General features: G+C 61.8%; 51 protein-coding genes and 4 tRNA genes (2 of these 55 running past the window's edge). 22 read left to right on the forward strand and 33 right to left on the reverse strand.

Translation table 11 applies throughout. The features are described 5' to 3' along the window. On the forward strand, positions 1-2,306 hold the 3' portion of the coding sequence (locus tag H4V96_RS13340; protein ID WP_196855600.1) for a PAS domain S-box protein. The gene continues 7 nt to the left of window position 1, outside the view; the window shows 2,306 of its 2,313 coding nt (coding positions 8-2,313); the start codon falls outside the window, past its left edge; its stop codon occupies positions 2,304-2,306. Here the strand turns inward: H4V96_RS13340 and H4V96_RS13345 are convergent. Continuing rightward, entirely contained in the window at positions 2,268-2,543 is a 276-nt protein-coding gene (locus H4V96_RS13345; protein ID WP_196855599.1) for a hypothetical protein, read from the reverse strand. The genes H4V96_RS13340 and H4V96_RS13345 overlap by 39 nt on opposite strands. 212 nt (positions 2,544-2,755) lie before the next feature. Between H4V96_RS13345 and H4V96_RS13350 the strand changes: the two genes are divergently transcribed. The 6 genes from H4V96_RS13350 to H4V96_RS13375 all read left to right on the forward strand — a co-directional run bounded on the left by H4V96_RS13350 (position 2,756) and on the right by H4V96_RS13375 (position 8,093). Continuing rightward, the gene (locus tag H4V96_RS13350) at positions 2,756-3,079 is read left to right on the forward strand and encodes a hypothetical protein (RefSeq protein ID WP_010399268.1); all 324 of its coding nucleotides are present in this window, start codon (positions 2,756-2,758) and stop codon (positions 3,077-3,079) included. Between the two features lie 223 nt (positions 3,080-3,302). After that, positions 3,303-3,638, forward strand: coding sequence for a hypothetical protein (locus tag H4V96_RS13355; protein WP_010399271.1), 336 nt, complete (start codon positions 3,303-3,305; stop codon positions 3,636-3,638). Between the two features lie 250 nt (positions 3,639-3,888). Further along, on the forward strand, positions 3,889-6,036 hold the full coding sequence (locus H4V96_RS13360) for a TonB-dependent siderophore receptor (protein ID WP_196855598.1): 2,148 nt from the start codon (positions 3,889-3,891) through the stop codon (positions 6,034-6,036). Between the two features lie 15 nt (positions 6,037-6,051). Next, entirely contained in the window at positions 6,052-7,284 is a 1,233-nt protein-coding gene (locus H4V96_RS13365) for a PepSY-associated TM helix domain-containing protein (protein ID WP_280721188.1), read from the forward strand. A 130-nt stretch (positions 7,285-7,414) separates the two neighbouring features. Then, a complete protein-coding gene (locus tag H4V96_RS13370) occupies positions 7,415-7,762 on the forward strand; it encodes a hypothetical protein (RefSeq protein ID WP_196855597.1) in 348 nt (115 codons plus the stop codon). Between the two features lie 43 nt (positions 7,763-7,805). Beyond that, complete coding sequence (locus tag H4V96_RS13375; RefSeq protein WP_196855596.1) at positions 7,806-8,093, forward strand: hypothetical protein; 288 nt, start codon at positions 7,806-7,808, stop codon at positions 8,091-8,093. A 66-nt stretch (positions 8,094-8,159) separates the two neighbouring features. On the opposite strand, the gene H4V96_RS13380 is transcribed toward H4V96_RS13375, so the two are convergent. The 6 genes from H4V96_RS13380 to H4V96_RS13405 all read right to left on the reverse strand — a co-directional run bounded on the left by H4V96_RS13380 (position 8,160) and on the right by H4V96_RS13405 (position 16,206). Further along, entirely contained in the window at positions 8,160-8,678 is a 519-nt protein-coding gene (locus H4V96_RS13380) for a fasciclin domain-containing protein (RefSeq protein ID WP_128089289.1), read from the reverse strand. Positions 8,679-8,867: 189 nt separating this feature from the next. Next, entirely contained in the window at positions 8,868-10,331 is a 1,464-nt protein-coding gene (locus tag H4V96_RS13385) for an efflux transporter outer membrane subunit (protein ID WP_196855619.1), read from the reverse strand. A gap of 68 nt (positions 10,332-10,399) precedes the next feature. Then, positions 10,400-13,600 carry an efflux RND transporter permease subunit gene (locus H4V96_RS13390; protein WP_280720998.1) on the reverse strand — a complete coding sequence of 1,067 codons (3,201 nt, stop codon included), beginning with the start codon at positions 13,598-13,600 and terminating at the stop codon, positions 10,400-10,402. 2 nt (positions 13,601-13,602) lie between these two features. Next, positions 13,603-14,856: an efflux RND transporter periplasmic adaptor subunit gene (locus tag H4V96_RS13395; protein ID WP_196855595.1), complete on the reverse strand. Its 1,254-nt coding sequence runs from the start codon at positions 14,854-14,856 to the stop codon at positions 13,603-13,605. 280 nt (positions 14,857-15,136) lie between these two features. Next, on the reverse strand, positions 15,137-15,997 hold the full coding sequence (locus H4V96_RS13400; protein WP_196855594.1) for an alpha/beta hydrolase: 861 nt from the start codon (positions 15,995-15,997) through the stop codon (positions 15,137-15,139). Beyond that, positions 15,994-16,206, reverse strand: coding sequence for a hypothetical protein (locus H4V96_RS13405; protein WP_196855593.1), 213 nt, complete (start codon positions 16,204-16,206; stop codon positions 15,994-15,996). Before H4V96_RS13405 ends, H4V96_RS13400 begins: the two co-directional genes overlap by 4 nt. Before the next feature lie 147 nt (positions 16,207-16,353). Between H4V96_RS13405 and H4V96_RS13410 the strand changes: the two genes are divergently transcribed. Then, a complete protein-coding gene (locus H4V96_RS13410) occupies positions 16,354-17,316 on the forward strand; it encodes a LysR family transcriptional regulator (RefSeq protein WP_010399289.1) in 963 nt (320 codons plus the stop codon). Then, complete coding sequence (locus H4V96_RS13415) at positions 17,313-18,293, forward strand: D-2-hydroxyacid dehydrogenase (RefSeq protein ID WP_196855592.1); 981 nt, start codon at positions 17,313-17,315, stop codon at positions 18,291-18,293. The genes H4V96_RS13410 and H4V96_RS13415 overlap by 4 nt, the downstream gene beginning before the upstream one ends. 36 nt (positions 18,294-18,329) lie before the next feature. On the opposite strand, the gene H4V96_RS13420 is transcribed toward H4V96_RS13415, so the two are convergent. The 3 genes from H4V96_RS13420 to H4V96_RS13430 all read right to left on the reverse strand — a co-directional run bounded on the left by H4V96_RS13420 (position 18,330) and on the right by H4V96_RS13430 (position 21,473). Then, positions 18,330-18,893 (reverse strand): GNAT family N-acetyltransferase, encoded by a 564-nt coding sequence (locus H4V96_RS13420; protein WP_196855591.1) that lies wholly within the window; start codon positions 18,891-18,893, stop codon positions 18,330-18,332. 385 nt (positions 18,894-19,278) lie between these two features. Next, positions 19,279-20,424: an alpha-hydroxy acid oxidase gene (locus tag H4V96_RS13425; protein WP_070346762.1), complete on the reverse strand. Its 1,146-nt coding sequence runs from the start codon at positions 20,422-20,424 to the stop codon at positions 19,279-19,281. 92 nt (positions 20,425-20,516) lie between these two features. Then, positions 20,517-21,473, reverse strand: a complete 957-nt coding sequence (locus tag H4V96_RS13430) for a phytanoyl-CoA dioxygenase family protein (RefSeq protein ID WP_196855590.1) — start codon at positions 21,471-21,473, stop codon at positions 20,517-20,519. Positions 21,474-21,588: 115 nt separating this feature from the next. Here H4V96_RS13430 and H4V96_RS13435 point away from each other — a divergent pair, with 115 nt between their 5' ends. Continuing rightward, positions 21,589-22,461 (forward strand): AraC family transcriptional regulator, encoded by an 873-nt coding sequence (locus H4V96_RS13435; RefSeq protein WP_196855589.1) that lies wholly within the window; start codon positions 21,589-21,591, stop codon positions 22,459-22,461. A 55-nt stretch (positions 22,462-22,516) separates the two neighbouring features. On the opposite strand, the gene H4V96_RS13440 is transcribed toward H4V96_RS13435, so the two are convergent. The 4 genes from H4V96_RS13440 to H4V96_RS13455 all read right to left on the reverse strand — a co-directional run bounded on the left by H4V96_RS13440 (position 22,517) and on the right by H4V96_RS13455 (position 23,155). Next, positions 22,517-22,593 (reverse strand) — tRNA-Arg (locus H4V96_RS13440). A 159-nt stretch (positions 22,594-22,752) separates the two neighbouring features. Further along, a tRNA-Arg gene (locus H4V96_RS13445) sits at positions 22,753-22,829 on the reverse strand. A gap of 90 nt (positions 22,830-22,919) precedes the next feature. Beyond that, positions 22,920-22,996, reverse strand: a tRNA-Arg gene (locus H4V96_RS13450). A gap of 82 nt (positions 22,997-23,078) precedes the next feature. Beyond that, positions 23,079-23,155 (reverse strand) — tRNA-Arg (locus tag H4V96_RS13455). Between the two features lie 426 nt (positions 23,156-23,581). Between H4V96_RS13455 and H4V96_RS13460 the strand changes: the two genes are divergently transcribed. Both H4V96_RS13460 and H4V96_RS13465 read left to right on the forward strand, forming a co-directional pair. Beyond that, positions 23,582-26,059, forward strand: a complete 2,478-nt coding sequence (locus H4V96_RS13460; RefSeq protein WP_196855588.1) for an ATP-binding protein — start codon at positions 23,582-23,584, stop codon at positions 26,057-26,059. Positions 26,060-26,366: 307 nt separating this feature from the next. Beyond that, the gene (locus tag H4V96_RS13465; protein ID WP_010399303.1) at positions 26,367-27,350 is read left to right on the forward strand and encodes a diguanylate cyclase; all 984 of its coding nucleotides are present in this window, start codon (positions 26,367-26,369) and stop codon (positions 27,348-27,350) included. Between the two features lie 76 nt (positions 27,351-27,426). Here H4V96_RS13465 and H4V96_RS13470 read toward each other — a convergent pair whose 3' ends face one another. After that, complete coding sequence (locus tag H4V96_RS13470) at positions 27,427-27,822, reverse strand: hypothetical protein (protein WP_010399305.1); 396 nt, start codon at positions 27,820-27,822, stop codon at positions 27,427-27,429. A gap of 313 nt (positions 27,823-28,135) precedes the next feature. Here H4V96_RS13470 and H4V96_RS13475 point away from each other — a divergent pair, with 313 nt between their 5' ends. Then, entirely contained in the window at positions 28,136-28,876 is a 741-nt protein-coding gene (locus H4V96_RS13475) for an ATP-binding protein (protein ID WP_010399307.1), read from the forward strand. 58 nt (positions 28,877-28,934) lie between these two features. On the opposite strand, the gene H4V96_RS13480 is transcribed toward H4V96_RS13475, so the two are convergent. The 9 genes from H4V96_RS13480 to H4V96_RS13520 all read right to left on the reverse strand — a co-directional run bounded on the left by H4V96_RS13480 (position 28,935) and on the right by H4V96_RS13520 (position 38,612). Beyond that, entirely contained in the window at positions 28,935-29,711 is a 777-nt protein-coding gene (locus H4V96_RS13480) for a transporter (RefSeq protein ID WP_280720999.1), read from the reverse strand. A 223-nt stretch (positions 29,712-29,934) separates the two neighbouring features. Next, positions 29,935-31,317, reverse strand: coding sequence for a copper oxidase (locus tag H4V96_RS13485; RefSeq protein WP_196855587.1), 1,383 nt, complete (start codon positions 31,315-31,317; stop codon positions 29,935-29,937). A gap of 2 nt (positions 31,318-31,319) precedes the next feature. After that, positions 31,320-32,678 carry a TolC family protein gene (locus H4V96_RS13490; RefSeq protein ID WP_280721000.1) on the reverse strand — a complete coding sequence of 453 codons (1,359 nt, stop codon included), beginning with the start codon at positions 32,676-32,678 and terminating at the stop codon, positions 31,320-31,322. 1 nt (position 32,679) lies between these two features. Beyond that, positions 32,680-33,075 carry a hypothetical protein gene (locus tag H4V96_RS13495; protein ID WP_196855585.1) on the reverse strand — a complete coding sequence of 132 codons (396 nt, stop codon included), beginning with the start codon at positions 33,073-33,075 and terminating at the stop codon, positions 32,680-32,682. A 116-nt stretch (positions 33,076-33,191) separates the two neighbouring features. After that, positions 33,192-33,614: a hypothetical protein gene (locus H4V96_RS13500; protein WP_196855584.1), complete on the reverse strand. Its 423-nt coding sequence runs from the start codon at positions 33,612-33,614 to the stop codon at positions 33,192-33,194. Positions 33,615-33,799: 185 nt separating this feature from the next. Continuing rightward, entirely contained in the window at positions 33,800-35,392 is a 1,593-nt protein-coding gene (locus H4V96_RS13505; RefSeq protein ID WP_196855583.1) for a sensor domain-containing diguanylate cyclase, read from the reverse strand. Between the two features lie 139 nt (positions 35,393-35,531). Continuing rightward, positions 35,532-36,089, reverse strand: coding sequence for an NAD(P)H-dependent oxidoreductase (locus H4V96_RS13510; protein WP_070346769.1), 558 nt, complete (start codon positions 36,087-36,089; stop codon positions 35,532-35,534). Positions 36,090-36,187: 98 nt separating this feature from the next. Further along, entirely contained in the window at positions 36,188-37,309 is a 1,122-nt protein-coding gene (alr, locus tag H4V96_RS13515) for an alanine racemase (RefSeq protein WP_280721001.1), read from the reverse strand. A gap of 13 nt (positions 37,310-37,322) precedes the next feature. After that, positions 37,323-38,612, reverse strand: coding sequence for a D-amino acid dehydrogenase (locus tag H4V96_RS13520; RefSeq protein ID WP_196855581.1), 1,290 nt, complete (start codon positions 38,610-38,612; stop codon positions 37,323-37,325). A 104-nt stretch (positions 38,613-38,716) separates the two neighbouring features. On the opposite strand from H4V96_RS13520, the gene H4V96_RS13525 reads away from it, so the two are divergent. Next, positions 38,717-39,217: an Lrp/AsnC ligand binding domain-containing protein gene (locus H4V96_RS13525; RefSeq protein WP_010399323.1), complete on the forward strand. Its 501-nt coding sequence runs from the start codon at positions 38,717-38,719 to the stop codon at positions 39,215-39,217. 148 nt (positions 39,218-39,365) lie between these two features. Continuing rightward, a complete protein-coding gene (locus H4V96_RS13530; protein ID WP_010399325.1) occupies positions 39,366-39,713 on the forward strand; it encodes a hypothetical protein in 348 nt (115 codons plus the stop codon). A 113-nt stretch (positions 39,714-39,826) separates the two neighbouring features. Here H4V96_RS13530 and H4V96_RS13535 read toward each other — a convergent pair whose 3' ends face one another. Beyond that, positions 39,827-40,828: a helix-turn-helix domain-containing protein gene (locus H4V96_RS13535; protein ID WP_196855580.1), complete on the reverse strand. Its 1,002-nt coding sequence runs from the start codon at positions 40,826-40,828 to the stop codon at positions 39,827-39,829. 111 nt (positions 40,829-40,939) lie between these two features. On the opposite strand from H4V96_RS13535, the gene H4V96_RS13540 reads away from it, so the two are divergent. Next, entirely contained in the window at positions 40,940-41,572 is a 633-nt protein-coding gene (locus H4V96_RS13540; RefSeq protein ID WP_196855579.1) for a cysteine hydrolase family protein, read from the forward strand. A gap of 72 nt (positions 41,573-41,644) precedes the next feature. Next, positions 41,645-42,187, forward strand: a complete 543-nt coding sequence (locus H4V96_RS13545; protein WP_196855578.1) for a YdcF family protein — start codon at positions 41,645-41,647, stop codon at positions 42,185-42,187. Between the two features lie 19 nt (positions 42,188-42,206). Here the strand turns inward: H4V96_RS13545 and glpK are convergent, their stop codons facing one another. The 8 genes from glpK to glpD all read right to left on the reverse strand — a co-directional run bounded on the left by glpK (position 42,207) and on the right by glpD (position 51,547). Next, on the reverse strand, positions 42,207-43,700 hold the full coding sequence (gene glpK, locus H4V96_RS13550) for a glycerol kinase GlpK (RefSeq protein ID WP_196855577.1): 1,494 nt from the start codon (positions 43,698-43,700) through the stop codon (positions 42,207-42,209). A gap of 85 nt (positions 43,701-43,785) precedes the next feature. Beyond that, on the reverse strand, positions 43,786-45,513 hold the full coding sequence (locus H4V96_RS13555) for an extracellular solute-binding protein (RefSeq protein ID WP_010399333.1): 1,728 nt from the start codon (positions 45,511-45,513) through the stop codon (positions 43,786-43,788). 116 nt (positions 45,514-45,629) lie between these two features. Beyond that, a complete protein-coding gene (locus H4V96_RS13560; RefSeq protein ID WP_029496506.1) occupies positions 45,630-45,905 on the reverse strand; it encodes a DUF2160 domain-containing protein in 276 nt (91 codons plus the stop codon). A gap of 40 nt (positions 45,906-45,945) precedes the next feature. After that, positions 45,946-46,752 carry a carbohydrate ABC transporter permease gene (locus H4V96_RS13565; RefSeq protein ID WP_043462158.1) on the reverse strand — a complete coding sequence of 269 codons (807 nt, stop codon included), beginning with the start codon at positions 46,750-46,752 and terminating at the stop codon, positions 45,946-45,948. Beyond that, complete coding sequence (locus H4V96_RS13570) at positions 46,749-47,636, reverse strand: sugar ABC transporter permease (protein WP_010399342.1); 888 nt, start codon at positions 47,634-47,636, stop codon at positions 46,749-46,751. The genes H4V96_RS13565 and H4V96_RS13570 overlap by 4 nt, the downstream gene beginning before the upstream one ends. Next, positions 47,633-48,733 (reverse strand): ABC transporter ATP-binding protein, encoded by a 1,101-nt coding sequence (locus H4V96_RS13575; RefSeq protein ID WP_010399344.1) that lies wholly within the window; start codon positions 48,731-48,733, stop codon positions 47,633-47,635. Before H4V96_RS13575 ends, H4V96_RS13570 begins: the two co-directional genes overlap by 4 nt. A gap of 1 nt (position 48,734) precedes the next feature. Then, the gene (locus tag H4V96_RS13580) at positions 48,735-49,874 is read right to left on the reverse strand and encodes an ABC transporter ATP-binding protein (RefSeq protein WP_196855576.1); all 1,140 of its coding nucleotides are present in this window, start codon (positions 49,872-49,874) and stop codon (positions 48,735-48,737) included. Positions 49,875-49,948: 74 nt separating this feature from the next. After that, positions 49,949-51,547 (reverse strand): glycerol-3-phosphate dehydrogenase, encoded by a 1,599-nt coding sequence (gene glpD, locus H4V96_RS13585; RefSeq protein WP_261981011.1) that lies wholly within the window; start codon positions 51,545-51,547, stop codon positions 49,949-49,951. A gap of 194 nt (positions 51,548-51,741) precedes the next feature. On the opposite strand from glpD, the gene H4V96_RS13590 reads away from it, so the two are divergent. From H4V96_RS13590 to H4V96_RS13610, 5 genes are all read left to right on the forward strand, one after another. Then, positions 51,742-52,500, forward strand: a complete 759-nt coding sequence (locus H4V96_RS13590; protein WP_196855575.1) for a DeoR/GlpR family DNA-binding transcription regulator — start codon at positions 51,742-51,744, stop codon at positions 52,498-52,500. A gap of 354 nt (positions 52,501-52,854) precedes the next feature. Beyond that, positions 52,855-53,358, forward strand: a complete 504-nt coding sequence (locus tag H4V96_RS13595) for a MarR family transcriptional regulator (protein ID WP_196855574.1) — start codon at positions 52,855-52,857, stop codon at positions 53,356-53,358. Positions 53,359-53,436: 78 nt separating this feature from the next. Then, complete coding sequence (locus tag H4V96_RS13600; protein ID WP_196855573.1) at positions 53,437-53,721, forward strand: pyridoxal-phosphate dependent enzyme; 285 nt, start codon at positions 53,437-53,439, stop codon at positions 53,719-53,721. A 34-nt stretch (positions 53,722-53,755) separates the two neighbouring features. Continuing rightward, positions 53,756-55,585: a CehA/McbA family metallohydrolase gene (locus H4V96_RS13605; RefSeq protein ID WP_280721002.1), complete on the forward strand. Its 1,830-nt coding sequence runs from the start codon at positions 53,756-53,758 to the stop codon at positions 55,583-55,585. 123 nt (positions 55,586-55,708) lie between these two features. Next, positions 55,709-57,203, forward strand: the 5' portion of a protein-coding gene (locus H4V96_RS13610; protein WP_280721003.1) for a prolyl oligopeptidase family serine peptidase. It continues 674 nt past the right edge of the window; 1,495 of the gene's 2,169 nt are visible here — the first part of the coding sequence; the start codon lies at positions 55,709-55,711; its stop codon lies beyond the right edge, outside the window.

Here is a 57,203-nt window from a genome sequence, read left to right on the forward strand (position 1 = left end):
CCGAGTTAGATCAGCTTATCCTCAGCGACGCCCCCGGCGGCGTTGTCATCACGAACGAAGTCCATGCCATCGTGCGCTGGACGGCCGGGGCGCAGCGCATCTTCGGCTATGCCGACGAGGAGGCACTGGGCTCTATGCTGTGGGAATTGATCTCGCTGCCGACACAAGCCGAATCGATCCCACTGATCGACGAAGAGCTGACCGTGAACGGCTGCTACGACCGCGAATCGCTGCGGCGGCGCAAGGATGGCGAACTCATCTACGTTGACGTGGCGTGCCAGTTTGCGCGCACTGGTGCGGACGGCCGCCGCTACCTCATTTCCACCATGAAGGACACCACCTTGCTGAAGGCGGCACGCGACGCCCAGTTTGTCGATGCGCGCTACCGCGTGCTGTTCGAATCGACGCCGGACAGCGTGATCATGGTCAACGCTACGGGCGCCATCGTACTGGCCAACTTGCAGGCTCAGCGCCTGTTCGGCTACGCGGAAGGCGAATTGAACGGCAGGCAAATCGATAGTCTGCTGCCGCAGCGGCTGCGCCATGCGCACGTGGCACACCGTGCCGGCTATTTCGACCAGCCACGCGCGCGCACCATGGGCGCCGACCTGGAATTGCTGGGCTTGCGCAAGGACAAGGCCGAGTTTCCCGTCGAAATCAGCCTCTCTCCCATTCAGACCGAGATCGGCACCTTCGTCATCAGCGCCATCCGCGACGTCAGCGACCGCCGCCGGGCCGAGCAAAAGTTTCGCGGCCTGCTCGAATCGGCGCCGGACGCCATCGTCATCGTCAACAGCGACGGTGAAATCGTGCTCGTCAACTCGCAGACGGAACGGCTGTTCGGCTATTCGCGCGCGGAGCTGTTGGGACGCAATGTGGAAGTGCTGATCCCGGCCCGCTACGCGCACGATCATCCGCGCCATCGCCATGCCTTTTCCACAGCGCCACGGGCGCGCTCCATGGGCGCAGGGTTGGAACTGTACGGCTTGCGCCGCGATGGCAGCGAGTTTCCAGTCGAAATCAGCCTGTCGCCGCTGGAAACAGATGAAGGTGTGCTGGTTTCGTCGGCTATCCGCGACATCTCGGAGCGCAAGCGTATCGAACGCACGCTCAACGAACAGAAAGTCGAACTGGAGCGGGCCAGCCAGGCGAAGGACCGTTTTCTCACCAGCATGTCGCACGAGCTGCGCACGCCGCTGAACGCCATCCTCGGCTTTGCCCAGTTGCTGGCCAATGAAGCATTGCCCGCGACCGTGCTGCAAAAGCGCACCTTCGTGCAAAACATCGTCACCTCGGGCCGCCATCTGCTCACTTTGATCAATGAAATCCTCGACCTGGCGAAGATTGAATCAGGCAGCCTGAGCATGTCGATGGAAGCGGTGACGCTACCGGCGTTGATCGAGGAAGTGCGTGTGATGATGGAAGATCAGGCACAGCAGCGCCAAATCGAGCTGCTCTTTCCAACTTGCGAAGCGCTGACGGTGAGGGCCGACCATACTCGCCTCAAGCAAGTCCTGCTGAACCTGCTGTCGAACGCCATCAAGTACAACCGTCCGGCCGGCACGGTGGCGCTGGAAATTTCGCAGCCCGATGCGCTGCGCGTGCGCATCGCCATCCGCGACACGGGCAATGGACTGGACGATGCGCAGATGGCCGAGCTATTTCAGCCGTTTAACCGCCTGGGGCAGGAGGCCGGCAGAGAAGAAGGCACAGGCATCGGCCTGGTTGTCACCAAGCGCCTGGTCGAGCTGATGGGAGGCCGCATGGGCGTGCACAGCTGCCTCGGCGTGGGCAGCATGTTCTGGATCGAACTCGACACCATGATCGCGCCACCCGACAGGGCTACGCGCCATACGGAGGGGCTGCCCCAGCCCCCTGGCGGCGCTGTGGATCATGCCGGCGGCAAGGCCCTGCTACTGTACGTGGAAGACAATCCGGCCAGCCTGCGGCTGGTGGAAGACATCGTCAGCTTCCTGCCCCATCTGCGCATGATTTCGGCCACCGACGCGCGCCAAGGCATCGCGCTGGCGCTGGAACAGCGCCCCGATGTCATCCTGATGGATATCAACCTGCCCGGCATGAATGGCAACCAGGCACAGCGCATCCTGCGCGACGATACGCGCACCGCGCATATTCCCGTCATCGCCCTGACGGCCAACGCCATGAAGGGCGACATCCGGCATGGCCTGGCCACGGGCTTTTTCCGCTACCTGACCAAACCGGTCGAGATTGCCCAGCTCAATATTGCCATCGACGAAGCCCTGCAACTAAAGCGCGCCACCCTGCCATTCAAGCCAGAGGAGTAAAGGCCAGCTTTTTCGTCGCCGTATCGTAGCCTTGCGCGCATCGGGCATGGCCGGTTGGGGCTGCCACGTGCCCTTGTCATCGATGATGAACTTAGCCACGCCATCCTGTTTTTCGGCGGTCATACCTTGCAGCAAACCTTCAATATTGGCATAGGCAGCCGGTGCTCTTGCACCTGCAGGCGCGGGCGTGACGGCGACATTGCGCTTGGCTGGATAGGCTTTCAAGGCCGCTTTCATGACGGCCCCATGCGGTGAGGCTGGCATCGACTCCGGGCCGTGACAGGCGATGGCACCTTAGGCAAGCTGACAGAACGCCTATCGCGGCAAATGTAAGTGTTTGTAATGACCCAAAGAATCAGTCAACGATATTGCCGCACGGCGCGTTTTTGGCTCAGTGACAGGGGAAATGCTTCTCCTGAACTACCACCCACTTCTGAAGGAACTGCACCATGAAAAACCGCATTTTCAAGCTGAGCGCTACTCTGATCGCCGGCTTATTCGCCACCGCAGCCTTTGCTCAAACGCCAGCCGTGCCTGCCAAGGCCGAAGCCAAGCACACCAAGGAAGTGGCAAAAGCAGAAGCCAAGGAAACCAAGGCCGTGGTGAAAGCCGACGCCAAGCAAGTCGCCGTTGCCGCCGATGCAAAAGCCGATATGGCCAGCGCCAAGGCCGATGCCAGCGCCACCAAAGCCAAAGCCCATGACAAAGCGGAAAAAACCAAGGCCAAAGCTGACGAAGCCAAAACTAAAGCGACCGCAGCAGCAACCAAATAATCCATTCAGCGCCTTTTCTGCGCCACAAAAAAAAGACAGCTTCGGCTGTCTTTTTTCGTCTTCACACTCACATAAAGCACCATCAGTCGATAAAACACATGATTGTAAGCAAGTGTAAACAAGGTCAACGATAAGCTTTCGGGGCGCGTTTTATGCTCAGTGACACGGGAATCATCCCGGCACCAACAGACATACCAGACAAACCACCACTGAGGACTGCACCATGAAAAAAAGCATTTTCAACCTGAGCGCCACCCTGATCGCCGGCCTGTTCGCTACCGCAGCCTTTGCCCAAACCCCTGCAGCATCGGCTCCCGCCAAGGCGGAAGCGGCCCACACGGCGGCCGTGGCCAAGGCCGAAGCCAAGGAAACCAAGGCCGTCGTGAAAGCCGATGCCAAGCAAGCGGCCGTTGCCGCCGATGCAAAAGCCGATATGGCCAGCGCCAAGGCTGACGCCAAAGCCAGCAAGGCCAAGGCCCATCACAAAGCGAGCAAGGCAACAGTGAAAGCCGATGCGGCCAAGGCAGACGCCGCAGTTGCTGCCACACCGGCAAAGTAAAGGCTGACGCCTCCAGCAAAAAGACAGTTTCGACTGTCTTTTTTTTCGCGCAAAATACTCCCCACCCCGCACCGGCGGCCATGTGCATGACCGAAAATGACGATGACAACGAGCAACATCCAAACTAAGACGATGTAAAGATGTGACAAAAAATAACGCTTTACAGCCACAAAAAATTCCCATCCTGGCGTGCGCTCCAATATAATTGAGAACAATTCTCATTCTCATCCTTGATTCAGGAGCCGTTTCAATGCCAGGCTACACCGCACCGTCCACCCTCACTACGCTGTCATTGCGCCCGCTGGCCATGGCCATTTCACTGGCACTCGGCGCCGGCATGGCGCATGGCGCCGCCAGCGCACCAGCCGATGACACTGGCGATGAAGCGCCAGTGATGCAAACCATTACCGTGACGGCCAGCAGCGACGCGAACGCCTACACGGCGCGCAACAGCGCCTCGGCCAGCAAGTTCAACCTGTCGCTGCGCGAGACGCCGCAGGCGGTTTCCGTGGTCACGCGCGCACACATGGACGATTTCAGGCTCGACAACGCCAGCAAGGTACTGGCGCACACCACGGGCGTGACGGTAGAAGCGGTGGAAACGGACCGCAGCTATTACACGGCGCGCGGCTACGACATCACCAACTTCCAGTTCGACGGCGTCGGCATTGCTTTCGTTTTCGGCCTTGTGATGGGCGACCTCGATACGGCGCTGTTCGAGCGCGTCGACATCGTGCGCGGCGCGAACGGCTTGATTTCCTCGACCGGCAATCCGTCGGCCACTGTCAATTTCATGCGCAAACGCCCCACTCCGGACCTGGCCGCTTCCGCTGGCGTCATGCTCGGCTCCTGGAACACGCGCCGCCTCGATGCCGATGTATCGACACCGCTCAGCGACGATGGCAAGGTGGCGGCGCGCTTCGTCGTCGTCCACGAAGAGGGCAACTCGCACCTGGGCCGCTACTCGCCGCGCAAAGATGTCGCCTACGCCATCGTCGAAGCGAAACTGACAGCCGATACCAGCCTGGCCCTGGGCCACAGCTACCACAATAGCCTGGCCAGGGGCGGCATGTGGGGAGCCCTGCCCATCGCCTACACGGACGGCACGCCGACCAACTATCCGATTTCCACCTCGACTTCAGCCGACTGGTCGCGCTGGAGCATCCTCAATAACAGCAGCTTCGCCGAACTGGCGCACCAGTTCAACGCCGACTGGCGCGTGAAGGCCACCGCCACCTACAACCGCTCCAGCTCCGACTCGAAGCTGTTCTATGTCTACGGCACGCCGGACAAGGCCACGGGCGACGGCTTGTTCAGCTACCCTTCGCGCTATGGCTCTCGCAACAAGCAGCGCCTGCTCGATGTCGCCGCGACGGGAAAATTCACGCTGGCCGGGCGCCAGCATGACATCAGCATGGGAGTCGCCTGGTCAACCTCCACGCTCGACGATGTGTCTTACTACGGCCGCGGCATCGGCACGGCGCTGCCGAATGGCAAGGCGTTCGATGGCGCCTACCCTGAACCGCTGTTCGACGCCTCGACCGACGGCAGCGCCTATAAGGACGAACGCAAGAACGCCTATCTGGCCACCCGCCTCAAGCTGGCCGACAATACCAAGCTGCTGGCAGGCGTCAACGTCGTCAAGGCCGATAGCACGGGCAGCGCGTATGGCGTCAGCCAGGCCAAGTCGCAAAGCGACACCACCCCGTACGTGGGCCTGGTGTATGACATCAACCGCCATGTGTCAGCTTACGCCAGCCACACGGAAATCTTCAACCCGCAAAGCAGCATCGACAGCAGGGGCCAGACCCTGGCCGCCGCCACCGGCAAGAGCCTGGAAGCAGGCCTGAAAAGCGAATGGTTCGACGGCCGCCTGAACCTGTCCGGCGCCCTGTTCAAGACGCGCCAGAAGAATATGGCCGAAGCGGCCGGCACCACAGCCGACTTCAAGACCTTCTATCGAGGCGTCGATTCGCAATCGCAGGGTGTCGAGCTCGATGCCTCGGGTGAGCTGGCGAAAGGCTGGCAAGCGAACGCCGGTTATTCACAGCTGCGCATCAAGGGCGACGACGGCCAGGATGCACGCACCTTCATCCCGCGCAAACAGTTTCATGTGGCCACCACCTATCACGTGCCGGCGCTGCCGACATTCAAGGTGGGCGCCAGCCTCACCTGGCAGGACGCCATCTACAATAAGGTCAACGACAGCACGACCCTGCACCAGGGCGCCTACGCGCAACTGGGCCTGATGGCCAGCTACGACATCAGCCGCAACGTCAGCCTGTCGCTGAACCTGAACAATGTGACGGACAAGAAGCACCTGACCAGCCTGTACTGGACCCAGTCGCTGTATGCAGCGGGTCGCAATGGCAGCGCCACCCTGAGCTGGAAATACTAGGGAGCGGCCATGCGACTGCGTCCATCCATGGTTGTTCTGCACCGCTGGTTCGGCTTGGCGGTGGCGCTCTTCCTGTTCATTTCCGGCTTGACGGGCGCTATCATCTCGTGGGATCACGAGCTCGATGCCTGGCTCAATGCGCAGCTGTTTCATGCGCAAAGCGCCAGCAGCGCCGCTGTGAGACCCGCAAAATCGGGCCTGGAACTGGCGCGCCAGCTCGAGGCGCAGGACCCGCGCCTGCGCGTCAATTACACGCTCACCACGATCGAGCCTGGCCACACGGCCTTGATCGCGGTGGAAGGCCGGCCCGACCCGGCTACCGGCAAGCCCCATGAACTGGGCTTCAACCAGGTGGCCATCGATCCCGTCACCGGCGCCATGCAAGGCAAGCGCCAGTGGGGCGTGGTCTCGCTGACGCGCGAAAACCTGCTGCCCTTCCTGTACAAACTGCACTACACCATGCACATCCCCGAGGGCTGGGGCATCGAACTGGGCGTCTGGTTCATGGGCATCATCGGCATCGTATGGATTTTTGACTGCGCTATTGCGCTGTACCTGTCGTTCCCGAACTGGCGCAGCTGGCGCAAGTCGCTGGCCTTGCGCTGGCGTGAAGGGGGACACAAACTCAATTTCGACCTGCACCGCTCGGGCGGCGTGTGGGTCTGGTTGCTGCTGCTGGTGCTGGCCATCACCTCCGTGTCGATGAATTTGCCAACCCAGGTGATGCGCCCCCTGGTAGCAAAGTTTTCCACACTCAAGCCGAACGCCTTCGACAGCCGCACGCCGCAGCCGCCCGACAAACCGATCGAGCCGCAGCTGACGCGCGAACAGGCCGTGGCGCTGGCAAAAGCGGAAGCGGCCAGGCGAGGCTGGGCATTGCCGGCCGGCGGCGTGTTTTATTCATCGAGCTATGGCCTGTATGGCGTGGGCTTCTTCGCGGCGGACAACGACCATGGCGATGGTGGCCTGGGCAATGCGTGGCTGTACTTTGATGGCCGCGATGGCAAGCCGGCCGGCGGCGTGGTGCCCGGCACGGGCAGCGCCGGCGACATCTTCCTGCAAGCGCAATTTCCCCTGCATTCGGGCCGCATCCTGGGCCTGCCGGGTCGCATCCTGATTTCTGTCATGGGCCTGGTGGTGGCCATGTTGAGCGCGACGGGGTTGATCATCTGGCTGCGCAAGCGCCGCGCACGCGCGGCAAAAGCCGGCAAGGCGGCACTGTCGCTGCATGCCAACGTCAGCCCATAGGCGGCGCAGATGTAAGCGTTTGTAATGAGCGTCAACGCAAGCGTCCGAGGCCGCGTTTTATGCTCAGTGACACGGGAATTATCCCGGCACCAACAGACACACCAGACAAACCACCACCGAGGACTGCACCATGAAAAAAGTAATTGCTACCCTGATCGCCAGCCTGTTCGCTACCGCTGCCTTTGCCCAGACGCCTGCAGCGCCTGCAGCCTCGGTCCCCGCCAAAGTGGAAGCGGCCCACACCAAGGCCGTCGTGAAAGCCGATGCCAAGGAAGCGCAAACGGTCGTAAAAGCGGACGCGAAAGAAGCAAAAGCGGTTGTCGCCGCCAAAACGGACGTAGCGAGTGCTAAAGCGCAAGCGGCCACCACCAAGACCAAGGCGCACCAGAAAGCCAAGCAAACCAAAGCCAAGACTGACGACAAGCTGGCATCGGCCACCGCCGCTGCGTCAACACCAGCGCCAGCGCCAGCCAAATAATTCCGACACACTTTACTGAGCACACTACAACAAGGATTTCAGCATGAAAAAAATTATCGCCACCCTGATCGCCAGCCTGTTCGCTAGCGCCGCTTTCGCCCAGACGCCAGCCGTCGCGCCAGTCGCTCCAGTAGCACCAGTAGCCGTCGTCGCCCCTGTCGCCAAGGCCGAAGCGCCAGCGGCCGCCGTCAAGCCAGCGGCGCACAAAAAAGTACAGCATCACAAGGCGAAGAAGGCCGCAGCGGCAACGCCAGCAGCTTCGCCAGCAGCAACTCCAGCAACTCCAGCGATGGCCGCAGCGCCAGCACCGGCAGCAGCGCCAGTCAAGTAAAAGCGGCGGCAGCAAGCAAAAAGACAGGGTTTCCCCTGTCTTTTTTTTCGTCTACTTTTCGTCTACTTATTTTGGCATCAGCACCGTGTCGATGACATTGATCACGCCATTGGACTGATACACATCGTAGGTACTGATGTTGGCGCTATTGCCGCTTTCATCCATCACGACGATGTTGTGCATGCCGTTCATGGCGAACATCAGCTTGCCGCCGCTGGCCGTTGGCAGGGTCGCCTTGCCATCGTGCATCTTGATTTCCTTGGCCAGGGCCTTGAAGTCATATTTGCCGGGCACCACGTGGTAGGTGAGGATTTTCGTCAGGGTCGCCTTGCTTTCCGGTTTGACCAGGGTCTCGACGGTGCCGGCCGGCAGCTTGCCAAACGCCGCGTTCGTCGGCGCAAATACGGTAAATGGGCCCTTGCCTTTCAAGGTATCGACCAGGCCTGCAGCCTGCACCGCAGCGACCAGGGTTGTGTGGTCGGCCGAATTGACGGCGTTATCGACGATATCCTTGGAGGGAGACATGCTCTTGCCCCCCACCATGGTGCTCATGTCGGCGGCAAAAGGGGCGCTGGCGGCCAGCATGGAAGTGACAAACATTACTGCGGGAACGAAGGTGCGCATGATGATATCTCCTGGAGGACTACGTTTGCATGATTGCAGGAGTATTTACGCAGCCTTTGCGCCAACGGATTCAACTTCCTGAAAAAAAACGGCGCCGTGCAAGTGCACGCCGCCGTTTCCCATACAAATCGCTTGCTGCGGGCAGGAAAACTAGTTGGCCGCCACCTGCGGCTCGACCTCTCCCCAGCCGCCGCCCAGGGCGCGGATCAGTGCCACCGTGGTGACGGCGCGGTTGCCGCGCAACTGCACGGCGTTGCGCTCGATAGCTGCCAGGTTGCGCTGCGCGTCGAGCAGATCGAGGTAGCTGGAACGGCCCGCGTCGTACAGCTTTTGCGCCAGGTCGGCCGAACGGCGCGCCGAGACGACGGCTGCGTCGATCTGCTGCGTCTGGCCCGACAGGATGCGCAAACCGGCCAGGTTGTCTTCCACCTCGGCGAAGGCGAGCAGCACACTGTGGCGATACGTCGCCACCGACTCTTCCAGTTGCGCTTCGCTGCGGCTCACGGCTGCCTTGTTGCGGCCACCGTCGATGATGGGCATCGACATCAAAGCGCCCAGCAGCCAGGAGCGGCTACTCCACCTGAAGATATCCGAGAACGTATCGGAGGCGCCACCGCCCGAGGCGTTCAGGGTCAGGGCCGGGAACATGGCCGATTTCGCCACGCCGATGCGTGCATTCGACGCTTCCATGGTGCGCTGCGCCGACGCGATGTCGGGGCGGCGCTCCAGCAGCGACGACGGCATGCCGGCCGGGATCACGGGCAGGAAGCCACTGTCCTGCAGCGGGTTGACGCTCGCCGTGAAGCTGGCGGCAGGTTTGCCCAACAGGACGGCCAGCGCATGCTCGCTATTGGCGCGCTGGCGCTGCAAGCCGATGGCTTCGGCGCGCACGGTCGACAGCTCCGTGCGGGCACGCGACAAGTCGAACTCACCGATATCACCGAGGTCATAGCGGCGCTGGTTCACATGCACGCTTTCCTCGCGCAGGCGCACCGTCTGCTCCAGTGTCGCCAGTTCGGCATCCGTGGCGCGCAGCTGGAAATACGTCTGCGCCACGTCGGCCTGCAGCGACAGCAGCACCGAGCGGTAAGTCGCTTCCACGGCCAGTGCATCGCTACGCGAGGCGCTGACATTAGCGGCCACTCTGCCGAACAAATCGACTTCGTAGCTGGCCGTCAGGTTTGCCTGATAGACGTTGCTCGCCGCCACCGGCGCGCCGTTCGGCATGCCGAGCGATACGGCGGAGGCGCGGTTGCGCTGGCCACCCACATTCACGCCCACTTGCGGGGTGCGGTCCGCTTCGGCGATGCCGGCAATCGCCCTCGCCTGCTTGACGCGGGCGGCGGCAATGGCCAGGTTGGCATTGGCCTGCGTGGCATCATTAATCAAGCTGTTCAGGGCTGGATCATTGAACGCCAGCCACCACTCGCCGCGCGCCTGGCGTTCGGCCATACCCGTCTGGCCCTGCTTCCAGCGCGTGCCATCGGCTGCCGTCTGCACGACAGGGCGCGTTTGAAACTCACCTTGCGCTTCCTTGAACGCCGCCGGCGTCTCGATCTGCGGCTGCTTGAACTCGGGTGCCGCGCAAGCGGCCAGCAGCACGGCAGCTGCCATGGCGGTCAAGGCCGTGCGCAGCGCTGGCGCCGCACGCTGCGCAGCGATCCGTGTCATCAGATTGGTTTTCAATTTATATCTCCTTCCAGGTCCAGCGCAGGCGCAGCAACAGGCTTGGCGACAGCGACAGCTGGTTTTTTCTCAAAACGCTGCGCCAGGGTGCGCAGCAATACATAGAATACGGGCGTCAGGAACAGGCCGAAGAAGGTCACGCCCAGCATGCCGGCAAACACCGCCACGCCCATGGCATGGCGCATTTCCGAGCCGGCACCGTGCGAGAACACCAGCGGCACGACGCCCATGATGAAGGCGATCGAGGTCATCAAAATCGGACGCAGACGCAGACGGCATGCTTCCAGCGCCGCTTGCACGACTGTGCGGCCATGCTCTTCCAGTTCGCGGGCAAATTCAACGATCAGAATCGCATTCTTCGACGCCAAGCCCACCAGCACGAACAGCGCGATCTGGGTGAACACATTGTTGTCGCCGCCGGTCAGTTTGACGCCGAGCAGCGCGCAGAGGATAGACATCGGCACGATCAGGATCACGGCCAGCGGCAAGGTCCAGCTTTCGTACTGGGCAGCGAGCACCAGGAACACCAGCAGCACGCACAGCGGGAAGACATAGATCATCGTATTGCCGGACAAGATGTCCTGGTAGGTCAGTTCCGTCCATTCATACGCAATCCCCTGCGGCAGCACTTCCTTGGCGATGCGTTCCAGCGCGGCTTGCGCCTGGCCGCTCGATACGCCAGGCGCGGGGCCGCCGTTGAAATCGGCTGCGGCGTAGGCGTTATAGCGCTGTACACGGTCAGGACCATAGCTATCCTTGACGCGCATCAAGGAGGACAGCGGAATCATCTCGCCCTTGTCGCTGCGCACTTTCAGCTGCGCGATATCCTGGGCATGCGAGCGGAATGCCGCGTCGGCCTGCACGCGCACCTGGTAGGTACGGCCAAACTGGTTGAAGTCATTCACGTACAGTGAACCGAGGTTGATCTGCAAGGTCTGGTAAATCGTTTTCAGCGGCACGCCCATCTGCTTGGCTTTTACACGGTCAACGTCGGCAAACAGCTGCGGCACGTTGATCTGGTAACCCGAGAACACGCCCGCCAGTTCCGGCGTCTGGTAGGCCTTGGCGGCCAGCGCCTGGGTGGCGTTGTACAGCGCGTCGTAACCGAGGTTGCCACGGTCTTCAATCATCATCTTGAAGCCGCCGATGGTGCCCAGGCCGTTGACCGGCGGTGGCGGGAAGACCATGATGAAGGCGTCCTGAATGCCGCCCAGGCGTTTGTTGATCTCGGCCGCGATAGCAGCGCCCGACAATTCCTTGCTGCTGCGTTCGTCGAACGGCTTCAGGGTGGCGAAAACGATGCCGGCGTTTGGCGCATTGGTAAAGTCGTTGATCGACAAGCCGGGGAAGGCGATCGTCGATTCGACGCCAGGCACTGACTTGATGACGTCAGACATGCGGCGCACGACATCTTCCGTGCGGTCCAGCGAAGCGGCATCAGGCAATTGCGCAAAGCCCACCAGGTATTGCTTTTCCTGCGCTGGCACGAAGCCGGCCGGCACGGACTTGAAGGTGAAGATGGCGGCCACCACCAGCAGCGCATACACGCCCAGCGAGGCGCTCTTGCGACCCAATACGCCCTTCACGCCCGCTTCATAGCGGTGCGAGGCGCGGCCGAAGAAGCGGTTGAACCAGGCGAAGAAGCGGCCGAAGAGCATGTCCATGCCGCGCGTCAGCGCGTCTTTCGGCGCATCGTGCGGTTTCAAGAGCGCAGCGGCCAGCGCTGGCGCCAGGGTCAGCGAGCTGAATGCGGAAATCACGGTCGAAATGGCAATGGTCAGCGCAAACTGGCGATAGAACTCGCCCGACAGGCCGGGCACGAAGGCGATCGGCACGAACACGGCGCACAGCACCAGGGCGATGGCGACGATGGGACCACTGACCTCTTTCATGGCCTGGATGGTGGCGTCGCGCGGCGACAAGCCTTCCTCGATGTTGCGCTCGACGTTTTCCACCACCACGATGGCGTCATCGACGACGATACCGATGGCCAGCACCAGGCCAAACAGCGACAGCGTGTTGATCGAGAAGCCAAAGCCCAGCATCACGGCAAAGGTGCCGACAATCGACACGGGAACGGCCAGCAGCGGAATGATGGACGCGCGCCAGGTTTGCAGGAAGATGATCACCACCAGCACCACCAGGGCGATCGCTTCGAGCAGCGTATGGATTACCGCTTCGATGGACGAGCGCACGAACTGCGTCGGGTCGTACTCGATGCGGTATTCCACGCCTTGCGGGAAGTCTTTTTTCAATTCGTCCATCTTGGCGCGCACATTGGACGACAGTTGCAGCGCGTTGGCATTCGGTGCCTCGAAAATACCCATGCCGACGGCCGGATTATTGTTCAGCAGCGAACGCAGCGAGTAGCTGTTGGCGCCCATTTCCACGCGCGCCACGTCCTTCAGGTGCGTCACGGCGCCGTCGGCATTGGTGCGCACGATGATGGCGCCAAATTCCTCGGGCGTCTTCAGGCGGCCCTGGGTATTGACGGTCAGCTGGAAGTCCGAGTTTTTTGCTGGCGAGGCGCCGATCACGCCGGCCGCCACCTGCACGTTCTGCTCGCGGATAGCCTCGACGACGTCATTGGCCGTCATGCCGCGCGCCGCTACCTTTTGCGGGTCGAGCCAGATGCGCATGGCATAGTCGCCGGCACCGAAGATCTGGATGTCGCCCATGCCGGGCAGACGGGCCAGCTGGTCCTTGACGTTCAACACCGCGTAGTTACGCAGGTACATATCGTCGTAGCGTTTGTTTGGCGAGACCAGGTGCACCACCATGGTCAGGTTGGGCGACGACTTGACGGTGGTCACGCCGATCTGGCGCACCTCTTCGGGCAGGCGCGGCAAGGCGCGCTGCACGCGGTTCTGCACCTGTGTCTCGGCCTGCTCGACGTTGGTGCCGATCTTGAAGGTCACGGTCAGCATCATGGCGCCATCGGAGGTGTTTTGCGAGGACATGTAGAGCATGTTCTCGACGCCGTTGATCTGCTCTTCGAGCGGCGCGGCGACGGTTTCGGCAATCACTTTCGGGTTGGCACCCGGGTACTGCGCGCGCACCACCACCGATGGCGGCACGACGTCGGGATATTCGGAGATGGGCAGGCCGAATATCGACAGCAGCCCGGCCACGAATATGACGATCGACAGTACCGCCGCGAAAATCGGCTTGTCGATGAAAAAGCGGGAAAAATTCATGTTTATTCCTTGGAAGTCGATGCTGCTTTCGCGGCGATCTTGGCGTCTTTTACTTCAGTTTTTGCGGGGACGAGCGGCGCGGTCGGGTCGAAATCCATGGCCACCATCTGCGCCGTCACGGGCGTGCCGGGACGCACGCGCTGCAAACCGTTGACGACGATCTTTTCGCCCGCCTTCAAGCCTTCGCGCACCACGCGCAAGCCGTCCGAATTCGGGCCCAGCTTGACGGCGCGGTACTCGGCCTTGTTATCGGCCCCCACCACGTACACGTATTTTCGGCTTTGGTCCGTGCCAACGGCGCGGTCGCTGATCAACAAGGCCGTGCTTTGTGCCTGCGGGCCATTGCCGCCGTCGAGCAAGATGCGCGCGAACAGGCCAGGCACCAGTTGGCGCTCGACATTGGCGAAGGTGGCGCGCATGCGCACGCTGCCGGTGGCCGGATCGAGCTGGTTGTCGACGAATTCCAGCTTGCCTTCGTGCGGGAAGCCCGTCTCGTTGGCCAGGCCCACCTTGACGATGACGGGTGTGCCCTTTTGCGCCGTGCCGGCCACCCGCAGGTAGGTATCTTCGTCGCCGTCGAAGCTGGCGTAGATGCGCTCGGTCGACACCACCGAAGTCAGGATGGCGGAAGCGTCGATCAGGTTGCCGACGGTGATTTCGGCCTTGCTGACGCGCCCGCTGATCGGTGCCTGCACCTGCGTGTACGACAGGTTCAGTTTGGCCGCTTCATACGCGGCTTGCGCCGAGCGGGCGTTAGCGTCGAGCTCTTTCACGCCGGAAGCCTTTTCATCAAATTCGCGCTGGGCGATGGCTTTTTCGGCCAGCAGTTTTTCGGCGCGCGACAGTTCCAGCTTGGCCAATTCAGCCTTGGCGCGGGCCGAGGCAGCGCTGCCTTCGGCGCGGGCCGCTTCAGCCTGGAAAGGACGCGGATCGATGACGAACAGCACATCCCCCTTTTTTACTTCGCTGCCCGGCTTGAAGTTGACGGCGGTGATGTAGCCACCGACACGCGAACGGATTTCCACGCGCTCGATCGCTTCCAGGCGGCCCGAAAATTCCTGCGTTTCCGTGATCTGTTTTTGAATAACGGCGGCAGCCGATACCGGTGGACCACCGGCCGCTGGCGCGTCCGGCACCTTGCTATTGGCCTTATCGCAGCCGGCCAGGCTCACGGCCACCAGTCCGGCCAGCGCGAGCGAGGCGGCCAGAGGCTTGAGTAAGATCCCCAAGATCGACAATTGTTGAACATTTTTCATTTTATTTCCCTGATTTATGAAAATTTCTAATGGTATGGGCGACAAAAAGCAACCCAGCTAAAAGCGGAAACTGCAGCGTATGGTGATGCCATGGCGCCCGACGGCGCGCAATCAAAGGTAGACAGGGTGCCAGTTGCTTAACAACAGACGGGCACGATGAAGCTGGCTGTGCGAGCGCACAACGCAGACCAGATGGAAACTACACTGCGCAGTGTAGCAACCGAAACTCAAAAAGTAAACTAATAGGTGTAATTTATTTGCAGTGCCGCAGGTGGTGGCCTCATGACGCCGGCTCCTGCACCAGTCCAGCGACAAAGCTGGCGATTTCGCCCAATACTTGCACCTTGCAGGCGCACTCATTGCGGGCGCCGGCATCTTGCAGCGGCGCGGCGGCCATGCGCCGCACGGTGGTCTTGATGCCGCAGGCGATCAATTTACTGCCATATTGTTCAGCCTCGTCGCGCAATGGATCATCTTCGCTCGACAGGATGAGGGCTGGCGGCAAGTTCTTCAGGCGGCTCGACTGCAATGGCGACGCGTACGGATGACTGCGGTCAGCGGCATTCGGCAGATAGCCACGGTAGGCGGCGGCGCATTGATCGGCCACTTCCGCCGAGTCCGGGCAACTGGGCAAGGAGCGCATGGAGCAGGTCGACAGACCGGGGTCGAGCATGGGCATGATCAGCACCTGGCCCGCGAGGGGCGGTCCGCCCCGGTCGCGCGACATCATGGCGCAGACGGCGGCCAGGTTGGCGCCCGCCTCGATGCCCGACACCACCATCTGCTTGCCCGTCCATCCCAGCTTGGACTTGTTCTTTTTCGCCCACAGCAGCACGGCATGCGCGTCTTCCACGGCGGCCGGGAATGGCCGCACCTTCGCCAGCGTGTAGTTCGCAGCCAGCACTATATGGTCAGGGTTGCTCAGCACCAAACAGCGCAGGAAGTCATCCGCATCGTCCAGGTCGCCGTCGACAAAACCGCCGCCGTGAAAGAAGACGATCAGGCTAGCCTGCTTGGCGCCCGGCACGCCGGCCGTGTAGATGCGCGCGGCCAGCGCATCCTGCGCACCTTGCACCTCGATGTCGCGTATCTTCAGCGCCTGGCCAGGCGCCAGTGCGGCCGCGGCCTCGGCAAAGCTCATTGCGCCACCACCGGCTGCAACGCAACAACGGGTACGCTGTCGTTCAGGCACAACAGGGCGATGCCGCCCACTTCATGGGTCAGGGCGCTGTAGGCATTAGCTTCGCTTTGCGCTGCCTGCGAGTAGGCATCCGTCGATACCATCGCGGCCAGAGCGAGCGCAACCGCCACCAAGGCCGGTACTGCAAAGTTTCCATTCCGATGACCCATGATTTTTCTCCTGTGAACTTCTTGCTGCATCACGTTTATGCTGCAGTACAGCAACTATAGACTTGATCTACAATCTAATAAAGAGCGCAATGACGAATTGATTGTTCAGAATTATGAACAATCAAGCATAAAGTGATAAGGAATCAAGTGAACAAGCTGCAAGCCATGGAAGTTTTCATCCAAGTCGTCGATGCGGGCGGCTTTACGCGCGCGGCGGAAAACATGCAACTACCAAAAGCGACCGTGTCGACCCTGATCCAGTCGCTCGAAGCGAGCCTGTCGGTGAAGTTACTCAACCGCACCACGCGCCACGTCAGCATCACCTCCGACGGCGCCGCGTATTACGAGCGCTGCGTGCGCATCCTGTCGGACGTGCGCGAAGCCGAGGAATCGCTGTCGCGCACGCGCTTGAGTCCCAGCGGACGGTTGCGCGTGGATGCACCCACGGCCCTGGCCAGCGAACTGATCATCCCCGCCCTGCCCGACTTTTTTGCCCGCTACCCCGACATCTCGCTGGAGCTCGGTTGCAGCGACCGCCCCGTCGATCTGATCGAGGAAGGCGTCGACTGCGCCGTGCGCGGCGGTGAACTCGGCGACCTGAACCTGATCGCGCGCCGGGTCGGCGTGCTGCATTTCATCACCTGCGCCGCGCCCAGCTACCTGGCGCGCTATGGCACGCCGTTGCATCCGAAGGACCTGGCGCAGCACCGGGGCGTCAATTTCTTCTCCGCCAAGACAGGTAAGATGTTCGATTGGGATTTTACGCGCGCAGGCGAACGCATACAGATGTCCATACCCAGCCATATCGCCGTGAACGACTCGAATGCCTATGCGGCTGCCGGCCTGGCGGGCTTGGGCATCGTACAAATGACGCATTTCATCCTTGCGCCGCTGATGGAACAAGGCAAAATGGTGGAATTGCTCAATGAATGGGAATCCGACCCGCTGCCCGTCCACGTGATCTATCCGCCCAACCGCCATCTGTCGGCCAAGGTGCGCGTATTTGTCGAATGGGTCGCCGACATGTTTAGCAACCACCCGGCCACGCAACTGAAGGGCAAGAGCAACCTTCCCAGCGCGCGCGCCACCCAGACCGAGGCCCAGCCATGACCGCAACAAACACATCGTCACACCACATCGTCTTCCTCGACCGCGACAGCCTGATCGCCAACGTGCGCCCGCCCGCCTTCGCGCACAGCTGGAAAGAGTATGCGCACACCAGGGGCGGCGAGCAGACCGTTTCCCGACTCCAAGGCGCAACGATCGCCATCACGAACAAGGTGCCGCTGCGCGCGGCCGAGCTGGCGCAATTACCGGACTTGAAGATGATCGCCGTGGCCGCCACCGGCACCGACATCCTTGACCTGGCCGCCTGTCGCGAACGCGGCATCGTGGTGGCGAATATCGACGACTATGCGCGCGCCAGCGTGCCCGAGCATACCTTGGCACTGATGCTGGCCCTGCGCCGCCAACTGGTCGCCTACCGCGCGGACGTGGAAGCGGGCCTGTGGCAGGCGTCGGAACGCTTCTGCCTGTTCGGCCATCCGATCCGCGACCTGGCCGGCAGCCGCCTGGGTTTGCTCGGTTACGGCGCGCTGGGCAAGGCCGTCGCCCAACTGGGGCGCGCCTTCGGCATGCACGTCATCGTCCACAATCGCTCGCCCATCGAAGACGACGGCGTGACGCAAGTGACATTCGACGCGCTGCTGGCCACGTCCGACGTGTTGAGCCTGCACGTGCCGCTGACGGACAAGACGCGCAACATCATCGGTGCGCAAGAATTGGCGCGCATGCAGCCGACAGCCCTCTTGATCAACACGGCGCGCGGCGGCCTGGTCGATGAAGCGGCGCTGGCCCAGGCATTGAAAAATGGCGTGATCGCCGGCGCCGGCTTCGACGTGCTATCGAAGGAGCCGCCGCTGCCCGACAATCCGTTATTGAACTTGCGCCTGCCCAACTTCATCCTCACACCGCACACGGCCTGGGCCAGCGAAGCGGCCATGCAAAAACTGGCCGATATCTTGATTGACAACGTGGAAGCGTTCGCGCGGGGTACGCCCACGCACGTGGTGGCATCAGCGGCTTGAAGCAAATCGACGCGCTGCTGGCCTGAAGGCCGTAGCTCAAAGGGGTGAGCTGCGGCGCGCCTGCCACTCGCGGCGCAGCAAGCCGTACAGGGCCGAATCGCTGACCTGGCCGGCCACGATCCAGCGTTCAGGCAGAAAACCTTCCTTGTTGAAACCCTGGCGCTCGAGGGCGCTGGCCGAAGCGGCGTTGAGCGGGTCGATATCGGCTTCCAGGCGGTTCAGGTCGCGCTCGAGAAACGCGAATTCGATCAGCGCGGACAAGGCTTCGTGCATATAGCCGCGCCCCCAGTACGGACGGCCCAGCGCGTAGCCGATCTCGGCGCGGCGGTTCTGGCGGTGCTCGGAAAACAGGCTGCAACTACCCAGGTATTGGCCCGTCGCCTTGAGCTCGACGGCGAAGCGGAAAAATTCCTCTTTCCCAAATGCGGCGCTATCTTCGGCAATCTGGCGCGTGGCGCGGCTGGCGTCGGTCCATGGCGGTTCGCTGAAATAGCGCATCACCTCAGGGTCGGCATGCATGGCGAACAGGGCCGCCTCGTCGGAGAGCTGCGGCTTGCGCAGGATCAAGCGTTCAGTGCTGATGCTCTTGCTATAAGTCATGACACTCCAGTCTGAAGGCAACAGTCGAATGCTGATTACTCCATGTAACTATAGCAAAATGGCAATTTTGTGGCCCGACCAAAGACGGCGCGTGTATCCTGCCGCCTATCGCCGGTGGGCGTGTCTGCGCCAGCGACGCTGATGCTGACGCCATCAGGCGCCGCTTCCTGCCACGCCAGGCACAGAAAGGGCTTGATAGCGTGCGGATTTGCGCTTAAAACGTGCCCGGCAGCAGTAATGCTGTTCAGTTAAGGGTTTTGGCGTGATTGATGAGCGCCAGTAAATTCGCTAACCCCAGAGGCAAAGAGCTGGGGTCGGACCCGCCGGGTCCGACCCCTGTCCTCCGCCAGGCACAGAAAGGGCTTGATAGCGTGCGGATTTCCCCTTAAAACGTGCCAGGCAGCAGGATTTTTTTATCCACCTGCTGCAGGTCGCGCAAGCCGCAAAAGGCCATCGTCAAGTCGAGTTCATTGCGGATGATATCCAGGCAGCGCGTCACGCCCGGCCCACCCATGGCGCCCAGGCCGTACAGGAAAGGACGGCCGATGTACACGCCCTTGGCGCCCAGCGCCACGGCCTTGAGCACGTCCTGGCCAGAGCGGATGCCGCCATCCATATGCACTTCGATCTGGCTGCCGACGGCGTCGACGATGGCGGGCAAGGCTTCGATCGACGATTGCGCGCCATCGAGCTGGCGCCCGCCGTGGTTCGAGACGATCAGCGCGTCGGCACCACTTTCCACGGCCAGGCGCGCATCCTCAGGGTCCATGATGCCCTTGATGATCAATTTCCCACCCCAGCGCTGCTTGATCCATTCCACGTCCGCCCATGACAGGCTGAGGTCAAACTGCTGCTGCGTCCAGGCCGACAGCGACGACATGTCGGAGACGGACGTGGCATGGCCGACGATGTTGCCGAAGCCGCGCCGTTTCGTGCCCAACATGCCCGCCACCCAGCGCGGCTTGGTGGCCATGTTGATGATGTTCGGGATGGTCAGCCGGGGCGGCGCCGACAGGCCATTGCGCAAGTCCTTGTGGCGCTGGCCCAGCACTTGCAAATCCAGGGTCAGCACCAGCGCGCCACACTTGGCCGCCTTGGCGCGGTCGATCAGGCGGTTGATGAATTCGCGGTCCTTCATCACGTACAGCTGGAACCAGAACGGTTTCGTGGTGTGCGCCGCCACGTCCTCGATCGAGCAAATGCTCATGGTCGAGAGGGTAAACGGCACGCCGAATTTTTCAGCCGCCTGGGCGGCGAGGATTTCGCCATCCGCATGCTGCATGCCCGTCAAGCCCGTGGGCGACAGGGCCACCGGCATCGACACGTGCTGGCCCACCATGGTCGAGGCCAGGCTGCGGTTTTCCAGGTTGACGGCCACGCGCTGGCGGAACTTGATCTTGGCGAAATCGCTGTTGTTGGCACGGTACGTCGATTCCGTCCAGGAACCGGAATCGGCGTAGTCGTAAAACATGCGCGGCACGCGTTTCTGGGCCAGCACGCGCAAGTCGTCGATACAGGTGATGATACTCATGCGTTTCCTCGGTCGATGGCAGGTCGGACCATGATCGTGCATTTACCCGCAATTGTCTATGCGGCAGGCAAGCGTGGCGGACAGAACGTGGCTTACCAGTCGCGCGCACCGAGGATCTTCTCACCCAGTTCGCTCAACTGCGCTTGCGGGTAGCCCAGCTTTTCCTTTTCCTCCGGGTCGCCGGGAAACGCATAGCCTTGCGGCGCGCTGCGCTCGCGCCAGCTTTGCACGCGCCAGTCGCGCAAGGCTTGATTGTCTTGCTGGGCTGGCGCAAAGGAAATGTACTGCGCCAGGCGCACCTGGTGCGTGGATGTGTTCGGGCGGATGCCGTGCGCCAGCAGGCTATTAAAGATCAGCAACTCGCCTTTCTTCATGGCGATGAATTGCAAGGGGTACGGCACCGTCGCCAGGTCCGGCTGCCACGGGTTGCGGTCAAGCGGCACGCTCTTGCGCCACGCCAGCAAGTTGTTGAACAGTTCCGGATAGCACTGGAAACCGCCGCTCTCGGGCGAGGTGTCGGACAGGGCCAGCACGCCCTGCACGTTGACCGGCAGCGGGTCGAGCGTGGTATCGGCATCCCAGTGGATGAAGCCGCCAAACTTGCGCTTGCCCTTGTTCGGCGTGTTCAAGTTGGCGCGGTCGATGGTCACCCACAAATCCTGACGGTCCCAGATGTCGACGAAGGCGTCATATATCCGTTGGGTCTGGCGGTTATCCCACAGGGTCTGGTTGTGATAAGCCTCGACCATGCCGGCACCGTTGAGTTCCTTCATCGCGTGCTCGCGCAGCTGATCCTGGTTCCAGGTGGCGGCATCGTACTGGTCCAGTCCTTGAAACTCCCACAGGAAATCGGTGGTGCGCCGAACCTGTTCCGGCGACACCGCCTCCTTGACGATGACATAACCGCAGGTTTGCCAATGCAAAAAGTCGCTGTCGGAGAGCACGCGCAGGGGCAGCTGTTTCTCGATGTCGCGCAACTGAGTTTGCTCCGTGTAAGCCACGGACGGATTGCCGGGACGGTCTGCGCCATATTGATATTTGTCTTGCATCGCTGTCTCCTGTGTTGGTGTGAGACAGATTGTGCGATGGTACGGCCAGCTCAAATGCGCGCCTAGCGGCCAATACTGATACTATCGTGACTATTGATCCGCTCATAACGTCATCATGACGCCTTTATTCGAACAAGTCACCATACCGGCGGGCCACTCCTGGGGCTTGCTGTGGCGCGAACTCGACACCATTGCCTTCCTCTGGCATTACCATCCGCAATTCGAGCTGACCCTGACCGTCAATGCCCGAGGCCAGCGCTACATCGGCGACCACTTGGGCGATTTCGAAGCGGGCGACCTGGTGCTGCTAGGGCCGAATTTGCCACATACCTGGTCGGCCAGCGAGCGCATCGACAGCGCGCAGCCGATGCTGGCCGTCGTCGTGTGGTTTTCATTGGCATGGGTGGAGCAGCTGGTGGCCTGTTTTCCCGAATTGCAAGCCTTGCGGCAACTGGCGGCCCGCGCCGGTCCCGCGCTGCACTTTTCGCCGGCAGCGAGCGCGCGCAGCGCGGCCAAGCTGTTACAACTGCAGGCGCTGCCCGTGCCGCAGCGCCTGCCGCTGCTGCTCGACGTGCTGCTGGACCTGGCGGGAGATACGGGGGCGCGGCCGCTGGCCTCGATGGCGCAGGCGCCGCTGCCCGATGGGCAGCACAAGCGCATGAGCGACGTGTTCGATTTCATGCATGCGCATTTCCGCCAAGACATTGCTCTCGAAACCCTGGCGCAGCGCGCTGCCCTGTCGTTGGGCGCCTTTCACCGCTGTTTCAAGCGCCACGCGCATTGCACGCCGGGCCAGTACCTGGCGCAGCTACGCATCGGCCGCGCTTGCCAACAGTTGATCGAGAGTAATCTGGCCATCGCCGTCATCGCGCAAGAGGCGGGCTACCGCAACCTGGCGCATTTCAATCGCCAGTTCGGCGCCGCAAAACAAGTGACGCCGCGCGCGTTTCGCCGGCAATACCGGCGCGGCGCCACAGGCGCAGCGTAAAACCATTTGGTAACGAAAAAGGGGATCAGATTTTACAATCTGACCCCCAATATTCTGGTGCGGCTGGCAGGAATTGAACCCACGACCCCTTGGTTCGTAGCCAAGTACTCTATCCAGCTGAGCTACAGCCGCCTAAGACAAGATTATAGCAGGGCTTTGCAGAATGGCAAAGGGCGCCGTGCGGATATTTCACAATTGCCCAGGCCGCCAACATGGCCGCTGCCCGCCCGCCGTCATGACGAAAAAAAACCCGGAAAGTGAGCTTTCCGGGTTTTTCTTTACTGCTGATACTGGTGCGGCTGGCAGGAATTGAACCCACGACCCCTTGGTTCGTAGCCAAGTACTCTATCCAGCTGAGCTACAGCCGCAAACTTTGACACGCTACGCCTTACTGCACGAAGCTTGAAACTCTGATCAAAACGAAGCGAACTCCGCTCTGGAAATCATACTGATAAAACTGGTGCGGCTGGCAGGAATTGAACCCACGACCCCTTGGTTCGTAGCCAAGTACTCTATCCAGCTGAGCTACAGCCGCAAAACCTCTACAACGTCTCCGTTACCACATGGAGCTAACAACTTTTACAACAAAACCAGACAAAGTCTGACTTTCAGTATTCTGGTGCGGCTGGCAGGAATTGAACCCACGACCCCTTGGTTCGTAGCCAAGTACTCTATCCAGCTGAGCTACAGCCGCGCAGGCAAACATTATAGCGTATTCATTTCGCTTTGAAAAGTTCGATTTTTCAATCGCTTAGCTGATTTTGCGCAATACCGCCCCGCACCATCAGCCATCTTTTCACTGCAGAAAAGCCTACGCCTTTCATCGATGGACACAGCTGCTTTCACAGTCGCCTCCAGCGCATCGAGAAGTTGCTGTCTCGAAAGAAGCGGGATTATAGGGACTGCTTCCCCACCTGTCCAGTGCTATCTGCAGGCGGCACGCAAGCGTGCGGTGGCGGCGCGCCGCTTGCGACTACAATACTGGCCAGACAGGGGCGCTTGTGCCACCTCTCATGCATGACAGCGGGCACTTCCATCATGACCCTTTTAACTGAGCTTGGCGATGGCAGCACGGCGCAGCGACAGCCAGCGCTGCAGACACACCGTTGCAGGATTACCGATGGCTAAGCATGACGGCGAGCAAGATCTGCTCTTCCCATCAGCGCTGCTGAGCCTATCAAACGACAGCATGGCCAACTTGCTAGAGAACATGACCGACGGCCTTTGCCTGCTCGACCACGACTGGACCATTCGCTACATCAATACGCGCGGTGCCGACATGCTCGCGCCGCAACGTTCGCCCGGCAGCCAGCTGGCAGGCAGCAGCCTGTGGCAAGCCTGCCCCGACTTGCAGGGCACGGCACTGGAAGCGCAGTACCGGGGCACCATGGCGCAGCAGCACAGCGGCAGTTTCGAGCTGCCACATCGGCCATTGGGACGCTGGCTGGAAGTGCGCATCTACCCGTCCAGCGAAGGTTGGACCACGTATATCCAAGACATCAGCGAGCGCAAGGCGGCCGAGGAAAGCGCGCGCCAGGGCGAAGAAGATGTACACGCGCTGGCCAATTCCATCGTACAACTGGCCTGGATCGCCAACGTCGACGGCACCATTGCCTGGGTCGACCAGCGCTGGCAAGACTACACCGGCAGCAACGCCGAACAGATGGCCCGCGGCGGCTGGAGCAGCGCCTGTGAGGCGCAGCACCTGGCGCCCATGCTGCAAGGCTGGAAGACGGCTTTACGCGATGGCACGCCTTTCGACATGACATTTCCCATGCGCGCTGCCGATGGCCAGTACCGCTGGTTCCTGACGCGCGCCTATCCCGTGCGCGACCGGGGCGGGCAGCTGCTGCGCTGGTTTGGCACGAGCACCGACGTCGATCAGGTCAAGCGTGCGCAGCAAGCACTGCGTACCGAGACACGCGTGCTGGAATTGCTCAATGACACAGGCGCGTCCCTGGCCGCCCCACTGGACATGCCGGCGCTGCTGCAGGAAACCGTCGACGCGGCGACGCGCATCAGCGGCGCACGCTTCGGCGCCTTGTATTACGACGACGCGCGCGATGTCCGCGACAACTGTGGCGCCCTGCCTGCGGCGCGCGCCGTCAACGGCATCAGCCTGTTCCAGGCCGACACCATCGCTGCACCACTGCGCCAGGGACCGGCCATGCGCCAGAACGACTTGCGAGCCGCTCCCGACGCCAGCACCAACGGCACGCCAACGCTGCGCAGCTGCCTGAGCCTGCCCATCCGCTCGCGCTCAGGCATGCTGCTGGGGCACTTGCTGCTAGGCCATCCGCAGGCGGGCATGTTCAACGCGCGCAGCGAACGCATCGTCTCGACCATTGCGGCGCAGGCGGGCGTCGCGCTCGACAATATGCGTCTGCACGCGGCCGCCACGCGCGCCGCGCTAGAGCACAAGGTGCTATGCGAGCGCGAGCGCGAGGCCCGCGCCGAGGTCGAGCACACGCACCAGCTAAAAGATGATTTCCTCACCACCCTGTCGCATGAACTGCGCACGCCGCTGTCGGCCATCCTGGGCTGGGCCCAGGTGCTGCAACGCGGCACCCGCAATCAGGCCGACCTGCACCGTGGCTTGCAAAGCATCGAACGCAATGCGCGCGCGCAGGCGCAATTGATTGAAGACTTGCTCGACATGCGCCGCATCAGCGCCGACAAGCTGCTACTCGACCTGCAGCCGCTTGCACCGGCCAGTATCATCGCCTCGACCATCGACATCCTGCGCCCGGCGGCCGACGCCAAGGACATCGCCATCCACAGCAGCGTGGCCAGCGATGCGGGCACGATCATCGGTGATTCCTGCCGCATCGAGCAAGTGCTCTGGAACCTGCTGTCGAATGCCCTGAAGTTCACGCCTCAAGGAGGACGGATCGACATCGGCATGCGCCGCGAGGCGACCCACCTGGCCATCACGGTGAGCGACAACGGCGTGGGCATCAAGAAAGACTTCCTGCCCCACGTATTCGAGCGCTTCCGCCAGGCAGACGCCGCCATCACGCGCCGGCACGGCGGCCTGGGGCTGGGACTAGCGATCGTCAAGCACCTGGTGGAGCAGCATGGCGGCACGGTCGCGGCCAGTAGCGGCGGCGATATGCAGGGTGCCAGCTTCACCGTGCGCCTGCCCCTGGACACGCCAGCGGCTGCCGCGCCCCAGGCGGGCGGCGCGGCGTCCCCCGGCCCTGACTTGCGCGGCGTCAGGGTACTGCTGGTCGATGCCGATGCCGGCGCGCGCGCACTGACACAGCGCATCCTGCGCGACAAGCATGCCGAAGTGCATGGCACTGGCAGCGTGGCGCAAGCGCTGCAACTGCTGGAGCAGGTACAGCCGCATGTGCTGGTGAGCGACATCGGCATGGCCGATACCGACGGTCTCGACTTGCTGGCGCATATGCGCGCGCACGCCGCCCCTGGAGCGGCCAGCCTGCCCGCACTGGCCCTGACGGCGTTTGCGCAGCTGCCACAATGTCAGCGGGCACTGAGCAGCGGCTTCCAGGCGTGGGTCGCGAAACCACTGGATCCGGCCACCTTGGTGGCGGCCGTGGCGCAACTGGCCACGACGCACATAACGCCCCCTTAAAAAGATGATGCAAAGAAATACACAGCACAGAGTGAAATGACTATTTTTGTCGGTTGGCCTTCCTACTTTCAGACGCGGCACTGTCCTACAAGCAACTAAGCTGAAATTTGCTACACTGGAATTCATCAGCACACCTGCACGGCAGGCAGGAGACAGGCGGCCTTGGCTGCCGAGAGCGGCAAAAGTGAGTCTAGCGCTGTAGTGCGCGCTATCTTCTTGCAAGGCGCTACTATCTTTCCCACCGCCGTCAGCCGATCATCAGCGGTACAAGCCAGCGTTGCATAGACCGTATTAACCGAGACCTTACATGCCAAGCCAAGATGAGATTTTGAAAGCCAAAATTTTGGTCGTCGACGACTCACCCGACAATGTCGAGCTCATGCTGGAAATCCTGCGCGATGCCGGCTATACCAACGTCACGGCAACCATGCGCCCAGCCGAGGTCTGCCCGCTGCACCAGGAGCACTACTACGACCTGATCCTGCTCGATTTGCAAATGCCGGAACTCAATGGTTTCCAGGTCATGAAAGGCTTGAAGGAAATTGAGCATGGCGGCTACCTGCCCGTACTGGCCCTGACGGCACAACCCAGTTTCAAGATCGCCGCATTGGAAGCGGGTGCGCGCGACTTCATCAGCAAACCGTTCGACCTGATGGAAGTGCACAAGCGCATCCACAACATGCTCGAAGTGCGCCTGCTGTACAAGGAACTGGCGCAATACAGCAAGCAACAGCAAGAACTGGCGCTGCACGACGCGCTGACGGGCCTGCCGAACCGGCGCCTGCTGGAAGACCGTATCGAGCATACGCTGCAGCAATCGGCCCGCAGCCACAGCAAGTCGGCCATTCTCTACCTGGACCTGGACGGCTTCAAGACCATCAACGACAGTTACGGCCACGGCTGTGGCGATGAGATCCTGAAAATGGTGGCGGACCGCCTGGTGGCCGCGTCGCGCAAGGAAGACACGGTAGCGCGCATCGGCGGCGACGAATTCGTCATCGTGCTGGGCAACTTGGCCGGCAAGGGCGACGCGCGCGAGCCGGCCGCCAAGCTGATCGAAGTCATTTCCGAGCCATATTTTATCGACAAGCTGAGCTTGCGCCTGTCGACCAGCATCGGCATCGCCATCTACCCGGACGATGCCAGCACCGTCGCCGCCCTGCTGGGCACGGCCGACACGGCTCTGTATGAAGCCAAGCGCGCCGGCAAGAACCGCTTTTGCTGCTCACCCCAGGAAGTGATCGCGCCGCAGCCAAGCACGCAGAACAGCAACATCCACTCTATCGCCTGAACTGAGTTTGTGCCTGGCGCACCAAGAAAAAACGGCCGGCCAACACGGCCAGCCGATTTTTTCCTGCCCGCGCGCTTTATTTTTTCCCGGCCGTCACTTCATGCTGTCCGGCATGCTGGTGGTCCGTTTGCGCATTCACGGTCTCGGGCGGCACTTCAATGCGCGTGATGCCGGCATCGACGGAAATCGGATCGCTGGCCGGGAAAGTCATTTCGACGGCGTCGTCGAGCAGCTCTTCCTTCGCACGTTCTTCGCCGCTCATGCCCTCTTCATCGGCCAGGATGACCAGCGCGCTGGCCCATTTGACGACATTGAGATTGGACAGTTCGCGCACGGTGCTCACGCCAAACGCCTGCTGCAAGACCTTGGCATCCTTCGCGCTGACGCCGCGCAGGGCGCTGATGGGCGCATTGACGATGTCGCGGAAGCTTTTGTCGGCATATTCCTGGTCGACGATGGTATCGATATTCATGGCATGTCCTTTCGTTTCTATAAGCGGGCCTGTGCTGCACCCTGGGCCGCAGAACGGCTATGCTGCATGGGGAGAATGCACGCCTCCACTATGGCAGTGCAAAGCGCCCCGGTATGTGCGCAGCCGTACGCAACGACGGGAACGGCGCCTTGGCCTGGCACAAACAATCATCTTATGCATCGAACAAAAATGATGGGAGGAGATTAAAATTGCTGAAAAGATAGAAATTTTCCATCCATGCGCCCTCTGATGAAATCCTCATGTATGATCCACCACTTGAATTTGGTCCACCTTTCACCATTCACGGGGCGCTATGTCCGCACAAACAGATCCGAACAAGGAAGCGGCCCAGGCCGATGCGGAACGCGCAGCCGATCTGAGCGAATTGCTCGGTCATATCAATACCAGCTGGGACAATGAACGGCGCTCCCTGTCGCGCCAACTGCACGACAGCCTCGGCTCATCGCTGACGGCGCTGACCATGCACTTGTCGCTGCTGACGCAAAAAATGCCGCAGGAAACGGCCTTGCTCGAACGTGCTGCGACCATGAAGCAATTGCTGCTCAATGTGATTGAAACTAACCGGCAAATGCAGCTGAAGCTGTGGAACGACAAGCTGGAGTTTCTTGGCGTCAATGTGGCGCTGAGCGAGCTGGCCGCGCAATTCGCCGAACAGCACAAGATCACCGTACGCTGCAGCCTGCCTGATGACGAATTAATTTGCCCCCGCAACATGGGCGTAGCGCTGCTGCGCACCCTGGAAGAGGCGCTCGGCAACATCGCCACGCATGCCAACGCCACGCAGGTCGACATCATCATCGACGACAACGAGGCAGCGCTGATGATGACCGTCAAGGATAACGGCAACGGCCTGCCGGCGCGGGAACCGGTCGACATGCGCAAGCATGGACTGCGCTGCGTGCGCGAACGCGTGCACTACCTGGGGGGCAGCCTGAACCTGACGGCCAATGCACAAGGCGGCACGGCCCTGAGCGTCGTCTTGCCGCGCACGAGCGCGCAAGCATCATCGCTGCTCCACGGCAGCGGGCGCTAACACTCCCGTGCGCCAAGCTGTCTGTTCGCCAGGATGCATGAGAGCCAGTATGTCTATCTCACCACAGCTTGCCCAAAGGCACGACCAGTCCGCTAAATAGCGACCAGTCCGGCGACGCCGAGGTCAAGCCGCGCGCCATGCCGATATCGATGGCTAGCCGTGGCGTGGGACTGTAAGTGGCCGCCAGCAGCAACTGCGCGCTAGCCGCCGCGCCGCGCAAACGCGTGCCCGACACTTCCGCCGTGGCGCCCCAACGCGCGCTGACGGGCGTGGAAAAAGAGGCTGCCCAGCCCGTTTGTACCCTGCCAGTGCCAGGGTCGGAGGTTCCCAGGCGCGTGGCGTTCAGGTTGGCGTCCATATGCACGACACCCAGGTCGCGGCTGAAAATGCCATTCAAGGTGACATCGCGCTTGCCGCTGCCGATGGCGTCCTTGGCCGTCGGCAACTTCCAGCCCAGTTCCAGGCCCAGCGCCGTGGCGCTGTCGAGCAAGAAGGCGCGCATGAGCACGATGCTCGTGTCACCCAGGCCCGAGTCGCCCAAGCCCGTTGCATCGCGCGCACGCACGAACGCCTCGCCGCCCAGCAGCACGCCCCACTCGGGCGTCAACGCCAATTTGAAGGTATATGGCAGGCTGGCGCGGCGCGTGGCGCCCGTTTTTGACAGCAGGCCGCCGGCCTCCAATTCCAGCTGGCCCGGTACGGGCAGTTGGGCGGGACTGGCCACGGACGGGCGGTAAGGCAGGACAGGATCGCCGTCTTGCGCCTGCGCCAATGGCGCCATTGGCGCTAGGCACAGCAGGGAGAAACACAGCGACGGTAAGCAAGGATAAGACATGGAAGACCCGGAAGTGGCAAATGCGCAAGAACGCTAGCCCACCACCAAGTCCATGCGTGCGTGTTACGCCCTCAAGCCAGACGGCGGGCGCTGGCCGGCGCAAGGGCGTGGCGTTGCTAACTTGCACTACGAAAAGCTATTGCACCGAGGTATGCAGGCGCAACACGCCTGCCAGCCCCGTCAAGGTGCGCGCCTGGTCTTGTCATGCCGGTGGCGCAGGAAATTAATGCCCGCTGTGGCCGGCCCGCTTGCGCACCGTCATTTCGACGCCGCCCTTGGCCGGCAGCTTGCCCATGCCCTGGCCGCGCACCGCTTCCGGCAAGGCACCCGTCCATTCATAGGCCAGGCTGCCGGCCGGGTGCCGGTACCAGCCAGGATCGCGATAATCGCCTGGCTTTTGCTCCCGGCGCACCTTGACGGTGGTAAACATGCCACCCATGCCGATGGCGCCGAAGGGGCCGTCGCCGGCCATCATCGGCAAGGTGTTGTCGGGGATCGGCATCTGCATCTCGCCCATGTCGGCCATGCCACGCTCGCCCATCACCATGTAGCCGGGCACGAGTTGATTGATCTTTGCGGCCACGCCCTGGTGGTCGACACCGATCATGGTGGGCACGTCATGCCCCATGGCATTCATCGTGTGGTGCGACTTGTGGCAATGGAAAGCCCAGTCGCCGAGGTCGGTAGCCGTGAACTCCAAGGCGCGCATCTGGCCCACGGCGACGTCTGTCGTCACTTCGGGCCAACGCGACTCGGGGCGCGTCCAGCCGCCATCGGTGCCCGTGACCTCGAATTCATGGCCATGCAGGTGAATCGGGTGATTCGTCATGGTCAGATTGCCCACGCGCACGCGCACCTTGTCGCCCTGGCGCACCACCATGGGGTCGATGCCGGGGAAGACGCGGCTGTTGAAAGTGAACAGATTAAACTCCGTCATGGTCATGATCTTCGGCGTAAAGCTGCCGGGATCGATATCGTAATTGCTGAGCAAAAATACGAAATCGCGGTCCACCTGCATGAAATTCGGATCTTTCGGGTGCGTCACCCAGAAACCCATCATGCCCATCGCCATCTGCGTCATTTCATCGGCATGCGGGTGGTACATAAAGGTGCCAGGCCGCTTGGCCACAAACTCGTAGACGAAGGTCTTGCCTGGCGCAATACCGGGCTGGGTCAGGCCCGTGACGCCATCCATGCCGTTGGGCAAACGCTGTCCATGCCAGTGCACGCTAGTGTGTTCCGGCAATTTATTCGTGACAAAAATGCGCACCCGGTCGCCCTCCACGACTTCGATGGTGGGGCCTGGCGACTGGCCGTTGTAGCCCCACAGGTTGGCCGTCATGCCCGGCGCCAGTTCGCGCACGACGGGTTCGGCTACCAGGTGGAATTCCTTGACGTTGTTGTTCATACGCCAGGGCAAGGACCAGCCATTGAGAGTGACGACGGGGTTGTATGGACGCCCGTTCGGCGGTGGCGGCGGCGCTTTCGTTTGCGCATCGGCCATGCTGACAGCTTCCGGCAGCGACGCCGCGCCCACGCGGCTGACGGCCGCAGCACTGAGGGCGACAGCGCCCGCATTCATGAAAAAGTTTCTACGTGTAATCATCATTATTCCTTTGCAGCTGGGCCGCTGCCATTGATGGCCGATTGCAATTGAGTTTGGGCGATCCAGAAATCGCGCTGGGTCTCGATGGCGCTATTCACGCTGGCGACTTGCTCGCGCGCGTCTGCCAGCAACTCGAATACGCTGGCCAGCATGGCGTTGTAGCGCAGCAATACTTCATGCGAGATAGTCTTGCGCAGCGGCACGACTTCATCGCGGTAGTGGCGCGCCAGGTCGTAGGCCGTGCGGTAGCTAGAGTACGCTTCGCGCACCTCCGAACGGGCCCGCAGCGCCGTGTCCGCCGTGCGCTGCAGCGACTGCGCGTACACAGCTTGCGCCTTGGCATTGCGCGCCGAACCCCAATCGAAGAGCGGCAATTCGAGGGACACGGTGTAGCCGTTTTCGCGCCGCGCCTCGCTGCTGCTCTTGTTGCTATAGCCCACCTCAAACACGTTGACGACACCCGTCACCTTAGCCAGGCCCAGCGCGCTGGCCGTGGCGTGCGCGTCGAGCTTACTCATCTGCACGTCGAGACGTTGCTCCATCGCCTGTGCCTCGATATCGTCCGCCGCCACAGCCTGCGGCGGCAAGTCGGGCAGGCGCGACGGCAAAGTAAAGCCTGTCTGCTTGCCCCACAGGCCCAGCAGGCGCGTCAGATGTTCGCGCGTGGCCGTGGCCTGGTGGCGCGCGCGGGCCAGGTCGCCGACGGCCTGCGCATAAAAAACTTGCTGGCGCGCCTGGTCGAGGCGGCTCCAGTTGCCAACCTGCTGCAAGCGCGTGGCCAATTGCGCACCCGCCTCGGCCGACACCAGCGCCCGCTGCATGAACTGCTCCGTCTGCACGGCAGCCACGGCGTTGAAATAGGCGCGGCGCGTGTCCGACGCCAGTTGCACCGCGCTAATGGCCGCCTGCAGCTTGGCTTGCTCGAAACGGCCGCGCTCAATGTCCACGCGCATCGGCATCGTCAGCAAGCCGGCCAGATCGACACTGACGCCCCGCTCGATTTCATTGCCGCCGCTGCCATGCGAGCGGCCGAACGACAGGCCGGGATTGCGCAAGCGCCCCGCTTGCACCAGGTCCGCCTCGGACGCGCCCAGCTGGGCCAGCGCCACTTTCATGCCGCGGTTATTCATCAGGGCGATGCGTACGGCACTGTCGGCGTCCAGGGGCTGGGCCAGCAGCTGCGCCAGCTTGTCCTCGCCGCCCGTGTCGGTCAATGCTGCGGGCGCGCCCGTGCGGGCGTCGGCCAGCGCGGACACCGTCTGCATGCCGCCATCGGGGCTAAAGCTGACGCAGCCGCTCAGCAACAAGACGGCCGCCAGCGCCAGCGGCGTGAGACAGATTGATTTTGTGAATCGAGCCATCTCAATGTCCTTCATGCTGGTGTTGTCCGGCGGGCTGGGCGGCAGGTTTGGCATCGGGCTTGGGGCTGGGCTGGGGCTTACCCACCGGCATATTATGCCCTTCCATCTTGTGGCCCTCCATCTTGTGGCTATCCATCTTCATCATGCCCATGTGGCCGCCGGTCTTGCCGACTTTCTCGTTGCCAGCATGCCAATTCTGGTCAGGCGTGGCCTCGTCCTCGGTGGCGGGACGGTAGCCGGCGAAGGCCGAGCGGTAGGTGGTGGCCGGCACGGGCGCTTGCGCTTCTTGCGGGGCGGGCTGGGGCTGGGGCTGGGGCTGGGGCTGGGCGGCGGCGCTCAGCAGCAGCGAGGCAAGCGCGACGCCGGCGGCCGGCGCGAGGCTCAATAATTGCTTCATGGTGCTTCCTTGGTTGACAGGGTATGGCGCGGCGGGCGCGCAGCTGGAACACAAAGGTGCGGCAGGCACGGCAGCGAAGGGCGTGCACTGGCTGCACCGCCAGGTTCAAGGGGCGGTCAAGCGGAGTGCGTGCTTCTCGGAGGACGTTCGGGGCCGGACGAAATATGCCCGGTGAACAAGGAATCGTACGCCAGCGCCGGTGGCGGCGCGCACAGCGTCAACACCGGCAAGACAGGCATGCACGGAGGGGCCGTGGCGCCCACGCTGCAAGCGCCATGCTCGCTGCAATCGTGGCCGGAGTGCGTGGCGCCGCCATCGCCCACGGCCATTTTCATCGGCTGGTCCTGCATCCTCGTGTCGCCCGTATTGTGGCACTGAGAGGCCGGCGCTGCCCCGACGGCGGCGCTGACGTTGGCGTTGCCGGCCAGCTCGTCCACGCAGCAACTGCGGATGGCCGACGCAAAGCCCTGCAAGGGCAGCGTGACGGCCAGCAGCCACAGCAGCGAGCGGACAAGTAAGCGGGAAAATGCACGATTCATGGCAGTACTATAAACCTTCCAACACGAGGAAGGTCAAGCAACTATTTGCCTCTCGCTTAGCCGGAAGCGCCAGACCGCTGCATTGGACAGCGCGAAATGCAATGCAATGCAATGAGAGGCTGACGCCGAACTGCACGCGCGCCAGTTGCAGTGCAGCATATACCCGGGTACGGCGCAATAGCGCCTCAGGCCGGTTCTGCCAGACCCACCCGGTTGCGCCCATTTTCCTTGGCCGCATACAGCGCTGCATCGGCCGCCAGCAGCACGGCATCCGCGCCGCCCAGCTTGAGCGCCGCCTGCTGCGACGACACGACGCCCAGCGACACCGTGACGTGACCGGCGCCGGGAAAATCGGCGGCAGCGACCCGGGCGCGCAGGCGCTCAGCCACCTGCAGCGCTACATCGAGGTCGGCGTCTGGCAGCAGCATGATGAATTCATCGCCGCCATTGCGGCATAGCACGTCGACATCACGCGAACAGGCGCGCATCAACTGTGCCAGGTGCAAGATGACGTCGTCGCCCACGGCGTGCCCCCAGCGGTCGTTGACCTGCTTGAAATGGTCGATATCGAGGGCGATGACGGAAAACGGCAGCGCCTTGGCCTGCCAGGCATCGAGCGCCGCTGCCATGCCGCGCCGGTTCGACAGGCCCGTCAGCGGGTCCGTCTGCACGTCAGTCTTGAGCTTGCCGATCTTTTTCTGCAGCAGGGACATTCCCACCAGCAAGGCGCGCTTGATCTGCGACGCTTCCAGGTACCAGGCGGGGATGCCGCCGATGCGCTCGGCCATGCCGGGCGCGTCCATGCCGCTGGCGCCTTCGGCCAGCTGTACCAAGGGGCGTGAAATCAGGCGTGCCAGCCACCAGATCAACGGCAGGTTGAGCAAGGCAATGGGCAAGCAATACCACACTGTGTTGAGCATCAGCTGGTTCAGCGGCGCCAGCGTGGCAGCCGTGGGTCGCTGGGCCACGATGCCCCAACCCGTCGACGGCAGTACGGCATAGCCAGCCAACATGTCGGTGCCCCGGCTGTTGACGATGCTTGCACTACCGCTTTCCTGGCGCAGGAGGGCGTCGATCACGCCATTGTCACCGGCCACTTCGCCGACCCGCAGGGGATCGGGGTGGTACAGCAGGCGCCGGCTCTGGTCGACCACATACAAGTAAGAACTATCGCGGTAATAATGCTGTCCCAGCAAGGTGAACAAGATATTTTTCTGTTTCAGATAAATCGAACCACCCACATAGCCGAGATACCGGCCGGCATCATCGAAGACGGGATGGGAGATGAAAATGACCAGGTTGCCGACCGAAGACAGGTAAGGCTTGGTGATCAGGGGGCGACGCTCGCGCAAGGCCTGGCGCGCGCCTTCCGAATCGAGCTGGCTATTTTGCAAGGCCACGATTTCAGGCGAGACGGCCAGCACCTTGCCCTGCGCATTGACCACCAGGACGGAATTGAAGCTGTTGGTCTGCCCGCGCAAGCGTTCGGTTTCCGCCTTGAGGGCGGCAGGACCAGCAAAGTGCCGGGGCAGCAGGCTGGCGCTATAAGCTAGCTGCTGGCGCACCGCCAGCAGGAAGTTTTCCGTGCTGCTGGCCAGCTTCAGCGCATAGGCGTGGTTCGCCTCCAGGGTCGTATCGATCAGCAACTGGCGCTGCACCTGATACGTGGCGTAAAAGCTGCTGAGCAGCGAGATCACGGCGCTGGCAAACGCCACCAGCACGATCAGACGGCGCAAATTGATGCGCAACAGCGGTTGCGCCACAGGTTGAAGCGGCATGAAAGGGACGCGGCAGGGTAGGCTTGCGCGTGAAAAAAACGCCCATTATACATACCGGGACACATACCAAGACAACAACAAAGTGCCTTGATCAACTATTTATTGCCCCAAGGCGCCCCGCCCGGCAAGCCTAAGCCATTCAGGCATGCACGGCGTGCTGGCGCACCCAGTGCACGTAGCGCTGCATCCAGCCCTGGAAGAAAACCAGGCTGGCCGGGCCGACGCCGCCATGCTCGTCGAACAAGCCTTCCTTGGCCTGGATAAACATCTCTGGCTGGTCCAGCAGCGGCACGTCCAGGTAAGCGAGCACATTACGCAAATGCTGCTGCGCCAGGGCCGTGCCGGTCGCGCCTACGGAGACGCCCAGCACGGCGCCCGGCTTGCCGCCCCACACGCTCTGGCCATACGGGCGCGAGCCATGGTCGAGGGCGTTTTTCAGCACGCCGGGGATAGAACGGTTGTATTCGGGAGTGAGGAAGAGCAACGCTTGCGAAGCCGAAATATCCGACTTCAGGCGCAACACCTGCTCGGCCTGTGCGCCATCGTCATCCTGGTTATACAGCGGCAAGTCACCGATTTCGATGTGTTTGAAAGAAAACTCGGGCGGCGCCAGCTTGATGATGGCGTCGGCCAGTTTGCGGTTGAAGGAATCCTTGCGCAGGCTGCCGACGATGATAGCAACGTTATATTGACTCATAGAAATCCCCGATAACGGTTAAAAGATAGTCGTGGCGTGCAGCGCACGCCACGGCTATCTTGCCACACAATCATCGGTTTGGCGCTGTTTGGCGCTGTTTAGCGTGCGCCTTGGGCCAGGCCCAGATAGTCGCGGTAGTAGCGCCCGCCCAGGTTGGTCAACACTTCATAGCCGATGGTACCGGCCATGGCTGCCACTGCGTCGACCGGATGTTCGGCGCAGATCAGGTCGACCAGGCTGCCCGGCGCGACGCGCTCTTGCGCGATGGCGCTCACATCCAGGGTGATGGAATCCATGGAAATGGCGCCGATCTGCGGCACTTTCACGCCATCGACGATGGCCAGGCCCTGGTTGCTCATGCTGCGCAGCCAGCCATCGGCATAGCCGACGGAAATAGTGGCCACCTGGCGCGCCTCGCTGGCCGTGTAGCGGCAGCTGTAGCCGACGTGCTCGCCAGCGGCAATCGTGCGTGTCTGTATGACCTTGCCTTGCAGGCGCACCACCGAGCGCAGGGGATGGGCTTCGCCGCTCTGCGGCGCAATGCCGTACAGGGCCGCACCGGGACGCACCAGCTCGAAGTGAAAATCGGGCGACAGGAAAATGCCCGAGGAATTGGCCAGGCTGGCGCGATACTGCTGCGGCAGACGGGCGCGGATGGCGCTGAAGCGGGCCAACTGCTCAGCATTCATCGGGTTGCTGGGCTCGTCGGCGCACGCCAAATGGCTCATGATGTAGTGCACGTTGATGCCGTCAAGAAAATGAGGGTCCAGCAGCCAGGCGTCGATTTCCTGCGGCGACAAGCCCATGCGCGACATGCCGCTATCGACCTGCACGATGGCGTCCAGAGTCGTGCCCAGCGCTTGTGCATGCTTGCGCCAGCCCGCCACCTGCGGCTCGCTGTTCAGCACGGGTATCAAACCATGGGCCGTGAATTCGCCTTCCGTAGCGACGGGTGGGCCGTGCAGCACGAAGATGTGTGCATCGTGCGCCACGTGCGGGCGCAGGCTGATGCCCTCTTCCAGGTGGGCCACGAAGAAATGGCGGCAGCCTTCTTCATACAGGGCCGCAGCCACTTGCGCGGCGCCCAGGCCATACGCATCGGCCTTCACCACCGCCGAGCAGGCTGCCGGGTGCGCCTTGTCGCGCAGCAAGCGGTAATTGGCGCGCACGGCGTCCAGGTCCACCGTCAGGATGGCGCCGCTACGTTCCTTCGATGGCATGCGAGCGCCCATCTCAGGCGCCCGCGTACTGCAGTTTGCCGCCGTGCTGCGCGCCGCTGTAGCGGCTGACGGACAGGTCGTCGGCCAGGATGGCCGGCTTTTTCGACGACATCAGGTCGGCCAGCAATTGCGCCGAACCGCAGGACATGGTCCAGCCCAGGGTGCCGTGGCCCGTGTTGAGGAACAGATTGCGCAGCGGCGTGCGCCCGACGATCGGCGTACCGTCCGGCGTCATCGGGCGCAATCCCGTCCAGAAGGTGGCATCGGCCGTGTCGCCACCGCCAGGGAACAGGTCATTGACAACCATTTCCAGGGTTTCGCGACGGCGCGGGTTCAGGTTCAGCTTGTAGCCGGCGATTTCCGCCATGCCGCCCACGCGGATGCGGTCATCGAAACGCGTGACGGCGATCTTGTACGTTTCATCGAGGATGGTCGACACGGGCGCCTTGGCTGCGTTGACGATAGGCACGGTGATCGAATAGCCTTTCAGCGGATACACGGGGATGTCGAGCAGCGGCTGCAGGAAGCCGGTCGAGTAAGAACCGAGGGCCACCACATAGGAATCGGCTTTGACGATTTCCGCGCCGCATTGCACTCCAGCAATTTCGTCACCGCGCGTCAGCAGCGCGTCGATCGCCACGCCATAGCGGAACTTCACGCCCAGCGCCACGGCCATTTCCGACAGGCGCGTCGTAAACAGCTGGCAATCGCCGGTTTCATCGTTGGGCAGGCGCAAGCCGCCGAACAGCTTGTCTTTGACCGCTTCGAGCGCTGGTTCGGCGCGCGACAGCTCGTTGCGCTGCAGCACTTCATACGGCACGCCTGCGTCTTTCAACACTTCGATATCCTTGGCCGCATCGTTGTATTGCTTTTCAGTACGGAACAATTGCATCGTACCCTGCTGCCGGCCTTCATATGTAATGCCGGCCTCGGCGCGCAGCACCTTGAAGCAGTCGCGGCTGTATTCAGCCAGGCGCACCATGCGTTCCTTGTTCACGGCATACGCTTCCGGTGTGCAATTGCGCAACATCTGCCACATCCATTTGAGCTGGGCGGCGCTGCCATCGAGCGAGATGGCCAGGGGCGCGTGGCGCTGCATCATCCACTTCACGGCTTTCAAGGGAATACCGGGTGCGGCCCATGGCGAAGCGTAGCCGGGCGAGATTTGCCCCGCATTCGCGAAGCTGGTTTCCAGTGCCGGGCCAGGCTGGCGGTCGATGACGGTCACCTCATGTCCTGCTTTGGCCAAATAGTAAGCACTGGTGACGCCGATAACGCCGGACCCCAGAATCACAATACGCATAGTTTCCTCAATTATATTTATGGCTAGTGCCAGATTAACGGCTATGATATTGGGAAAGAGCTAGTATTTGTTCACGTATAAATCGAGATATTCAGCAATAAATCATGAGAATCCTGAAAGAATCAGCACGCAGCCTCGACAAGCTGGATCGTCACATCCTGCGCATCCTGCAACAGGATGGACGCATCTCGATGAAAGACCTCGGTGAACAGGTAGGCCTATCCATCACGCCCTGCATCGAGCGCGTCAAGCGCATGGAGCGCGACGGCGTCATCACGGGTTACCACGCCAAGGTGAATCCGGCCGCACTGGGCGCCAAGTTGCTCGTTTTTGTAGAGATTACTCTCAATCAAAAATCCGCGTCAGCGTTCGAGCAATTCCGCCGCGAAGTGCTGCAAATTCCCGAAGTACAGGAATGCCACCTGGTGTCGGGCGACTTCGACTACCTGATCAAGGCGCGCATCCATGAAATGGCCGAATATCGCAAGCTGCTGGGCGATATGCTGCTGCAACTGCCGGGTGCCGCGCAATCGAAAAGCTATGTGGTGATGGAAGAAATCAAAGAAACCCTGGCGCTTTCGACGGACGTGTTGCAGAGCCGCTAAAAGTACCGGCGGCCGATACTGGCAGCACCGATTTGTGCGCCTTTGTATAATTTTGTAGCACATTCTCGGCCACCGACGCACACTGCCCTCACGACATCACGCCCGTCCCCTCTTTGATTGGAAGCAGTGATGCACTCTGGGAGTCCGTATGAACACTTTGATAAAACTGGCAGCTTCCTGCCTCGCGGGCCTGGCCGTGGCCATGTGCACCGCCAGTGAATACAAGGTCAACCGCGCGCCGGCCAACGGCGCCATTTATCAGAACATCACGGTGGGCAAGACCACCCGCCTCGACCTCGACGCGGCGCTGGGCAACGCCACCGTCGTCAGCTTCGACCCAGGCTATGAAGTGTGGGTCTACAAAAACCAGCTGCAAACGCCGGGCGTGACGCGGCTAATTCCCCTGCTGGGCGAAAAAGGCACGCGCGAAGTCGCTGTCGTGTTCGACCAGGCAGGCATCGTCAGGAAATTTCGCATACATGAGCCGCGCAAATAAGTCGTGCAAGTAAGTCGTGCAAGTAAGCAACGCCAATCAGCCACACCAATCAGCCTACCAAGCAAGCCATGGAGACGCGCCCGCCTCTCGACAGTCCAGGACGGGCGGCACGACTACGCGCCTACACGGACGCCTTGGCCTTGCTGCCGGAACAGCTTGCGGTAGGCCGACGGCGACGTCTGCAAGTTGGCGCGGAAATGCTGGCGCAGCGAGAGGGCGGTGCCAAAGCCGGCCTGTTGCGCCACGACCTCGATCGAGGCCGCACTTTTTTCCAGCATGCCTTGCGCATGCGCCAGACGCTGGTTCAGCAACCATTGCTTGAAAGACGTGCCCGTCGCCTGGCGGAAGTGGCGCGTAAAATTGCGTCGGCTCATGGCGGCCCGTTCAGCCAGCGCATCGATGCTGTGCGCCTGGCCCAGACTGGCGCTCACGCTAGCGAGCACCTCGGCAAAGCGCCCTTCGCTGCCAGACACGGGCAGCGGGCGCTCGATGAATTGCGCCTGTCCGCCCTGCCGGTGCGGCGCCACCAGCAAGCGACGCGCCACGCGGTTGGCCACCTCGGCGCCCGCCAGTTGGCGCAGCAGATACAAACAGCAGTCGAGGCCAGCGGCCACGCCCGCCGACGTCAGCACCGCGCCATCATCCACGTACAGCACTTCCCGGTCCACCCTGACCTTGGGGTAGCGGGCCGCCAGCCGCTGCGCCATGCCCCAGTGCGTGGCCGCGCTCTTGCCATCCAACAAGCCCGCCTGCGCCAGCGGAAACGCGCCCAGGCACAGGCCCACCATGCGCGCGCCGCGCCCACTGGCCGCCTGCAGCGCCGCGACCAGGGACGGTGCGGCATCGCGGCAATCGTCGTGCCAAGCCGGCATGATGACGATATCGGCCTCCTGCAATCCCTCCAGCCCGAACTCGGGCGTGATGCAAAAGCCGGCTGCCGTGCGCAAGGGCGCGGCATCGGCGGCGCACACGCGCACCAAGAACCGCGGCAGATCGGCTTCGTCCGGCTGGGCGCCAAACACGAGGCAAGGCACGGATAAATGAAATGGCGTCATGCCGTCGAAGGCGATCACGGCCACGCTCAAGGGAGAGGAAGATGGAGAAATAGTAGGCATGGCCCGATTTTATCTCAGAGCGGCCTTCGGGCCACTTTTTATTTTAATCATGCGGCCTGACAATGGCCTTGTCGAGGATCTGTTTCCTCTTTCACCCACTCAGGAGTACACATGTCCACCACCCCACGCCGCGCCCTGCTCGTCATCGATGTCCAAAACGAATACTTTACGGGCAACATGCTCATCGAATATCCATCGGTCGACATCTCGCTGCCCAATATCGTCACCGCCATGGCTGGCGCCCGCGCCGCCGGCGTGCCCGTTATCGTCGTCCAGCACGATGCGCCGGAAAATTCGCCCGTCTTCGCCAAGGGCAGCGAGGGCTGGCAGTTGCATCCGCTAGTGGCCGCCTTTCCCGCCGAGCACCGCATCAACAAGACCATGAGCAGTGCCTTTGCGGGTACCAACTTGCGCGCCTGGCTGGACAGCCACGGCATCGACACCTTGACGGTGAGCGGCTACATGACGCATAACTGCGACGCCGCCAGCATTTACCAGGCCGCGCACGAAGGCTTGCAGGTCGAATTGCTGCAAGACGCCAGCGGCGCCGTGCCCTACGCAAATGCGGGCGGTACGGCCAGCGCCGAGGAAATCCACCGCGTCTTCAGCACCGTGTTTCACTCCAATTTCGCCGCCGTCGTCAGCACCCAGGACTGGCTCGCTGCCGTGCGCGAAGGCAAGCCATTGGAAAAGGACAATATTTATCTGTCGAACCAGCGCGCACGCACAGCACCGGCGAGCTGACGCGCTCAGCAATGGGCGGGTATCATGCAGCCATTGCCCACTCGATCATGAACGATGCGAAAAATAACACTGTTGGGCTTAATCTCTGCGGGTATTTTTCTGCTGGCCACGACAGCGCTGGTGCTGGCGGGACTCAATGACAGGCTGGCGCCGGCCGACGTCATCGTCGTGCCGGGCAATACGATATTGCCCAATGGCACGCCCAGCCCGCGCCTGCAGGCGCGGCTCGATGCGGCCCTGGCGCAACTCCAGGCTGGACGGGTGCCGCGCATCCTCGTCAGCGGCGCTACCGGCAAGGAAGGCTTCGACGAAGCCGCGTCGATGGCCCGCTATCTGCAGTCGCGCGGCGTGCCGGCCAGCGCCATCTTCGAGGATCATCAAGGCTGGACCACGGAAGCCACGGCCCGCAATGCAGCGGCGCTGATGCGCGCGCGTGGCTGGAAGAGCGCCATGGTGGCTACGCAATACTTTCATGTGCCCCGCTTGCGCCTGGCTTTGGAACGCACCGGCATAGCCGTCAGCGGCAACGTGCACGCGCCCTATTTTGAACTGCGCGACCTGTATTCGGTGCCGCGCGAAACACTGGGCTACGCCGTGTACTTGGCGCGGCCCTGATCGCGCGTTATTGCCCGGCTCACTCGCTCCAGTCGCGCGAGCGCTCCACGGCGCGTTGCCATTTGTGCAGCCGCGTCAGGCGCTCGTCGGCCGCCATGGCCGGCTCGAAGCGGCGCCCCACCTGCCATTGCGCGGCGATTTCTTCCAGCGACTCCCAGAAACCCACGGCCAGGCCCGCCAAGTAAGCGGCGCCCAGGGCCGTCGTTTCCGTCACCACGGGACGCACCACGGGCACGTTCAAAATATCGGCCTGGAATTGCATCAGCATGTCGTTGCGGGCCGCGCCGCCATCGACGCGCAATTCCGATAGCGCGATGCCGGCGTCGTCCTGCATGGCGGACAAGACGTCGACGTTCTGGTAAGCCACGCCTTCGAGCGCCGCGCGCGCGATGTGCGCCTTGCCCGTGCCGCGCGTGATGCCGATCAGGGTGCCGCGCGCATACGGGTCCCAGTACGGTGCGCCAAGACCGGCGAACGCAGGCACGAAGACCAGGCCGCCCGAATCGGGCACGCTGGTGGCCAGCGCTTCCACTTCGGACGAGTCGCGAATGATGCCGATGCCGTCGCGCATCCATTGCACGGCAGCGCCAGCGATAAAGGCGCTGCCTTCCAGCAAGTAATCGGTTTGATTCGCATCCGGGCCCAGGCTCCAGCCCACCGTCGTCAACAAGCGGTTTTTCGATGGCAAGGGGCGCTTGCCCACATTCATCAGCATGAAGCAGCCGGTGCCGTAGGTATTTTTCGCCATGCCCGGTTGCAAACAGGCCTGGCCGAACGTGGCGGCCTGCTGGTCGCCCGCGATGCCGGCGATCGGCACGGACACGCCCAGCAATGACGCGTGCGTGTGCGCGGCCACGCCACTCGATGGCACGACCTCGGGCAGCAACGAGGCGGGAATATCGAGCAGCGCCAGCAAAGCCGTGTCCCACTGCAGAGTGTGGATGTTGAACAGCATGGTGCGCGCTGCGTTGCTGGTGTCCGTCAAATGGGCGCCGCTCATTTTGTAGATCAGCCAGCTGTCGACCGTGCCGAAAGCCAGTTCGCCGCGCTCGGCGCGCGCGCGGGCGCCCGGCACGTTATCGAGCAGCCATTTCAACTTGGTGGCGGAAAAATAGGCGTCCAGCACCAGGCCGGTCTTGCTCTGGATTAAGTCGGCCTGGCCCTGCTCGACCAGTTGCTCGCAGTAGGCGGCATTCCTGCGGTCTTGCCAGACGATGGCGTTGGCGACAGGCTCGCCCGTGGCGCGGTCCCACAGCACCGTCGTTTCGCGCTGGTTGGTCACGCCAATGGCGGCCACGTCGCAGGCGGCCACGCCACTGTCGCGCAGCACCTGCTGCAGCACGCCCTCTTGCGAGGCCCAGATCTCGCCCGCGTCATGCTCGACCCAGCCCGGCTGGGGGAAAATCTGGCGAAATTCGCGCTGCGCGCTGGCGTGCGGCCGACCCGCATGGTCGAACAGGATGGCGCGCGAACTGGTGGTGCCCTGGTCTAAAGCAAGTATGTATTTGGTCATGGTCGCTACTACGTCTATCAGTAAAAAGGGCACGGGCATAGGCCCGTGCCCCGGGAAAGCGGCGGCAGAAAACTACACGGCTACCTTACTTTGCCTTGCCTTCTTTCCATGCCTGCAACAGTTTATCGTAGGCAATCGTTTCACCCTTCGGCTTTTCATTCGCCAGCTTTTTCCATGGGGCATGCTGATCCGACAGATACTGGTTCGGGTCGCCTTTGGCATTGAGCTTGGGCGCACATGCCTTCATGCCGGCCCGCTGCAAGCGCGCCATGACCTGGTCCATTTCCTCGGCCAGGTTATCCATCGCAGCTTGCGGCGTTTTTTCCGCCGTGATGGCCGTGGCCACGTTTTTCCACCACAGTTGCGCCAGCTTAGGATAGTCGGGCACGTTGTTGCCTGTCGGCGTCCACGCTACGCGGGCTGGACTGCGGTAAAACTCGATCAAGCCGCCGTATTCGTTGGCGTGCTGCGTGAAGTAATCATGACGGATGTCGGAATCGCGTATGAAGGTCAGGCCGACAATGGATTTCTTCAGCGACACGGTTTTCGAGGTGACGAATTGCGCATACAGCCAGGCGGCAGCCTTGCGGTCATCGGGCGTGGACTTGAACAAGAACCAGGAACCGACGTCCTGGTAGCCGTTCTGCATGCCCTCTTTCCAGTACGGACCGTGCGGCGACGGTGCCATGCGCCATTTCGGCGTGCCATCCTTGTTGACCACTGGCAAGCCCGGTTTCGTCATGCCGGCCGTAAATGCCGTGTACCAAAAAATTTGCTGGGCAATTTCGCCCTGCGCCGGTACCGGCCCCGCTTCCGAGAAATTCATGCTGTTCGCCTGCGGCGGCGCGTATTTCTTCATCCAGTCGATATATTTCGTCAACGCAAAGACAGCCGCCGGCGAATTGGTGGCGCCGCCGCGCGACATCGATGCGCCCACGGGCGTGCACTTGTCGGCTGCCACTTTGATGCCCCACTCGTCGACAGGCATGCCGTTAGGAATGCCCTTGTCGGCTGCGCCAGCCATCGACAGCCAGGCATCGGTGAAGCGCCAGCCCAACGATGGATCTTTCTTGCCGTAATCCATGTGGCCATAGACTTTCTTGCCATCGAGTTCCTTCACGTCATTGGTGAAGAAGTCGGCGATGTCTTCGTAGGCGGACCAGTTTTGCGGCACGCCCAGTTCGTAGCCATACTTGGCCTTGAACTTGGCTTGCAAATCCTTGCGTGCGAACCAGTCGGCGCGGAACCAGTACAGGTTGGCGAATTGCTGGTCGGGCAGTTGGTACACCTTGCCATCGGGCGCCGTGGTGAAGCTGATGCCGATGAAATCCTTCAAGTCCAGGCCGGGATTGGTAAATTCCTTGCCCTTGGCGGCCATATAGTCGGACAGGGGCTCGACGGCGCCATAGCGATAATGCGTGCCGATCAGGTCGGAATCGGAAATCCAGCCATCATAAATACTCTTGCCCGATTGCATGGACGTTTGCAGCTTTTCCACCACATCGCCTTCCTGGATGATGTCATGGCGTACCTTGATGCCGGTGATTTCCTCGAACGCCTTGGTCAGGGTCTTCGATTCGTAGACGTGGGTATCGATGGTTTCCGAAACCACAGAAATTTCCTTGATGCCCTTGGCTTTCAGCTTGGCCGCCGCATCGATAAACCATTTCATTTCCGCAAGCTGTTGCTGCTTGCTCAAGCTCGATGGCTGGAATTCCTTGTCGATCCAGACTTGCGCCTGTTTGGCATCTGCCAGCGCCGCATTCGACACCAGCATGGCCGCAGCCGCGAAGATCGTGAACTTCAATTTCATCGTGTATCTCCTTTTATAGTTTTTACCGGCCGCCTGCTGGCAACCGGCATCCATCACCACCGGCAAGCCGGCTATCCCCACCGCATTACGATCAACATTCAACACCGGCAAGCCGGCTATCCCCAACGCATGACAATCAACAACAAGACAAAACTGATGGCAGCCCCGACGGCCTGCTGCATTTCCGTCAATCCGGCCCAGGCCAGGTTGACGTACGCCGCCGTGAGCAAGCCGATGAAGAGGCGATCACCGCGCGTGGTCGGCATGGGCAAGAAGCCCTTGCGTGCGATGCTCGGTGAACGGATTTGCCACAGCGTCATGCCGGCAAGCATCAAACCGATGCAAATGAAGAAGATGGCCACTTCCGGCGTCCAAGCCATCCAGTCGAACAGGCCGACGTTGCTCGCTGTGCTATCGATAGTATTTTCCATGTCAGACCCTTCCCATCGCAAAACCCTTGGCTATGTAATGGCGCACGAACCAGATCACCAGCGCGCCAGGCACGATGGTGAGCACGCCGGCAGCCGCCAGCACGCCCCAATCCATGCCGGCGGCCGAGACGGTGCGCGTCATGGTGGCGGCAATCGGCTTGGCATTGACGGACGTCAAGGTACGCGCCAATAACAGTTCCACCCAGCTGAACATGAAGCAGAAGAAAGCCGTCACGCCCACGCCCGACTTAATCATCGGCAAGAAGATGCGGATGAAGAAGCGGGGGAAGCTGTAGCCGTCGATATACGCGGTCTCGTCGATTTCCTTCGGCACGCCGGACATGAAGCCTTCCAGTATCCACACCGCCAGCGGCACGTTGAACACCATGTGCGCCAGCGCCACAGCCAAATGCGTATCCATCAGGCCAACGGTCGAATACAGCTGGAAAAACGGCACGAGGAAGACCGCGGGCGGCGTCATGCGGTTAGTCAGCAGCCAAAAGAACAAATGCTTGTCGCCCACAAAGTTATAGCGCGAGAAGGCATACGCGGCCGGCAAGGCCACCGTCACCGACAGCACCATGTTCAACGCCACGTACAGCATGGAATTGATGTAGCCGCTGTACCAGGAGCGGTCCGTGAAGATCGTATGGTAGTTGGCGAACGTCAGTTGCTGCGGCCACAGGCTCAGGACGCCAACGATTTCCTCGTTGGTCTTGAGCGACATATTGAGCATCCAGTAGATGGGCAACAGGGACGCCAGCAAAAAAGTGACGAGCATGGCACTGCGTATTTTCTGGTGCATCATTTCTGGTCTCCCGTACCGACGCGCTGCATCCACGTGTAGAGCACAAAGCAGAACAGCAGGATGATGAGGAAATAGATCAGTGAGAATGCCGAGGCCGGTCCCAGGTCGAACTGACCGACGGCTTTTTGCGTCAGGTATTGCGACAAAAAGGTGGTGGCATTGCCGGGGCCACCACCGGTCAGCACAAACGGTTCCGTGTAGATCATGAAACTATCCATGAAGCGCAGCAACACGGCGATCATCAGCACATTGCGCAGTTTCGGTAGCTGGATGTAGCGGAACACGGCCAGGCCGGAAGCGCCGTCGATGCGCGCCGCCTGATAATACGCGTCGGGAATGGCACGCAAACCGGCATAGCACAGCAGCGCTACCAGGGGCGTCCAATGCCAGATATCCATCACCATCACCGTCAGCCAGGCATCGAGCGAGTTGCCGCTGTAATTGTAGTTCAAGCCCAATTGATTCAGGCTGTAGCCCATCAGGCCGATGTCGCCGCGGCCAAAGATTTGCCAGATGGTGCCCACCACGTTCCAGGGAATCAGCAAGGGCAGCGCGATCAGCACCAGCGCCAGCGACGCCTTCCAGCCATCGGCCGGCATGCACAGGGCGATCAAAATGCCCAGCGGAATCTGGATCGCCAGCACGCAGCCGGAAAACAGCAGTTGGCGCAGCAAGGCGCTGTGCAAGTCGCCGTCGAGCATGACCATGCGGAACCATTCGGTACCCACAAATACCTTTTGCGTGGGGCTCAGGATATCCTGCACGGAATAATTCACTACCGTCATCAGCGGCAGGATGGCGGAAAAAGCCACGCACAGCAGTACGGGCAGGATCAATAGCCAGGCGCGGCGGTTGTTATCGGTTTTACCGTTATGTATCATCATGCCACCCGCTTATCGTTGACGTAGAACAAAGTGCGTTGCACGGGGAAACGCAGCCGCACAGCTTCGCCAGGCTGGACATCGATGGCGCGCAGCTTGGCCGCCACCGTGGCGCTGCCCAGCTGGAATTGGGCCAGGAAATGCGTGCCCATGTTGCGCACCGCAATGACGCTGGCAGCGAGCGTATCGCCGCCCCCCTCGCTGGCCTCGCCCTGGCGCAGGCATTCGACGAATTCGGGCCGCACGCCCAGCGTGATGTTGCCTTGCGCGCCAGACAAGGCCGCGCGCGCCGCAGCGGACAGCGCCAGCGGCTGCCCTGCTACCCGCGCCACGCCATCGTCCAGCGTGCAATCGAGCAAGTTCATGCCCGGGTTGCCGATGAAATAGCCGACAAACGTGTGCTCCGGCTCTTCGAACAAGGCTTGCGCGCTGCCCGTCTGTACCACTTCGCCCTGGGTCATGACGACCACCTGGTCGGCAAAGGTCAACGCTTCCACCTGGTCGTGCGTGACGTAAATCAAGGACAGCTTCAATTCGTGGTGGATTTCCTTCAATTTCCGGCGCAACAGCCATTTTAAGTGCGGGTCGATCACCGTCAGCGGTTCGTCGAACAGCACGGCCGCCACGTCGGGACGCACGAGGCCGCGTCCCAGCGAAATCTTTTGCTTGGCGTCGACGGACAAGCCGCTGGCGCGCATTTTCAAGTCACTCGTCAATTCCAGCATCTGCGCCACCTGTTGCACGCGCTTTTTGACCTCGCTCTCTTTCCAGCCGCGATTGCGCAGCGGAAACGCCAGGTTGTCATGCACGGTCATGGTGTCGTAGATGACGGGAAACTGGAACACTTGCGCAATATTGCGCGCTTCGGTGGGCAGTTGCGTCACATCCTTGCCGTCGAACAACACCTTGCCGTGCGATGGCTTCACCAGGCCGGAGATGATATTGAGCAAGGTCGTCTTGCCGCAGCCCGACGGCCCCAGCAAGGCGTAGGCGCCGCCGTCATGCCAGGTCATGCTCATGGGCCGCAGCGCATAGTCGGCCGGTGCCGTCGGGTTCGGTTTGTAGGCATGCGCCAGGTCGATCAGTTCGATACGCGCCATATCAAGCTCCTGCCTGTAACGACGCAGCGGCGCCCGGAGCGACGGCTCCCGGCGCGACGGCGCCCGGAGCAAACAGCAAGCCACCATCGCTGGCGAAGATCAGCAAAGCATGCGGCTGGCAATACACGGTGCAAGCGCTGCCGATCTCCAGATTGTGCACGCCGCCCAGCTGCGCCACCAGGGCCAGTTCGCCGCGGCGCGCATGCACATAGGTTTCCGAGCCGCTGATTTCCGCCAAGTCCACCTGCGCCGCGATGGCCACGTCGGCGTCGGACTGGGGCGACAAATGCAGGCTGTGCGCGCGCACGCCAAGGATCACGTCGCAGCTGTTACCGAGGCAGGCGCGCTGCGCGCCGCTCAAGTGAATCGCCAAGCCATCGGCGGCCTGCGCCACGCCGGCCGCATCCACGCGCGCGGGGATCAGGTTGATCGGCGGGTCGCTGAAAGTGCGCGCCACGGCGATGGAATTGGGGGCATTGAAGACGTCCAGGGTCGGCCCTTGCTGCAGCAAGCGCCCCTCGTGCAGCACGGCCACGTGGCCGCCCAGCTGCAGCGCTTCCAGCGGTTCCGTGGTGGCGTACACGACCGTCGTGCTGCCGCTGGAAAACAGTTCCGTCAGTTCGCGGCGTAATTCTTCGCGCAGTTTGTAATCGAGGTTGACCAACGGCTCGTCGAGCAGCAACAGCGAGGCATCCTTGATCAGGGCTCGCCCGAGCGCCGTGCGCTGCTGCTGGCCGCCCGACAATTCCCCTGGCGTGCGCTGCAAATACGGCGTGATGTGCAGGCGCTCGGCCAGCGCCTGCACTTTCGCGCGTATCTCGTCCTCGGGCACTTTGCGCAAGCGCAAAGGCGAGGCGATATTGTCGTACACGGTGAAGGCCGGATAGTTGATGAATTGCTGGTATACCATGGCCAGGTTGCGGCGGCTGACGGGCACGCCCGTCACATCGACGCCATCGGCGGTGACCGTGCCCCCGCTGGGCTTGTCCAGGCCCGCCATCACGCGCATCAAGGTCGTCTTGCCGGCACGCGTGGTGCCCAGCAAGACGTTGATGGCGCCCGGCACCAAGGCCAGCGACATCGGATATAAAAAGTCATCAGCACCCTGCTTCCTGCTGATCTTGTCCAGTACCAATTGCACGCGCTTCTCCTCCAGTGATGGTTTCTTATTCTTCGCCGCACCCTCTGCGGGGCGCGGTCGCCTGCCTGTCCTTCTTACTGCACCGACGGATGCTGCAGCAACGGATGTTGCAACAACCAGGCGTCGAGACTGACCGCCGTTTCGCGCGGCAAGTGCAGGCCCAGCTTGGAGCGCCGCCACAGGATGTCGGCCGCGCTGACGGCCCATTCGTGGCGCCGCAAATAATCGACTTCCGCCGCGTACAGGCCGGCGGCAATTTCCTCGCCCATGGCTGCCACGTCCTTACGCCCATCGAGCAGCATATGGATGCGCGTGCCGTAGGCGCGCGCATAGCGCGCCACCAACGCCGCCGGCAGCCATGCGTAGGCGTGCTGCAAGCCTTGCACGAACTGGCCGAACTCACGCACTGACTTGTTCTGCGGCGTGCTGCCGAACACGTCGCCGCCAGGCAGGCAGGCGTGTTCCGTCCAGGCCCGCCGCCTCTGGCCTGGCTCGGGTACCAACATGGGTTCCAGCAGATCGAGGGCCTCCTCGGCCAGCTTGCGGAAGGTGGTGATCTTGCCGCCAAAAACACTCAGCATCGGCGCGCCGTCCTGGTCCAGCTCGAAACGGTAATCGCGCGTGACGGACTTGGCATCGGCCGCCGCGTCTTCCACCAGCGGGCGCAGGCCAGCATACGTCCAGACTACATCGGCAGGCACAATGGGCTTACTGAAATAATAACTTGAAAGTTCACACAAGTAACGAATTTCCTCGTCATCGATTTCCACCTTGCCACTGTCGCCGTGATAATCAAGGTCGGTGGTGCCGATCAAGGTGAAATCATCCTCGTAAGGGATGGCAAACACGATGCGCCCGTCCGGATGCTGAAAAATATAGGCGTGGTCATGCGCGAACAGGCGTTTGACGACGATATGGCTACCCTTGATCAGGCGCAAATTCTGGCCTTGCCGGCCGGGCGCCGCCTGTTGCATGAATTCGGCCGTCCACGGTCCCGCCGCATTGACGACGCTGCGCGCGCGCACCGACAGTACGCTGCCGTCGCTCTTCTGCAGGGTCGCCAGCCAAGCATCGTTGTTACCCGCAGTGTCGCGCACCAGCGCCGTGCAGCGCGTCTGCGTCAGCACATGCGCGCCCCTGTCGGCCGCGTCGATGGCATTGAGCACTACCAGGCGCGCATCATCGACCCAGCCATCGGAATACACGAAGCCGCGCTTGAACTCCGGCTTTAAAGGTTTTCCTGCCGCGTGGCGCCGAAGGTCGATGCCGCTGGAGGCTGGCAAGATTTCGCGCTTCGCCAGCATGTCGTAGAGAAACAGGCCGGCGCGTATCAGCCAGGCTGGGCGCTGGCCCTTCGCATGTGGCATGACGAAACGCAACGGCCACATGATGTGCGGCGCCGAGCGCAGCAGCACTTCGCGCTCGATCAGCGCCTTGCGCACGAGGCCGAACTCATAATATTCGAGGTAGCGCAGGCCACCGTGTATCAGCTTGGTGGAAGCCGACGAGGTGTGCGCGGCCAGGTCATCTTTTTCGCACAGCACCACCGACAAGCCCCGACCGGCCGCGTCGCGCGCGATGCCCGCGCCATTGATGCCGCCGCCCACCACCAGCAGGTCGCATTCCATCGCAGATTCGAGCACTGCGTCGATTCCCTGCTGTACTAAGGCCATCGGAACTCCATCATTATCAAGGACAGGCGATCAAGAAAGACTAGGCACACCCGACGACTGTGGTTAAGATCAATACGGATGTCATACGAATGCAATATGGTTAAGATTACGCCATAAATCGAACTCATAGCAACATATTTTTACCCGCATTTGTTCGATTTTCTTCGTTTGTGGAATTTTAAAGAGATATGCCCATGATTTTGAATCCCCGCCAGCGCCGCTTGCTTGAAGTGGTGCGCCAGAAACTCACCATGTCAGTCGAGGAGTTGGCCCAGCAACTCGGTGTCACGCCGCAAACCGTGCGGCGCGACGTCAAGCAAATGGAAGAAGCGCGCCTGCTGGCGCGCTATCACGGCGGCGTGGGCTTGCCCTCCTCCGTGGAAAACATCGATTACAGCCAGCGCCAGGTCTTCAATAGCGATGCCAAACGGCGCATCGCCGCCGCCGTCGCCGCGCAAGTGCCGCATGGCTGTTCGCTTCTGATCAATATCGGCACCACCACCGAGGAAGTGGCGCGCGCGCTGGGACAGCACAGCGGCTTGCACGTGGTGACGAACAACCTCAACGTAGCGGCCATCCTGGCCGACAACGCTGCCTGCGAAGTCATCGTCGCTGGTGGCGTGGTGCGCGGGCGCGACCGGGGCATCGTGGGCGAGGCCACTATCGACTTCATCCGTCAATTCAAGGTCGACATCGGCATCATCGGCATTTCCAGCATCGACGAAGACGGCAGCCTGCGCGACTTCGATGCACGCGAAGTGAAGGTGGCGCAAGCCATCATCGAGCAGTCGCGCGAAGTATGGCTGGTGGCCGACCAGCATAAATTCGGCCGCAAGGCGCTGGTGCGCCTGGCCGACCTGGCACAAATCGATCTCTTGTTTACGGACGCGTCGCCGCCGGCCCGCTTTACCGCAGTCCTGCGCGAGGCAGGCGTGAAGGTGGTGGTGGCCTGAGCGGCTGGCAGGTCTGCAGCCACCCTTGGCACTGTCGCGTGGGCAATACGGCAGCGATGGGCAAGCACAGCGAATGATATGAAATATTTATCAAGTTGAAAAAAAGCTGTTACCATTGATGCAACATGAGTTATTTTTTTTATCTTCCACTCCAGCAATACGATTATTCACTTGATATTGCTTTTTATATATCCAGAGCAAGAAAAAAGGAAAAACTCTTTGCCGGCCAGTGATTTCCTGTGAAAACAGTGTTAGAACTGCCTCAAGCAGCATGATTGTTCCCCAACAAACCACTCGACGGCAAGCGTGAAGGCCTTGACCATGCCGGTAACGCCGCCCAGTGAAGGAAGATAAATGAGCCATAATTTTGAAACGGCCGCCACGCCGCAAGCCACCCATTCCAACAGCGCTCCCGTCAGCGAGCTCGAAGCCCATCTCGGCTACTGGCTACGTTTCGTGTCCAACCATGTTTCCCACGGCTTCCAGAAAAAAGCCGAAGCCAACGGCGTGACGCTGTCCGAATGGGTGGTACTGCGCGAAATGTTCCGCCTGGGCTGCACCTCGCCCACGGTGCTGGCGCAAGTGTCCGGCATGAGCAAGGGCGCCGTGTCGAAGCTGATCGACCGCCTGGAAAGCAAGGGCATGGTCAGTAAGTCGATCCTGCTGGCCGACCGCCGCCAGCACTCGATCGAACTGACCACGGAAGGCGAAGCGCTGGTGCCCGTGCTGGCCGGGATGGCGGACCAGAATGACGAAGAATTCTTCGGCAAGCTGCCGCGCCAGCTGCGCGATGCCCTGCTCGAGGCGATGAAGGAAGTGGCGCGCACGCATCAGCTCAAAAGCGTGCCGCTAAATTAAAACGGCTTGCGGCAACGGTGAGACGCAGGCACGCGCACTTCAGCTGTGCTGCTGGCGTGAGCGTCCACCAGGCACACAATGGCCTTGCACATCGCAACCCCGGCGCGCAACTCACGCGCCCTAAGCCTGTACAGCGAACGCGACATCTGGCTCAAGCTTGAAGCCTTGCAGCCGCCCGGCACCTTCACGATTCGCGGCATCGGTCTCGCCTGCGAACAATACGCGCAACGTGGTGCCAGCCGGTTCATCTCTGCTTCTGGCGGCAATGCCGGCATCGCCGTGGCCTACGCGGGACGCCAGCTGGACATACCCGTCATCATCGTGCTGCCGGAAACGAGCAGCGCCACGCTATCGCCGCCCTAACGCTAGAATAAGAACAACAGCTTTGCGCCAGATCATGGCACATCACGCAGCCAGGGTGCCAATGCCGGCGCACGCGGGAACTTGCACGCAGCGCAGCGTGTCTCACTACCATCTGCAGCTATCGCGCGAGGCAACGATGGTCAAGACACTACGACGCTGGCGGCCACCGTGGGTGCCATGGCTGGCTGGCGCTGGCGTGTTGTTCATTACGTGGAGCAACACGCCAGCAGCGCAAGAGCCTAAGGAACACAGCGAACTCGACGCCACCGTCGTCGCGCCGTTCCGCGCCACGCGCATAGAAAGCGCCACGCAGGCACGTACATTTCTTATCCGCCTCGCCTATCCCGACGGGGGGCGCAGCCATGCAGTGCGCTGGACGCTGACACTGTCCGGCGCCGGCCCGCAAGGGGCCGTGCTGCGACGCTGGTCGGGCACGCAGCAGGTGGGCGCCGACAGCCAGAGCGTCACCGTACTCTGGGATGGCCGCGCCGACGCCGACGCCGACGCCGACGCCGACGCCAACGCCAATACCCGCGCACGGCGCGTGCTGGTGCCGGACGGCTTGTACGCGCTGCGCCTGCTGGCCGTAGCGGCTGCCGGCACGCCGCAGCAAGCGCAAGTGCACGTGGAACAACAATGGCACATCCAGGTGCAGCGCGGGCGAGGTACGGCAGCGCGCGTACCGGCCTTTCAGGCCGGCCTGCAACAACTGCCCAGCCTGGATGGCCGGATCGTCTATCGCATCGCCTACGCCAACTTGCACAGCCAGACGCGCCACAGCGACGGCGGCGCAGCGCTCGACGCCTGCCATGGCGCGCAAAAACCACAAACGGCGCCCTACGGCCCCACCGATGCCTATGCCTATGCGCATAAACACGGCCTGGATGCACTGCTGACATCCGAGCACAACCATATGTACGACGGCTCCGATGGAACGAATGCACGCGCCAAGCCTGCCGAAGCAAAAGCCCTATATCAGACGGGCCTGGCCGAAGCGGCCGCCTATACAAACGCCCACCCCGGCTTCCTGGCTCTGTACGGCATGGAATGGGGCGTCATCAACCAGGGTGGTCATGTGAATATCCTCAATAGCGAACAGTTGCTGGGCTGGGAAAGAAATGCCAGCGGTGAATTACTGGCTGACGTGGAAACGCCGAAGGGCGATTACGCGGGCCTGTACGCGCTGATGCGCGAACGGGGCTGGCTTGGCCAGTTCAACCACCCCGCGCAAACGGGCCAGTTTCTCGTCAACGGCCAGCCGCTGGGCTACACACCGGACGGCGATGTGGCCATGGTGCTGTGCGAGGTGATGAACAGCTCCGCCTTTTCCAGCAACGACGAGGAAACGGAGACGCGGCGCAGCAACTACGAGGCAGGCTGCAACCGCGCCCTGGCCGCCGGCTACCATGTGGCCTTCAGCAGCAACCAGGATAACCACTGCGCCAACTGGGGCGCCGCCTACGGCAACCGCACGGCTGTGCTGGTAGCCAGTGCGGCCGCCGGCACGCCCGTGACACGCGACAGTTTCCTTGCGGCGCTGCGCGCGAGACGGGTGTTTGCCACCATGGACAAACATGCGCAACTGCTATTTACGGCCAATGGCCGGCTGATGGGCGAGCGTTTCGATAACCACGGCCCCTTGCACCTGGCCACCCATTTCAGCAACAGCGCCGGGCGGCAAGCGGCGGCCGTCGCCATTTTCCACGGTGTGCCGGGCGGCAACGGTTCCGTCACCCCAGTGTCGAACCAGGCCAGCATCACCGTCACACCGGCGCCCGGCCCGCATTTCTATTACGCGCGCTTAACGCAGGACGATGGCAAGCTCGTCTGGTCGGCACCCGTGTGGGTGATGCAGCTGCAGTAAGCAATGTCTGAGCGTGACGGCGCCGCAGATTCTACGGCGCCATGCAATTTTAGGAAATAATATTAGAAAAGCATGCTGTTTCTTGGCATGCCACCGTTGGAGGCTGGTTCCCCGCATTAATCCATGGCAACATGGCTGCGCCGTCTTGAGAGCAAGACGGCGCAGCCGAACACCGCCAAGGAACCGTCCATGTCTTTTTATCGCACTTTCGCCGGCAGCGTGCTGCTCGGCCTGGCTACAGCGGGCATCGCCCACGCGCAAGCACCCGCGCCCACGGCTCCGGCCGACCCCCATTTGTGGCTGGAAGAAGTCCTCGGCGACAAGCCGCTGGCCTGGGTCCAACAGCGCAACGCTGTCACCACCCAACAATTGCAAGCCCGTCCAGGCTTCCCGACCCTGCAGGCGCGTCTGAAAACCATCCTCAATTCGAAGGAGCGCATTGCCTACGTCAGCAAGGAAGGCGCTTTTTACTATAATTTCTGGCGCGATGCCCAGCATGTGCGCGGCATCTGGCGTCGCACCACGCTGGCGCAGTACCAACTGGCGGAACCGGCCTGGGAAACCGTGATCGACCTCGACCAGCTGGCCACCACCGAGCATGAAAACTGGGTCTGGGCCGGCGCCTCCTGCCTGTATCCGAAAGCCGAGCGCTGCCTCATTTCCCTGTCGCGCGGCGGCGGCGACGCCCAGGTGGTGCGCGAATACGACGTCGCCAAACGCGCCTTTGTCGAGGACGGCTTTAGCCTGCCCGAAGCGAAAGGCAGCGCCAGCTGGATCGACCACGATACCATCTTCGTGTCCACCGATTTTGGCCCCGGCACGATGACCAGCTCGGGCTACCCGCGCATCATCAAAGAATGGCAGCGCGGCACGCCGCTGGCGCAGGCGAAAACATTATACGAAGCCAAGGCCGACGACCTGAGCGCGGGCGCCTACAAAGACTTCACGCCCGGCCACGAACACCAGTTCATCGAGCGACAAATCGATTTCTACAGCGGCGAAATGTTCCTGCGCGACGGCGCCGACTTGAAGAAAGTGCCGAAACCGGACGACGCCACGGCATCGACCGTGCGCGACCAATTGATCATCACCTTGCGCTCGGACTGGAAAGTGAACGGCAAGACCTATGTGCAAGGCTCCTTGCTGGCGACCGATTTCAAGGCCTTCATGCTGGGCAAGCAAGAGATGGAAGTGCTGTACGCACCGACCGCCACGTCTTCGCTGGACCATGTCACGCCAACGAAATCAGCCATCCTCGTGACGACCCTGGACAAGGTCAAGAACCGCCTGACGGAGCTGCGCCATGTGAACGGCAAGTGGCAGCGCCGCGCCGTCGATGCGCCGAAACTGGGCACCCTGGCCGTCAGTGCGCTCGATCCGGTCGACTCGGACCAGTACTTCCTGACGGTGACCGACTTCCTCAACCCCACCACCCTGTACCTGGCCACGTCGGGTAGCGACAAACGCACAAAAATCAAATCGCTGCCCGCCTACTACGACGGCGCGCCGTACAAGGTGGAGCAGTTCGAATCGACATCGAAGGATGGCACCAAGGTGCCGTATTTCGCCATCATGGGCAAGCAGACGAAATTCGATGGCCGCAACCCTACCGTGCTGT

It is taken from the genome of Janthinobacterium sp. CG_23.4 (assembly GCF_029892305.1).
Classification (GTDB): Bacteria; Pseudomonadota; Gammaproteobacteria; order Burkholderiales; family Burkholderiaceae_D; genus Janthinobacterium; species Janthinobacterium lividum_D.

What these genes read in the sequence shown, in the direction of transcription:
- H4V96_RS13345 (WP_196855599.1), bottom strand. Translation starts at nt 2,543, where the DNA reads ATGAAAGCGGCCTTGAAAGCCTATCCAGCCAAGCGCAATGTCGCCGTC.
- H4V96_RS13350 (WP_010399268.1), top strand. Translation starts at nt 2,756, where the DNA reads ATGAAAAACCGCATTTTCAAGCTGAGCGCTACTCTGATCGCCGGCTTA.
- H4V96_RS13355 (WP_010399271.1), top strand. Translation starts at nt 3,303, where the DNA reads ATGAAAAAAAGCATTTTCAACCTGAGCGCCACCCTGATCGCCGGCCTG.
- H4V96_RS13360 (WP_196855598.1), top strand. Translation starts at nt 3,889, where the DNA reads ATGCCAGGCTACACCGCACCGTCCACCCTCACTACGCTGTCATTGCGC.
- H4V96_RS13370 (WP_196855597.1), top strand. Translation starts at nt 7,415, where the DNA reads ATGAAAAAAGTAATTGCTACCCTGATCGCCAGCCTGTTCGCTACCGCT.
- H4V96_RS13375 (WP_196855596.1), top strand. Translation starts at nt 7,806, where the DNA reads ATGAAAAAAATTATCGCCACCCTGATCGCCAGCCTGTTCGCTAGCGCC.
- H4V96_RS13380 (WP_128089289.1), bottom strand. Translation starts at nt 8,678, where the DNA reads ATGCTGGCCGCCAGCGCCCCTTTTGCCGCCGACATGAGCACCATGGTG.
- H4V96_RS13385 (WP_196855619.1), bottom strand. Translation starts at nt 10,331, where the DNA reads ATGGCAGCTGCCGTGCTGCTGGCCGCTTGCGCGGCACCCGAGTTCAAG.
- H4V96_RS13390 (WP_280720998.1), bottom strand. Translation starts at nt 13,600, where the DNA reads ATGAATTTTTCCCGCTTTTTCATCGACAAGCCGATTTTCGCGGCGGTA.
- H4V96_RS13395 (WP_196855595.1), bottom strand. Translation starts at nt 14,856, where the DNA reads ATGAAAAATGTTCAACAATTGTCGATCTTGGGGATCTTACTCAAGCCT.
- H4V96_RS13400 (WP_196855594.1), bottom strand. Translation starts at nt 15,997, where the DNA reads ATGAGCTTTGCCGAGGCCGCGGCCGCACTGGCGCCTGGCCAGGCGCTG.
- H4V96_RS13405 (WP_196855593.1), bottom strand. Translation starts at nt 16,206, where the DNA reads ATGGGTCATCGGAATGGAAACTTTGCAGTACCGGCCTTGGTGGCGGTT.
- H4V96_RS13415 (WP_196855592.1), top strand. Translation starts at nt 17,313, where the DNA reads ATGACCGCAACAAACACATCGTCACACCACATCGTCTTCCTCGACCGC.
- H4V96_RS13420 (WP_196855591.1), bottom strand. Translation starts at nt 18,893, where the DNA reads ATGACTTATAGCAAGAGCATCAGCACTGAACGCTTGATCCTGCGCAAG.
- H4V96_RS13425 (WP_070346762.1), bottom strand. Translation starts at nt 20,424, where the DNA reads ATGAGTATCATCACCTGTATCGACGACTTGCGCGTGCTGGCCCAGAAA.
- H4V96_RS13430 (WP_196855590.1), bottom strand. Translation starts at nt 21,473, where the DNA reads ATGCAAGACAAATATCAATATGGCGCAGACCGTCCCGGCAATCCGTCC.
- H4V96_RS13435 (WP_196855589.1), top strand. Translation starts at nt 21,589, where the DNA reads ATGACGCCTTTATTCGAACAAGTCACCATACCGGCGGGCCACTCCTGG.
- H4V96_RS13460 (WP_196855588.1), top strand. Translation starts at nt 23,582, where the DNA reads ATGGCTAAGCATGACGGCGAGCAAGATCTGCTCTTCCCATCAGCGCTG.
- H4V96_RS13465 (WP_010399303.1), top strand. Translation starts at nt 26,367, where the DNA reads ATGCCAAGCCAAGATGAGATTTTGAAAGCCAAAATTTTGGTCGTCGAC.
- H4V96_RS13470 (WP_010399305.1), bottom strand. Translation starts at nt 27,822, where the DNA reads ATGAATATCGATACCATCGTCGACCAGGAATATGCCGACAAAAGCTTC.
- H4V96_RS13475 (WP_010399307.1), top strand. Translation starts at nt 28,136, where the DNA reads ATGTCCGCACAAACAGATCCGAACAAGGAAGCGGCCCAGGCCGATGCG.
- H4V96_RS13480 (WP_280720999.1), bottom strand. Translation starts at nt 29,711, where the DNA reads ATGTCTTATCCTTGCTTACCGTCGCTGTGTTTCTCCCTGCTGTGCCTA.
- H4V96_RS13485 (WP_196855587.1), bottom strand. Translation starts at nt 31,317, where the DNA reads ATGATTACACGTAGAAACTTTTTCATGAATGCGGGCGCTGTCGCCCTC.
- H4V96_RS13490 (WP_280721000.1), bottom strand. Translation starts at nt 32,678, where the DNA reads ATGGCTCGATTCACAAAATCAATCTGTCTCACGCCGCTGGCGCTGGCG.
- H4V96_RS13495 (WP_196855585.1), bottom strand. Translation starts at nt 33,075, where the DNA reads ATGAAGCAATTATTGAGCCTCGCGCCGGCCGCCGGCGTCGCGCTTGCC.
- H4V96_RS13500 (WP_196855584.1), bottom strand. Translation starts at nt 33,614, where the DNA reads ATGAATCGTGCATTTTCCCGCTTACTTGTCCGCTCGCTGCTGTGGCTG.
- H4V96_RS13505 (WP_196855583.1), bottom strand. Translation starts at nt 35,392, where the DNA reads ATGCCGCTTCAACCTGTGGCGCAACCGCTGTTGCGCATCAATTTGCGC.
- H4V96_RS13510 (WP_070346769.1), bottom strand. Translation starts at nt 36,089, where the DNA reads ATGAGTCAATATAACGTTGCTATCATCGTCGGCAGCCTGCGCAAGGAT.
- alr (WP_280721001.1), bottom strand. Translation starts at nt 37,309, where the DNA reads ATGCCATCGAAGGAACGTAGCGGCGCCATCCTGACGGTGGACCTGGAC.
- H4V96_RS13520 (WP_196855581.1), bottom strand. Translation starts at nt 38,612, where the DNA reads ATGCGTATTGTGATTCTGGGGTCCGGCGTTATCGGCGTCACCAGTGCT.
- H4V96_RS13525 (WP_010399323.1), top strand. Translation starts at nt 38,717, where the DNA reads ATGAGAATCCTGAAAGAATCAGCACGCAGCCTCGACAAGCTGGATCGT.
- H4V96_RS13530 (WP_010399325.1), top strand. Translation starts at nt 39,366, where the DNA reads ATGAACACTTTGATAAAACTGGCAGCTTCCTGCCTCGCGGGCCTGGCC.
- H4V96_RS13535 (WP_196855580.1), bottom strand. Translation starts at nt 40,828, where the DNA reads ATGCCTACTATTTCTCCATCTTCCTCTCCCTTGAGCGTGGCCGTGATC.
- H4V96_RS13540 (WP_196855579.1), top strand. Translation starts at nt 40,940, where the DNA reads ATGTCCACCACCCCACGCCGCGCCCTGCTCGTCATCGATGTCCAAAAC.
- glpK (WP_196855577.1), bottom strand. Translation starts at nt 43,700, where the DNA reads ATGACCAAATACATACTTGCTTTAGACCAGGGCACCACCAGTTCGCGC.
- H4V96_RS13555 (WP_010399333.1), bottom strand. Translation starts at nt 45,513, where the DNA reads ATGAAATTGAAGTTCACGATCTTCGCGGCTGCGGCCATGCTGGTGTCG.
- H4V96_RS13565 (WP_043462158.1), bottom strand. Translation starts at nt 46,752, where the DNA reads ATGATGCACCAGAAAATACGCAGTGCCATGCTCGTCACTTTTTTGCTG.
- H4V96_RS13570 (WP_010399342.1), bottom strand. Translation starts at nt 47,636, where the DNA reads ATGATGATACATAACGGTAAAACCGATAACAACCGCCGCGCCTGGCTA.
- H4V96_RS13575 (WP_010399344.1), bottom strand. Translation starts at nt 48,733, where the DNA reads ATGGCGCGTATCGAACTGATCGACCTGGCGCATGCCTACAAACCGAAC.
- glpD (WP_261981011.1), bottom strand. Translation starts at nt 51,547, where the DNA reads ATGGCCTTAGTACAGCAGGGAATCGACGCAGTGCTCGAATCTGCGATG.
- H4V96_RS13590 (WP_196855575.1), top strand. Translation starts at nt 51,742, where the DNA reads ATGATTTTGAATCCCCGCCAGCGCCGCTTGCTTGAAGTGGTGCGCCAG.
- H4V96_RS13595 (WP_196855574.1), top strand. Translation starts at nt 52,855, where the DNA reads ATGAGCCATAATTTTGAAACGGCCGCCACGCCGCAAGCCACCCATTCC.
- H4V96_RS13600 (WP_196855573.1), top strand. Translation starts at nt 53,437, where the DNA reads ATGGCCTTGCACATCGCAACCCCGGCGCGCAACTCACGCGCCCTAAGC.
- H4V96_RS13605 (WP_280721002.1), top strand. Translation starts at nt 53,756, where the DNA reads ATGGCACATCACGCAGCCAGGGTGCCAATGCCGGCGCACGCGGGAACT.